The organism is Collinsella aerofaciens ATCC 25986, assembly GCF_964239575.1.
GTDB classification, from domain to species: domain Bacteria; phylum Actinomycetota; class Coriobacteriia; order Coriobacteriales; family Coriobacteriaceae; genus Collinsella; species Collinsella aerofaciens_BQ.
The window spans coordinates 1-47,088 of sequence record NZ_CAXSQQ010000012.1; the positions used below are offsets into that span (position 1 = coordinate 1).

Consider the following 47,088-nt stretch of genomic DNA (forward strand, 5'->3'; position numbering starts at 1 on the left):
CCCGTCACGGGTCAATCTGCAGTGCGGCCCGAACCCCGTGAGGGCCGGCGCCTTTAGACGCGTGCCGGAAATCCAAGGGTTATACCCTAAGAGCAAACCACCCCTTTTAGGGGTGGTTTTGATTTCACGTCACCTTGTCTCAAATGCGGCCCGCTCGCTGCCGTTGCCAAAACATCGGCGTTGCCTTGCTTCGGGAATGCGGCAGATAGAGACGTTCCTTTTTTGCCGGCAGTTTGGGACACTCCTTACGGGGCAACCCCTCCACAGCGCCTATGCCAGCTTGTCGATTTGCCCAATCTCCCAGAGCGGAATATTGACGAGCGTGCCTTCGTCTCTATATGCCGCTAACGATGTTCTCACGCAGCGCTCGAGCTTGAACTTCTCGCAGGCAATCCTCAGGCTCTTTGCTTTGAGATTCTCTGCCGCCTTGACCTCGAGCGGAAGCACGGTCCCCGCATGGTCGACGGCAAAGTCAGTCTCTGCATTGCCGGAGGAGGATGACCAATACGCGGGAGTATTGCCTTGGAGCAAAAGCTCCTGTGCGACGTATTGCTCGGTCAGCGAGCCTTTGAACTCCGTAAAAACAGCGGGCCCGTTCAGAACAATGGCTGGCGTGAGGCCGGAGAGTGCTCCGAGGATGCCGGTGTCGATGCAGAACAGCTTGAAGCCCGAGAGATCCTCGTAGCTTGTGAGCGGTGCTCTTAGGGCGGAAACACGTGGTACCTTATGAACGATTCCATAGTCCATGAGCCACTGGAGGCTTTCCTCAAAATCGCGTGCGCGCGCCCCGGGACGAAGCGCGCCGTAGACGAACTTCCTGTTTTCCTTTGCGAGCTGGCCGGGAAGGGATTTCCAAACCAGCCTCATGCGCTCGACGATGCGGGCTGGCGCATGCTTGCCAAAATCGGATTCATAAGCTTCGATGATTTGCTGCTGAAGCCTGCGGGCCTCGATGAAATCGTGGGAGGCGGCGAAAGCGGAGACAACTTCTGGCATGCCACCGACAACGAGGTATTCCTTGAGCAGGCGCTCGAGCTTTTCGGAAACATTCGCCAGCAGGTCCATGTCTGCGGCAAGGATGGCATCTGCGAGCGGATCGCCATCGACGGCACGAACGAACTCGACAAACCCCATGGGGCGCATGGTAAGCTGGTCGATCTTGCCGACGGGGAACGACTCGTTTTCGCGTCGGAGCGCGAGCCCCATATAGGAGCCGGCTGCCATGATATGGTATTCCGGCGCCAGCTCGTTGAAGTATTTGAGCGAGGTGATGCCACGCGGTGCCTCTTGGATTTCGTCGAAGATGATGAGCGTGTCTGTCGGCGTTATGGTCTGGCCGCGCAGGAGCTCTATCTGGGAGATGATGCGTTTGGGGTCAAGGCTTCCGTCGAACAGCGAACGTGCGCCCGGTTCGAGCATAAAGTCAAAACGGATGACGTTTTGATACTGCTGGCCTGCGAATTCGTTGAGAAGCCAGGTTTTTCCCGTCTGGCGGGCCCCCTTAAGCAGGAGGGGCTTGCGGTTTGCCCTAGATTTCCAAGCGATGAGTTCGTCCATTAGCTGTCGCTGCATACTGCCCCCTAACGATCATGGTTAGTATAAGACCGTCTTGGTCTTTCCATCGAAAAATGTGGGAGTAAACCACGTTTTTCCATCGAATAATGTGGGAGGTAACCACGTTTTTCCATCGAATAATGTGGGGTTTAGGTCGGCACCTGGGGCGCTCCTTCTCTGCCGGCAGTTTGGAACACTCCTTGTTTTGGTGCAAATTAGCTACCCTTGCATCAGAAAACGGCGCCCGCCGGCGATGTTGCCGGCGGGCGCCGTTGTCGTGTAGGTGGCTATTTGTTAAGTGCGTGCGTTCGAGCTCGCGTGCTACAGCGAGTCGATAAAGCGCTGCTGGGCGGCGCGTCCTGCCTCGTCCCATTTAAAGACGCCGGCGTTGTCGAGCACGTGGCCAAACACCACGCCCACCTCCTCGTGCAGGATATCGATGGCGTTGTCGGTCGTAAGTTCATCGGCGCGGCGTGCAAAGACATCCTCGGCCCATGCGGCGTGGCTGCGGCAAAGGTCGTCGCCCTCGAGTGCGGCGCCAAGGTCGTAGCTTGCGTCGACCTTGGCGGCCAGCAGGTGCTCGCGGACGGCGCCGAGCTCGGGAACCAGGCGTGGCGGCAAAATGGCCAGGCCCATGACCTCGATCAGGCCGATGTTCTCCTTCTTAATGTGGTGGTACTCGGCATGCGGGTGGAATACGCCCAGCGGATGCTCGTCAGTCGTGATGTTGCAGCGAAGCGCCAGGTAGGCCTCGTAAATCTCGCCGCCGGCATTGCCGCGGGAGTCGACGCGGCGGATGACGGGCGTCACGGTGTTGTGCGCCACGCCATCGGCTGTGTGCGCGACGACGCCAACCGACTCATCGGTCCACTCGCGCCAGGCAAGGATAATCTTCTCGGCGGCGTCGAGCAGCTGGGCGCGGTCGTGCGAACGCAGTCGCAGCACCGAGAGCGGCCACTGCAACACGGTACCGCTGACCTGGTCAAAGCCGGGCACGCTAAACTGCGAGACCTCAGCGGCGTGCATCATGGGGAACTCGTGTGCGCCGCCCTGGAAGTGGTCGTGCGACAAGATCGAGCCGCCCACGATGGGCAGGTCGGCGTTGGAGCCAATAAAGTAGTGCGGGAACAGGTCCACAAAATCGAGCAGGCAGGTCAGACCCTTGCGGTCGACGTGCATCGGACGATGCTCGGAGCTCATGGCAATGCAGTGCTCGTTAAAGTACGCGTACGGGCTGTACTGGAAGCCCCAGCGCTCGCCGTCGAGCTGGATAGGGATAACGCGCAGATTCTGGCGGGCGGGATGGGCGCCGCCGTCGGCTGCAGCGGAGCGTCCGGGGTAGCCCTCGTTTTCAATGCAGAGCTGACAGGCGGGATACTTCTCGCCCGTGTTCTTTGCGGCGCCGGCCGCGGCAATGTCGCGCGGATCCTTTTCGGGCTTTGACAGGTTGATTGTGATCTCCAGGTCGCCCCAGTTGGTGGGGGTGCTCCATTTGATATTGCGCGCGATGGCGGCACGACGCACGTAGCCGGCGTCGCAGCACAGACCGTAGAACCAGTCGGTCGCGGCGCGGGGCTCGTTGACGCCCATACGGCCGTTGAATTCCTCGTTTACAACCGAAGGCCTCGGCATCAGCACACCCATGATGCGCATGGCGATGCGATCGCGGCCCGATGCCGTATCCTCGGCAGCACCGTTGGCAACGGCGGCCTCGGAAAGCGCGGCAAGTGTGCCTTCAAGGTCAAAGTTGGGCAGGGTGTCGGGGTGCAAGAGCGAGAGTTTCTCGACCTGGAGCGCCCAGGCCATGTCGAGCGCCGGGCCCGTAGCACCGATGCACTCGAGAATGGTGTTATACGCCCAGATGCGATCGTCCTGGCCGATCATCGATCGGTGGATAGCGTACTCGATCAGGTTCTGCGCGGCCTCGCGCACGTCAGTCATTACAGCCATGCCGCGTAAGCCCCCTTGTCAGAAATTGCGTAGTGGCGGGCAGAGCCCTCGCCTAGCCAGCCGTTCATCTTGGTGATAAAGGTGTCGACCAGGTCGAGCGGCACGAAGGCCTGGATGGTGCCACCAAAGCCGCCACCGTGGATACGGACGGCGCCACGGCCGTCGAGCACGTGCTCGGCCAGTGCCAGGGCATACATCGAGGGCTGCTCGGAGCCCAGCTTGGCAACGACATTCTGTAGGTACATGGCAGAGCTGGCGCCGGACTCGCGCGTCAGGACCAGGAACTGATCGATGTCGCCGGCGTTCAGAGCAGCCCAGCGCTTGTCGACCAGGCCGTTCTCGTACCAGTAGTGAACGGCGCGCAGGCAGGCGCGGTCGCCCAGCTTGGCGCGCAGCTCGGGGAGCTTGGCGTCAAAATCGGCAACGTCGACCTCGCACAGGCGTGCCTTGCCAAACTCGGCGGCAACGTCCTGCATCTCGCGCGGAACGGCGGCGTAGTCGTCGGTGGCGGCCACGTGGTCGGCACCGACCTTAACGAGCACGAGCGCATAGCCGTGATCCTCAAAGTTGAGCTCGAGCTTCTGGGTTTTAGGCTGAGCCTGGTCCTCAAAGTCCATGTAGGCAAGGCCGCCCAGGCACACGGCGGCCTGGTCCATCAGACCGCAGGGCTTGCCGTAATAGTTGTTCTCGGTGCGCTGGCTCATCTGCGCGAGCGCGACGGGCTCGATGGCGGGTGCGCCCCAGAGGGTTTCCATGGCGCGACCGTACGCGGCCTCGACGGCGGCAGAGCTGGAAAGACCGCCGCCCGAGGGGACGGAGCAGGTAAAGGCAAAGTCGAAGCCGTGGGGCTCAACGCCAAGGGCTGCAATCTCGTGGGCCATGCCGCGGACGAGGCTTGCGGACGTGCCCTTCTCGGACTCCTGAACGTCTAGCGTGTCGAGCGTGATCTCAAACGTGGGATAGCCCTCGTCGGCGACGCGGACCTTGTTGGAGTCGGTTGCCACGGCGATGCCGTCGACAGCGACATCGAGCGAGCCGGCGATAACGTGGCCACCCTCGTGGTCGGTGTGGTTGCCGCTGATCTCGGAACGGCCGGGTGCGTGTACGTAGAGCACCTGGCGGTCGCCGATGGGGCCAAACTCCTCCTCGAACAGCTTGGTGAGCGTGGCGAGTGTCATTTCGTCGGGGGTGGTCATGGGAGTCCTTTCCTTGGCGCGCACGGGTGAGTTTTGCGTCGTTATGAGTACGTTAACAACTTGAAGCGGCATGAACCAAGTGTTCACGATACCGCACGTTACGGGCTATGTTAACGTACTCATAACGCAACGCTTGTCACTTTTTGAGAATCTGGTAATCGGTAGAAATTCAGCCGTGAACGGTACTGCCGTATGGACTTATAAAGCAGAAGAGATGCAGATAGAAAAAGTAGAGTACGTTAACATGCGTCCGACGATAGCGGGCCTCGGCGCGGGATGTATTTCTGCCCGGGCCGGCATTCACGCTATTCAGATCTCGCAAGGGTGAAGGTGATCCTGTGGCAAGGCGCCCGTCCAACGATACAGGTACGCGTCCGGTTTCCATGGCCGACGTCGCCCGCGCTGCTGGCGTTTCGCAGCAGACGGTTTCGCGCGTCGCCAACGGCTTGCCCAACGTTAACGAGCAGACGCGCCAGCGCGTGCAGGCTGCTATGCAAGAGCTCGGCTTTCGTCCGAGTTATGCCGGTCGCTCGCTGCGCGACGGCCGTTACCATTCGGTCGGCCTATGCATCAACGATGTCACCAAGTTTGGCAACCTCTCAATGATCGACGGCATCGCCAGCGCTGCTCGCGAGCATAATTGCGCCATCACGCTGGTCGAGATGTCCAAGACCGAGGAGTTTTCGCTTGCCGAGGCCACGCGTCGTATGGCCGCATTGCCGGTGGACGGCATCATCATCGGCATGAGCCGCATGGCGCCCGATTTTGAGACGTTTGATCCACTGCCGGGCATTGGCACGGTCATCGTTACCATGTACGCGCACCCGCGCGTGACCACGGTCGACTCCGACCATTACGGCTGCTCGCTCTTGCTTATGGATCACCTGTTTGAGCTGGGGCACGAGCAGATTCGCTATATTGGCGGCCCGTCGTTCTCGGTCGACGAGCAATTTCGTCGTGCCGGTTGGCAGGATGCGCTCGAGCGTAAACACATCGAGCCGGCAGAGCCGCTCGAGGGCGACTGGTCTGCCAACAGCGGTTACGAGGCTGGCAGGTACCTGGCCGAGCACGATCGCACCATGACGGCGATTTATGCGGCAAACGACCAGATGGCAAATGGCGCGATTGCAGCGCTGCGCGATAGCGGCCTGCGCGTGCCCGAGGACGTGAGCGTGGTGGGCGTCGACGATTCGCTCGATGATTTTGTCGCGCATAACGAGCTTACGACCGTTCGATTCGACTTGCATCAACGTGGGCGCGAGGTGTTTGAGCATGCGGTTCCCGAGGCGGGTACGGCGGGCAAAACCGTTGCCATTCGTATTCCCGGCCAGCTCATTATTCGACATAGCACGGCGATACTGCGCGCATAGTTTGTGCAGGTCAACGGCAGTATATTCCGCCTCAATTACAATCGGTAAGGATGCTGACGGATAGCCGTGGCTATGAAGGCGAGTGTTATGATAGACGGGTTCTTTTGTCTATCTAGGAGGCTTTGCCTGATGGAGATCACCAAGGATATCCGCTACATCGGTGTCGACGATCACGACATTGACCTGTTCGAGGGCCAGTACGACGTGTCCGAGAACGGCATGGCATACAACAGCTATGTTATCTTGGGCGATAAAATCGCTGTCGCCGATTCGGTCGACGCTGGCTTTGTCGACGAGTGGCTCGGCAACCTCGAGGCCGTGCTCGATGGCCGTACGCCCGACTACCTGGTCGTCCATCACATGGAGCCCGATCACTCCGCCGGTATCGCTGCCTTTATGGAGCGCTATCCCCAGGCGCAGATCGTGGCCAGCATGGGTGCTTTCCGCATGATGGTCAACTACTTTGGCACCGACTTCCCCGAGCGCAAAATGGTCGTCAAAGAGGGCGATGTGCTCGATCTGGGCGGCCACAGCCTGACCTTTATCGGCGCCCCCAACGTTCACTGGCCCGAGGTGCTCTTCTCCTACGAGTCCACCGACAAGGTGCTTTTTAGTGCCGACGGCTTTGGCAAGTTCGGCGCCAACGACATCGAGGATCCGGAAGGGTGGGCCTGCGAGGCTCGCCGTTACTACTTTGGCATCGTCGGTAAGTTCGGCAAATTCGTGCAGGCCGTGCTCAAAAAGGCCGCCGACCTGGACATTCAGATTATCTGCCCGCTCCACGGTCCCGTACTGACCGAGAACCTGGGCTATTACCTCGACACCTATAACACCTGGTCGAGCTACCAGCCCGAGGACGAGGGCATCACGATCGCCTATGCGAGTGTGTATGGGCACCTGAAAGCTGCCGTCGAGGAGCTCGCATCTGCTCTCGAGGCCCGCGGCCAGAAGGTCTCCGTCTTTGACCTGGCTCGCGATGATATGGCCGAGGCCGTTGAGGATGCGTTCCGCTATGACCGTCTGGTGCTCGCCTCCATCACCTATCAGGGCGAGATCTTCCCGTTCATGAGCACCTTTATCCACACGCTTGCCGAGCACGCCTATCAGAACCGTACGGTGGCGCTTGTCGAGTCCGGTTCCTGGGCGCCTGCAGCGGCCAAGATTATGACCAAGGAGCTCGAGGGTATGAAGGACATCACCCTGACGCAGAACAAGGTGACTGTGCTGGGCTCGCTCAACGAAGCCTCGCGCGCTCAGATCGAGGCCCTCGCCGACGAGCTGTCCAAGTAGCGATATTTCGCTTTTAACGAGCAAAACCACCACAAAGGGGACAGGCACCTTTGTGGTGGTTTTTGTTTAAGCGCTTGCGATGATGAGAGCTGGACGTGCGCTGTCGGCGATCTCGGCGATTGAGGTGGCGACGGCATGATCGGGGTCACGGTCCATCACGATGGCGTCGACATCGGTCAGCTCGGCAAAGCGGTACATGCCGCGTCCGTTAACCTTGCTGGCGTCCATGAGGGCAACGCTTTGATGGGCCGCGGTGATCATAGCCGTTTTGGTCTCGGCCATCTGGGGAAAGTCGGTCGTAAAGCCGCAGCTGGGGACAAAGGCGCCGGGGCACATGACGGCCAGATCGGCATGGACCATTTGGAGCGCCTGCATAGTGAGCGGTCCGTACAAATAACGATGGCCTTTGCGCAGCGCCCCGCCCAGCATGACGACATCGACCGAGGGCATGCTCTCGTCGATGTAATCGGCAATGGTAATGTCGGCCGTGATGACGGTGATACCGTCGCGCTGATCGAGGAGCCGGACGAACTCGAGCGCCGTGGTGCCCGAGTCGACGAGCAGCGTGTCGCCGTCATTGACGAGCTCGATGGCGCTTTGCGCGATGGCCTGCTTGGCGGCGACGTTGACATTGATGCGGCGATCCTGCGTGGAGACGGTCAGACGTTTGTGGAGTGATACGGCACCGCCGTGCGTGCGGCGCAGCTTGCCTGCTTCGGCGAGCGCGTCCAGGTCGGCGCGGGCGGTGACGGAGGACACGCCAAAGGTCTGGGCGATTTCTGCTACCTGCACCGAGGCATTATGATCGAGCATTTCCAAAATGGCGGTACGGCGTTCGTCGGCAAAGGCACGGTTGGTGGCTTGGGCCATGCTTGCTCCATTCTCGGCTAAATTTGCAGGAATTGTGTTGACTCTATTTTCGTTCATTTTCTTTTTGAGTAAGAAAACACCTTTCGATTACTTATCTTTTCTATAAAAGAAAGACGCTGAACGCCCAAAATTCAATATCGAACATGTCCACTCGGCTCATATTCCTTCCGTTTACTTTTCAAAAACGACTGTATTGACCTGCATGGGCTCAATATCTCGCGCGTGTAAAGCCGCTGAATTTCATACAATGAGCGCAGAAAAACGCAAGGTAAAACGCCTTGTGAACAACTACGCCCGATGTCCAGATGCGGGCGAGGGAGAGGAGCAAACGCTCATGGCACTTGTTACCACCGAAAAGATGCTCAAGGACGCTCAGGCCGGCCACTACGCTGTTGGCGCTTTCAACGTCGAGAACCTCGAGTTTGTTATGGCCGTTCTGGCCGCTGCCGAGGAGACCAAGTCCCCCGTCATCATGCAGACCACCCCGGGCACCATCAAGACCGCTGGTCTGGACTACTTCTACGGCATGGTCAAAGCTGCCGCCGAGCGCGCTTCCGTGCCCGTCGCTCTGCACCTCGATCACGGCGATGGCTATGACCGCTGCATGCAGGCTTTCCGCACGGGCTACACCTCTGTCATGATCGACGGCTCGCACGAGTCCTTCGAGGACAACATCGCCCTGACCAAGTCCGTCGCCGACGCTGGCCGCGCCATGGGCGTGCCCGTCGAGGCCGAGCTCGGCAAGGTTGGCGGCAAGGAGGACGACGGTCCCGCGGTTGAGGGCGAGAGCCCCTACACCGATCCGGCCGAGGCCAAGGAGTTCGTCGAGCGCACCGGCTGCACCTCTCTCGCTATTGGCGTTGGCACCAGCCACGGTGTGTACACGAGCGATCCGCACATCGAGCAGTCCGTGGTCAAGGCCATCCGCGACGCCGTCGACGTGCCGCTGGTTCTGCACGGCACTTCCGGTGTGCCCGATGAGCAGGTCGCCGAGGCCGTGAAGAACGGCATCTGCAAGGTTAACTACGCCACCGAGCTGCGTCAGGCCTACACCAAGGGCTTCATGGCCTACATGGCCGAGAACCCTGCCTGCTTCGATCCCAAGAAGCCGGCCAAGGAGGGTATGCGTGAGATCACCGAGCTGGTTAAGATCCGCATGACCAACCTCAACTCTGTGGGCAAGGCAGAGTAACAGCAAGGGTACTCCGACTCGCTACATATCCCGGGGAGGGACGAGGGCTTAGTCCCCCAATCGTCCTCGGGCATGCAAAAAGCCTCGCTGCACACTTCGTGCGGCGAGGCTTTTTGCCCCCTGCGGAAAGATTGGGGAACTAAGCCCTCGTCCCTCCCAGGTTGACCTACTCGAGGTCGTCGCCCTTGTGGCGTTAGAGCGGAAAAATTGGAGCGTTAGGGCTTCTTTGCTGATGGGGGATTAGTATGCCCGGGCTTGGTTGGGGAATGCCTGGTCTAGTGAGGCTTGGAGTTTTTCGAAGGATGTCTGCAGGTTGAGGTGTTGGTCTGCAGAGCGTTTGGCTTTTGTGGTGGGGGAGTCGAGGAGGCCGTTTCTCTGTGTCGGGGGGAAGGAGAAAAGGTTTGCATGATTTAGGGATGGCTGCTGTGCTGCGTCGTTGGAAGAATGCATGCTTATGCGGCCTCCTCGATATCCACCAAAAGGTTGCGCACGGGGTGTGCTGCTAGCTCCCGTGCGTTGGCAGTATTATGCCGCGGCTTCTGCAAAGAAGCGCTAAAGAAAGGCTTAACCTGGTTTGGTGTTACGATGAAGCTGCAGGTCAGAGGTATCGAATAACACTTTTGAAAGGTTTTGGGCTTAAGGGCTTTCTAAGGTTTGTGGCGCGGATGTGGCTCGCCTGTGTGGGGCGTGTGGATGGCTCGTTCCTAGCGCTGCGGCTCTGCGGCGCGCACCTGCTCGACGACCTTTTCCATCGTGGCGTCGATGCGGTCTTTCTTGAGCTCACATTCCCAGATGGTTATGGGTGTCCAGCCCATTTGAGTGAGTGCTGCCACGGCAGCGCGGTCGCGCTCGACGTTGCGACGGAACTTTGCCTCCCAAAACTCAACGTTGCGCTTGGGCTGGCTCGGGTTGCACTTGGGGCAGCGGTGCCAAAAGCAACCGTTGACGAAGATGGCGATTTTGCGCCCGGGGAAGGCGATATCGGGTTTGCCGGGAACCTTCCATTCCAAGCGATAGCCCGTAAGGCCCGCGGCGCGCAGGCGCTGGCGAACGAGCAGCTCGGGCTTGGTGTTCGCACGCTTGTTGCCCTTCATGGACTTTTTGATGGCGGCGCGACGGCGCACCAGTTCGCGCTCGTCAGCGGAGAGGTCCGAGGTATCGATGCCGTCGAGCAGGCCGGGCTTGGGACGCTTCTTGCTGTGGCGCTTAGGTGCGCGCTTGGCCTTGGTGGCGGGCTCGTCGGTCGCGGTGGCCTCGGCGTTGTTGGCAGTGCCGTTGGCCTCGAGCCGATCTTCCTTCAACTCAATCAGAGCATCGATAAGCCCCTTGTCGGCGGGCATCCACTCAACGGTGGCAAGCGAGGTGCGCGGAATCCAGCGGATATCAAGCTGGCGGTCGTGCTTCTGAGGCTCATCGGATTCATCGGCCAGCGAGCAGTAGTAGCACTCCATGGAGAGATGAAAATCGGGGTAGTCATACTCAACGGTATAGAAATCGCGCAGGTTGGTGACTTTTACCTGCAGCTCTTCCATGAGCTCGCGGCGTACGGCGTCCTCGGGCGTCTCGCCGCGCATGAGCTTGCCACCGGGGAACTCCCAAAGTCCCTGCATGTCGCCATAGCCGCGCTGTACGGCAAGCAGCTCGTCAGATCCTTCCTTGCGAATGATCCCAGCGGCAACATGAACAGTCTTCAACAGGAGTCCTCTCTCAACATCAACGCGTGGCAGGCTAGCTACCCGTACCTTACACAACGGTAAGGCAAGCGTAAGCCATATCGATGGTAGCTGACTCGTCTTCTTGCGACTATAGATGCCGTAGACTAATCGCAAGAAAGGACTCGGTATGCAAACCACGCACATGGCGACCCCGGTACTGGAGGTCGCGCATCTCGAAAAAGTATATGGAGCGCTGGGCAACGTGACCCGCGCGCTCAACGACGTCAGCTTTACCGTCAACCGCGGCGAATTTGTTGGCATCATGGGCGCTTCGGGCTCGGGCAAGTCGACGTTGCTCAACTGCGTGTCGACCATCGATAGCGCCACGAGCGGCACGATCCGCATCAACGGGCAGGACGTGACGCGCATGAAGCAGGCCAAGCTCTCGCAGTTTCGCCGCGAGGAGCTCGGCTTTATCTTCCAGGACTCCAACCTGCTCGATACGCTCACGGCACGCGAGAACATCGCCCTGCCGCTCACCATTGCCCGCACAAACTCGGCAGAGATCTCGACCCGCGTGCAGGATGTGGCAGCGCGCCTGTCCATCAGTCAGGTGCTCGACAAGTATCCCTACCAGATGTCCGGCGGCCAGCAGCAGCGCGTTGCCGCGGCTCGCGCGCTCGTCACCGACCCCACCATGATCATGGCCGACGAGCCTACCGGCGCCCTCGACTCCAAAAGCGCCCGCCTGTTGCTCGAGAGCCTAGAGGCCCTCAACCGCCGCCTGCGCGCCACCGTGCTCATGGTCACGCACGACAGCTTTGCCGCCAGCTACACGAGCCGTGTGCTGTTTATCCGCGACGGCAAGATCTTCACCGAGCTGCGCCGCGGCGACACCGACCGCCGAGAGTTCTTCGACCGCATTATGGAGGTCGTTGCCATGATGGGCGGTGAGGGCTCCGATGCTCTGTAAACTCGCTTGGGGCAACGTCCGCCGCGCCGGCCGCGACTACCTCGTCTACCTTTTGACGCTCACCCTGGGCGTCACGGTCTTCTATGCCTTTAACACCATCTCGATGCAGGTCGATATCGCCGGAATCGATGAAGAGGGCTTGGCGCAGGTTATGGGCAGCATGCTCGGCGACCTGACGTACTTTTTGGCCGGTGTCATGGCCTTTTTGATGGTGTACGCCAATAACTTCATCATGAAACGCCGCAAGAAGGAGTTTGGCCTGTACCAGGTGCTCGGCATGGGGCGTGGGCGCGTCGCCACGATCATGGCGTTCGAGACCGTGATAGTGTCGGTCGTGGCCTTTGTCGCCGGCATTGTGCTGGGTGTGGGACTCTCCCAGCTCATGACATTCTTTACGGCCTCGCTCTTTAAGACACAGATCGCCAATTTCCACTTCTTTTTCTCGGTGCATGCGTTCAATCTGACCCTTGCCTGCATGCTCGTAATGTTTGTGCTCACGCTACTGCTGAACCTTCGCGCCGTGCGTCGTACCAAACTCATCGAGCTTATGGGTGCCGAGCGTCGCAACGAGAGCATCAAGACACGCAACCCCTGGATTGCGATTGCCATCTTTGCCGTGGGCGTGGTGCTTGTGGGCGTGGCCTATTACCGTCTGCTACGTGATGGGTTCCCGCTAACCGCGACGGACAGCAAGCTGCAAGAGGCCATGAACCAGTTTGGTATTACGACCGCTATGGTTACAGTTGGCACCTTTGCCCTGTTCTGGGGACTCTCGGGCATGCTCATCAAGCTGCTGCAGAGCCTGCGCGGCGTGTATTGGCGCGGCCTCAACATGTTTACCGTGCGCCAGCTTGCGGCCAAGGTCAACACGGTGTGCTTTTCGATGGGCGTCATCGCGATGCTCCTGTTTTTGGCCATCACCTCGGTGACGTGCGGTATGTCAATTGCCAACGTGATGAATGAAAACCTGGAGCGCTATAACCCTGTTGACGTGTCTCAGACGTATGTCTATTACACGCCCGATACGCTCGACTACTACAAAGGGTACAAAGGGTATGTCAATCCGTCTGAGGCCGATCGCATGGTGTTGGCCGATACAACGGTCGATTTGTACCCTGCATGGCACGGCAAGGGCATGTCGGCGGACAACAACGACGAGACCGGCAAGAAGGTCGATATCGCCGATGTTGCCGGTGAGCATGTGCAGATCGATTCGTATCTGAGTTACCCATTTGGCGGCTCGAATCCTTCGGTGACCCCAAGTGAGATGTGCAAGATCATGGGCGAAAAGCTTCCCAAGGCGTTCGGGGGTAGCAATGCCGATACGATGGGTCTGTTTGTGACGCCGGCGAGCCAGTACAACAAACTGCGTCAGATGATGGGCGAGGAGCCGGTGCACATTGGCCGCGACCAGTACTTGCTCACGTGTGATATGGGCGGCGAGCTGGTCGACCTGTACACCAAATACATGGCCGGCGGCCATACCCTCACCTTGGGTGGGCATGAGCTCAAGCCTGCAACCGATAAGTCGGACGAAGATACGGCGGCCATCGCCAACTCGGCGATGGGCAGTAATCCGGGTACCGTCGTCGTTGCCGACGAGCTGTTGTCCCAACTTAATCTGCAGCCGTATTCCAGTAGCCTGCTCGTTAACTACAAACAGGGGATGGATACGACTGAGGCAGACGAGAGCATTAAAAACACTGTGCTCGACAATCTGCTCGTTGACGGCAAGGAGCCGGGGTCGTGGGGAATCTTCATCACACGCTCCGAGATGTACACGGAAGCAGCGCAAATGAACGGTCTTATTAGCTACCTAGCCATCTACATCGGCTTTGTATTGGTCGTTGCATGCGCGGCGATTCTGTCGATCCAGCAACTCTCCAACGTGGCCGACGGCAGCCGCAGCTATCGCGTGCTGGCGCAGATCGGCTGCGACGACCGCCAGATCCGCCATTCGGTGATGGCGCAGCAAGCGGTATTCTTCCTGTTCCCGCTGGCAGTGGGCCTGGCGCACTCCTTTGTGACACTTAAGGTGATCATCGAGCTGGTGAGCATTTTCGGAAATATGAGCATCGGCGGCACCGTGGGCCTCACCTGTGCAATCTTCCTGGCAGCATACGGTGGCTACTTCCTGGTGACCTACCTCATGAGCACCGGCATGGTACAAGCTGCTATCGCCACCCGCTACAGCGAGTAACAAGCGGGCAAAATCGTCGCAAAATCAGAGGTGTATGACCGCCGCGAAGGGGCTGGGGACCTCTTGCGGCGGTTATTTTTGCCTATCTGGTGCGTTTCGGATGCAAGTGAGTAGACTTTTTTGAACTTGCCGAGCACATCGCGACAAATGATCTATAAAACTGCAGGTCAGAGCTGTGGCGTTTTGGGGCATGCTTGGCCTCCTGCAAAAAGCCTACTCACTTGGTTTTTCTGCTAGAAGACCGCCACGAGGGAAGGCAACTCCCTTACGTCGGTTTGGACGTTTGCCCAGATAAAACCTGCTAAAATAAACCTGTTCCTTTTTGGCAGGTGGTTTCAACTGAACGGCGGGCGGTGCGGCTTGTAGTCATTGGGGACGTTCTTAAACGACTAGTCAAACAAGAACGTCCCCAATGACTATCCCTGAGCCGCCATAGCCACCCGCTACAGTGAGTAACTCACCCAGTTTGGAATTATCGTAGGTTGAGCATAAGTCAGCGAAAACGCCCCTAGGCGAGCAAGGTGACGTGAAAGAGGAGGGAAGCGTCCTTTGGTACGCAACCGACGATTGAACGTCAGATTGCCGCTTAGGGGCGTTTGCAGCGTCGAGCGGTCCGCCGTTCGTTAGAACGGCGGAACCAAAGGCGCAGCGTCGAGCCGTTACGGCGTTTGGTAAAACGCCGTAACCTACACCCGTTCCGCGATCTCGTGGATGAGGTAGTCGGTCTTTTCCCAGCCCAGGCACGGGTCGGTGATCGACTTACCAAAGACGCCGCCATCGACCGGCTGGTTGCCGTCCTCAAGGTAAGACTCGATCATAAAGCCCTTGACCAGCTTGGAGATGGACTCGTTGCGGCGGCAGCTGTCGAGCACCTCCTTGCAAATGCGATATTGCTCCAGCGGACGCTTGCCCGAGTTGTCGTGGTTGCAGTCGATGACCGCTGCCGGATTGGCATAGCCGGCGTGCTCGGTATAGCGTTCGGCCAGGCGCTCCAGGTGCTCGTAGTGGTAGTTGGGGTAGGTGCGACCGTCGAGACCGATGTAGCCACGCATAACGGCGTGCGCGAGCGGATTGCCGTCGCACTCGACCTCCCAGTTGCGGAAGATGAAGCTCTGGTGCGCCTGCGCGGCGTAAATGGAGTTGAGCATAACGGTGGTGGAACCGGCAGTGGGATTCTTCATGCCGACGGGTACCGAAATGCCGCTCGACACCAGGCGATGCTCCTGGTTTTCGACCGAGCGTGCGCCCACGGCCACATAGCTCAGCAGGTCAACGAGGTACTGGTAGTTGGACGGATAGAGCATCTCGTCGGCGGTGAAGAAGCCTGTTTCCTTAATAACGCGCAGGTGCATATGGCGGATGGCCTTGACGCCCTCGAGCAGGTCGTCGGGAGCCTCGGGGTTGGGGTTGTGCAGCAGGCCCTTGTAGCCGGTGCCCTTGGTGCGCGGCTTATTGGTGTAGACGCGCGGAATGATGATGAGCTTGTCCTTGACCTCCTCGGCGGTCTTGGCCAGTCGGTTCATGTACTCGAGGACCGAATCCTCGCGGTCGGCAGAGCACGGGCCGATGATGAGCACCTTGCGTGCGTCCTCGCCGGTAAAGACTTTGGCGACCTCGGCGTCAAATGCCTGCTTTTTGGCGGTAAGCTCGGCAGAAAGCGGCATTTCCTCGCGGATCTCCATGGGGATCGGCAGCCTGCGTTTGAATTCCATGGCCATAGGGGCCTCCTCAATCTATAGAAAGAGCAATAAGCGTATTGTCGAGTGCTCGGCATTATCCGCTGTCGCACGCTAAAGTGCAAGCCCTTGCCACCCCGAAACCTGCCAAAAGGGACAGGTTTATTTTGGCAGGTTTTATATGGGGGAACGTCGGCGGATACCGGGAGGGAGTGGCGTCGCGCGGGACCCTAAGGCTATTGTCGGTTCCCCAGGAAACACCCTGCGGGCAAAAAATGCCAAATATGAGTAATGTTGCTAACCTAGTAACATATCCGTCTAGCGAGATAATAGACAAAGTGATAAATATGTTCATTAACGTTGGCACGCAGAAGCCTGCTAACGGGCGTTTTGATTAATTTGAAGGCGTATAGAGCCCGCAAAGAGGTCGTTTGAGGCGGTTTTGGCTGTTACTAAAAAGGTAACAGTACTCATATTTGCCCTTTTTTGCCCACGGGGCCTCGAAGGGGCTGTCAATCAGGTCCCAGGGGAGGCGGCTCAAGGGCCGCAGAACAAAAACGGGGGCGCAGGTTGTCCTGCGCCCCCGTTCTCGGGCGTTATTCGTTCCCTGCGGCAGAATTTACGCCGCCTCGTCGAACTGCGAGTTGTACAGGTCGGCGTAGAAGCCGCCCTGGGCGAGCAACTCGTCGTGCGTGCCCTTCTCGACGATGTCGCCGTCGCGAATTACCAAGATCACGTCGGCGTTGCGGATCGTGGACAGGCGGTGCGCGATAACAAAGCTGGTACGGCCCTGCATCAGCGCATCCATGGCACGCTGAATAAGCTCCTCGGTACGGGTATCGACGTTGGAGGTCGCCTCGTCCAGAATCAGCGCCGGGCGGTCGGCCAAAATGGCACGGGCGATGGTCACGAGCTGGCGCTGACCCTGCGACAGGTTAGTGCCCTCCTCGTTGATCATAAAGTCGTAGCCGCCGGCGAGCGTATGGATAAAGTGGTCGCAACGCGCGGCACGCGCAGCGGCCTCGACCTCGGCATCGCTCGCATCGGGGCGTCCGTAGCGGATGTTCTCGCGGATGGTGCCGTTAAACAGCCAGGTATCCTGCAGTACCATGGCAAACTCGCCGCGCAGTGCCGCACGGTCCCAGTCGCGCACGTCGACGCCCTCGACGCGCAGCGAACCGCCGTCCACGTCGTAAAAGCGCTGCAGCAGCTTGATGAGCGTGGTCTTGCCGGCGCCGGTGGGGCCGACGATGGCGATGGTTTGGCCGGGCTGTGCCTCGCAGCTAAAGTCGTGGATGATGGTCTTGTCGGGCGTGTAGCCAAACTTGACGTGGTCGAACTCAACGTGGCCAGGGCGCTTCTCGGGAATCTGGGCGTCGGCCTTCTGCTCCTCCTCGGGCGCGGCGAGGAACTCAAAGACGCGCTCGGTGGCGGCGGCCATCGACTGCATCGTGTTGCTCACGTTGCCCAGCTGCTGCACCGGCTGCGTAAAGTTACGCACGTACTGGATAAAGCTCTGGATGTCGCCGGGCGTGGCATTGCCGGTCAGCGCGAGCTGTGCGCCCACCACGACAACGCCCACGTAGCCCATGTTGCCCACCAAGCTCATAAGCGGCATCATCAGGCCCGACAGGAACTGCGAGCGCCAACCGCTCACAAACAGTCGGTCGTTTTGACGGTCGAACTCCTCGATCGAGGCCTCGGCGCGGTCGAACACCTGAATGACGTTCTGACCGGCAAAGTCCTCCTCGATAATGCCGTTGACGGTGCCCAAAACCTGCTGCTGCTCGCGGAAGTACGGCTGCGAGAAGTGAATCATCACGGTCAGGATAATCGCGGCGGCCGGCAGCGTGAGCACGGTGACGCCGGTAAGCGGCAGGCTGATCGACAGCATCATGACGAGCACGCCGATAATCTGCGTCACCGACGTGATGAGCTGCGTCACGCTCTGGTTGAGTGACTGGCCGAGCGTATCGACGTCGTTGGTGATGCGGCTGAGCACGTCGCCCTTGCTGTGTCCGTTAAAGTAGCTCATCGGAACGACGGCGATCTTGGCGGCGATCTCCTTGCGCATGCGATAGCAGATCTTTTGCGTGACGCCGGTCATGAGCCAGCCCTGGATCAGGCTACAGGCAGAGCTTGCCAGATACAGGCAGAGCAAAAAGCCGAGCGTCTTGGCGATCCAATCAAAGTCAACGTCGCCGGTGCCGTTGACCTTGGCGACCAGGCCCTCGAACAGCTTGGTCGTAACCTGGCCGAGCACCTTGGGTCCCACAATGTTAAAGATGACCGAGCACACGGCAAAGGCGACGGCGGCAAACACGGCAATCTTGTGCTGGCCGATATAGCCGAGCAGCTGCCTCATGGTGCCCTTAAAGTCCTTGGCCTTTTCGCCACGGCGCATGCCGCCCATGCGGCCCATGGGACCACGCTGACGGGTGGGCTTGGGAATCTGAGTCTTGGTCTCGTCTGCCATTAGCGCTCGCCTCCTTCCATGACGGCTGCAATTTCTTCTTGGGTAAGCCCCAGCTCCTCGGCGGAAAGCTGCGACTGTGCAATCTCCAGGTACGCCGGGCAGCCGTGCAGCAGCTCCTCGTGCGTGCCGGTGCCCACTACGTGACCGTCGTCGAGCACGATGATCTGGTCGGCGTGCATGATGGTCGCGATGCGTTGGGCCACGACCACGAGTGCGGCGTCGGTGACGTTTTTGGCGAGCTCCTCGCGCAGGCGCGCGTCGGTCTTGTAGTCGAGCGCGCTAAACGAATCGTCGAAAACCACGACCTCGGGCTTCTTGGCCAAGGCGCGGGCGATGGCCAGGCGCTGACGCTGACCGCCCGAGACATTGGAGCCGCCCTGGCTGATGGGGGAGTCGTAACCGCCCTCACGTTCGGCGATAAAGTCCTCGGCCTGTGCGATGCGCGCTGCCTGGTGCATGTCATCATCGCTCACCATGTCGCCGGCAAACTTGAGGTTGCTCTCAACGGTGCCCGAGAACAGGCGACCCTGCTGCGGGATGTAACCGATGCGGCGGCGCAGCTCGGAAAGGGTCATGTCGCGCACGTCGATGCCGTCGAGCGAAATGCTGCCGCCCGTGACGTCGTACAGGCGCGGAATCAGCTGCACGAGCGTGGACTTGCCCGAGCCCGTGGAGCCAATGATGCCGAGCATCTGGCCGGCGTGCGTGGTGAAGTTCACACCGCTGATGACATCGGCGCGGGCATCGGGGTACTGGAAGCTCACGTCGCGGAAGGTGAGCTCACCGCGCGGCGCGCTGGCTGCGGGCAGTTTGGGCGAGGCAGGGTCGTTGATGCTCGTGGGGCAGGTGATGACCTCTTCCACGCGCTCGGCTGCGACCTCGGCGCGGGGCAGGATGACCGAAACCATGGTGAGGATCATAAACGCCATGACGATCTGCATGGTATAGGAGATAAACGCCATCATGTTGCCGACCTGCATCACGCCGTCGGACACGCCCTGCGCGCCAAACCAGACGATAAGCACGGTGATGCAGTTCATGACGAGCATCATGAGCGGCATCATAAAGCTCATGGCGCGGTTGGTGTAGAGCTGCGTGGTCATCAGGTCGAGCGACGCCTTGTCAAAACGCTCGAGCTCATGCTCCTCGCGGTTGAACGAACGGATAGGCATAAGGCCGTCGAGCAGCTCGCGGGCGGTAAGGTTCACGCGGTCCACAAAGCTCTGCATCTTTTTGAACTTGGGCATGGTGAGGCCCATAAGCACGCCGACGACGGCCGAGACCGCGATGATGGCCACGGCGATGGTCCACTCCAGGCCGGTGTGGTTGGCCAGGACACGCATGACAGCGACGATGCCCATGACGGGGGCCATCAGGCACATGCGGATGAACAGGGTTGCGGCCATCTGGATCTGCTGAATGTCGTTGGTGCAGCGGGTGATGAGCGAGGCCTGGCTAAACTTGCCCACCTCGGCCGGCGAGAAGTGCATAACCTTGTTGAAGGTCTCGCGGCGCAGGTCGCGGGCGATGGAACAGGCGGTGCGCGAGGCCACGGCACCGGTCAGGATGGTGGCGACGAGCGACACGAGGCACAGACCAAACATCGTGGTCGCCATGCGGCTCAGGTAGGCGTTCTGCACGTCAGCGGGGTCGATGCCCTGCGCCTTGTACTCGTCCTGTACATAGCTCACGGCGCGCTGGGTCACGATAGAGCCCGACATGGAGCCCATTTTGTCCGCCATTTGGTTGGCGCCCTCGACGAGCTTGCCCTGATCGATAAGACCGCCTTCAACGCCTAGGCGCAGGCTCTTCATGGTGATCTTGCCGCCGTCGGCGTCGATCTGCTTTTGCATGCTCTGCGCCGCTGCGGCCTTCTGCTGCATCTCGGCGAGCTGCTCGGGCGTCATTGCCGCCATCTGCTCGGGGGTGGGCATGGCCTGAGCGCCGCTGTTGTCTTTCTCACCGGACGTGCCCATCATGTCGCCCATGGAGTCGGCATCGATGCCCTGGTTGAACGAAAGGACGACGGTCTCAGGCAGGCTCATGATGTCGGCAATCTTGCCGCCGTCGGCGCGCTCCTCCTCGGTGCCCTTGTACGTTCGAATGCCGTTTTTGTCAGCCTTGCTAAACACGGCCTCCACAGCCTTGGCGTCCTTGGCGCTCATAAAGAGTTCGAGGTCGTCGAGCGATTCGGCGCGGATGGTGTCGGGTACGGGCGAGGCGATACCGCCTTGCTGCACGCCCACGTCGACGATATCGCTCATATAGGTAGGCAGTGCCAGGTCGGCGTTGCAGCTGATTACGATGAGTACGATAGCTGTGAACAGTGCCAGGATATGCTTTTTAAAGAGCTTGAGAATCCTCACTCGGCATCTCTCCTTTCTTGATTGCGGTCGATAATTTCGTTGGCACGTCTAAGAAGGCGCACCATCTCTTGGGTATCTGTTTCGCCGAGCTGCTCGAGGAAAGCCGCAGTGCGGTTCTCGAATTCCCGACGTTTGATTTCGAGATCCTGGAATCCTTTGTCGGTCACCGTGACGTGCACGCGACGACGGTCGGTCTTTGAGTGCTCGCGCTCGACCCAGCCCTTGGCTTCGAGAGCGCGTAGGATATTGGCGATGCGGGCACTCGAGACCCAGGCGCGATCAGCGAGTTCGCTCGGCGTGAGCGAACCGCCGGCGAGTATGAGGGCGCGCATGACGGCCATCTCGCCGCCGAGGGCTTTGTCCGCAAAGCGCGAAATGCGCTGATGCATGCTGCCGAACTCGGTAAGGAGCTGGCGCCCAAGTTCACGGAAATCGGTATCTTCCACCGAAAACCCCTAACACTAGAAACTATTTTCGGTGAAAGATGATACCCTTGCACGCGCACCCTATACGGTAGATTTTGGGTCATGCCTAGAAAACAACCTTTAGGCGACCGCCGTACACCGTCGGTACCAGCAAAGTTGGGGGCAGATCGTTAGACATGTCCTAAAGCCTGCTCAGAAGCACTTTACCCTGCTAAAGCTGGCATAACAGCTAGAGCGAACGTCGTACAAAGGCAAGGAAAAATACCATACAAATCGGTGAACGGTAGTTGTTTGCACTCGCATTTCCTGCGGGTTTGTAAAAAACGCCCTTATGATATAAAAAAAGAAACATATAACAGCCCAGATGGAGAGGGTCGCTATGTTATCCTTCTCAGACGGGTGAAATCTTGGGTTTTGGGTTGCAGTTCCAAGGTGGACAAACGTTTTTCCCTGCACCAACATGTGGTGAAGAACGGAAGAAGCCGGTAGTGCAAGCCGAACATTCAAGAATTCAATAAGCAGCGGTGTGAGAGAGCGCCGCATTACACGTAACTAGGAGCGTGGTTACACAATGCAGGAGGCATGGGAAGGCTTCAAGGAAGGCATTTGGACGGGAGAGGTTGACGTCCGAGACTTCATCCAGAAGAACTACACCCCTTACGAGGGCGACGAGTCGTTCCTCGTAGGTCCGACCGAGCGTACCAAGGAGCTGTGGGGCGAGGTTCTCGACCTGCTGCTTAAGGAGCGCGAGCAGGGTGGTGTCCTCGATATGGACACCAAGACCGTCACGGGTATCGTGAGCCACCCCGCTGGCTACATCGATAACGCCCACCGCGAGAAGGAGACCATCGTCGGCCTCCAGACCGACAAGCCGCTCAAGCGCGCTCTGCACGTCAACGGCGGTATCCGCATCGCTTGCCAGGCCGCCAGCCAGCACGGCTACAAGGTCGACGAGAACGTTGTCGAGCGCTACACCTTCGAGCGCAAGACCCACAACGCCGGCGTCTTCGATGTTTACACCCCCGAGATGCGTGCTTGCCGCTCGGCTCACATCATCACCGGTCTGCCCGATGGCTATGGCCGCGGCCGCATCATCGGCGACTACCGTCGTGTCGCCCTGTACGGTGTCGACTACCTGATTAAGGACAAGGAGGCCCAGAAGGCTTCCACCCCGACGGTCATGACCGCCGACAACATCCGCGATCGTGAGGAGCTGCAGGAGCAGATCCGCGCCCTCGGCGAGCTCAAGATGATGGCCGAGACCTATGGTTTCGACATTTCCAACCCTGCTACCAACACGCAGGAGGCCATCCAGTGGATGTACTTCGCCTACCTTGCTGCCGTCAAGGAGCAGAACGGCGCCGCTATGTCCATCGGCCGTACCTCTACGTTCATCGACATCTATGCTGAGCGCGACCTTGCCAACGGTACCTTCACCGAGGAGCAGATCCAGGAGTTCGTGGATCACTTCATCATGAAGCTCCGCATGGTCAAATTCGCCCGTACTCCCGAGTACCAGGCCCTGTTCACCGGCGACCCGCAGTGGGTCACCGAGTCCATCGGCGGCATGGGTGTTGACGGCCGTACGCTCGTTACCAAGATGAGCTACCGCTACCTGCACACGCTCGAGAACATGGGTACCAGCCCCGAGCCCAACATGACCGTTCTGTGGTCGACCCGTCTGCCCGAGAACTTCAAGAAGTTCTGCGCCAAGACTTCCGTCGCCAGCTCCTCGATCCAGTACGAGAACGACGACCTCATGCGCGTCTATCACGGCGACGACTACGGCATTGCCTGCTGCGTGTCCTCCATGCGCATCGGCAAGGAGATGCAGTTCTTCGGCGCCCGCGCCAACCTTGCCAAGTGCCTGCTCTACGCACTCAACGGCGGTGTTGACGAGGTCTCCAAGAAGCAGGTCGGCCCCAAGTATCGCGCCGTCGAGGGCGATACGCTCGATTACGACGACGTTGTGGCCAAGTACAACGACATGATGAAGTGGCTCGCTGGCGTGTACGTCAACTCGCTGAACATCATTCACTACATGCACGACAAGTATTGCTACGAGCGCATCCAGATGGCTCTGCACGACAAGCACGTGCACCGCTGGTTCGCTACGGGCATCGCTGGCCTTTCCGTCGTGGCTGACTCCCTGTCCGCCATCAAGTACGCCAAGGTTCACCCCGTCCGTGACGAGAACGGCATCATCGTCGACTTCGAGACCGAGGGCGAGTTCCCCAAGTACGGTAACGACGACGACCGCGTCGACCAGATTGCTCACGACGTTGTGCACCAGTTCATGGAGTACATCCGCATGAACGACACCTACCGCAACTCCGTGCCCACGACCTCGGTTCTGACCATTACTTCCAACGTCGTGTACGGCAAGAAGACCGGCTCCACCCCCGACGGCCGCAAGGCTGGCCAGCCGTTCGCCCCGGGTGCTAACCCCATGCACAAGCGCGATAGCCACGGCGCCATCGCTTCGCTGTCTTCGGTTTCCAAGCTCCCGTTCCGCGATGCTCAGGACGGCATTTCCAACACCTTCTCCATCATCCCGAGTGCGCTCGGCAAGGAGGACCAGGTGTTCTTTGGCGATATCGACCTTGATCAGCTGGGCGAGTAACTATTGTTAGTGCTATACTAACAATAACGATTACTGATTAGCGCGCCGGTTTCGGCCGGCGCCTATCAATCGAAGGAGACATATTATGAAGGTTTCTGAAGTTTCCGAGACTCAGGCCGATAACCTGGTCCACATGCTCGACGCTTACGCCGAGAAGGGTGGCCACCACCTGAACATCAACGTCTTCAACCGTGAGACGCTGCTTGACGCTCAGGCTCACCCCGAGAAGTACCCGCAGCTGACCATCCGCGTTTCCGGCTATGCCGTGAACTTCCACACGCTCACCAAGGAGCAGCAGGACGAGGTCATTGCGCGTACCTTCCACGACAAGTTCTAAAGGGGTTTAACTCCCGCAGGATCGCCGGGCCGCTTTGGGTTACTTTCCAAAACGTCCTCGGACATGCAAAGGGCTCCGCTGCGCGCTTCGCGCGGCGGAGCCCTTTGCGTCCTGCGGAAATGTTTTGGAAAGTAACCCAAAGCGGCCCGGCGGGGGTCCTGTGTAGTCACCCTTTAGGCGGAACTCTCCTAATTATTTGGATGAGTCGTTTACATACTTGTGCTGTTACCGTCTTCCCGCTGTTGTTGGGGTATGCTTTGTTCGTATGTAAACGTATGACATGTTGATGGGGGAGGGTGCTATGGCTCGCGAGAGTGCTCGTTCTAAGGATACGGCTAAGCCTGGCATCAAGGAAGTTGCAGCGGTGGCGGGGGTTTCGCCTACTACGGTATCTCGCGTGCTTAATAATCGCGGCTATATTAGCCAAGAGACCCGCGATAAGGTCCATGCCGCGATGAAGCGCATCAACTATACGCCCAACGATATCGCCCGTGCCATGCTCAACGGTCGCCTGAATCTTATCGGTATGATCGTCCCCTATGTCAGCAGTCCGTTTCATGCCCAAGTGGTTCAAGTCATTGAGCATACCCTGGCCGAAAACGGTTTTAAGATGCTGCTGTGCAATAGCGCCAATCGACCCGAGCTTGAGCGCTCTTATATCGACATGCTTCGACGCAATATGGTTGATGGCGTCATCGTCAACTCGCTTAATATCGGTGCCGAGGCGTATGCCGAGATGGGCTTGAGTCTGGTTGGTATCGACTGCGACCTTGGCGAAGCCTCTGTTCAGATTGCGAGCGACAGCTATAGCATCGGCGAACTTGCCACGCGTCGCCTGATCGATGACGGATGTTCACGCATCCTGTGCCTGCGCAGCAATAGCCGCATGCGCATGCCTGCCAATAAGCGTACCGATGCCTACCTCGATGTTGTTGAGCAGGCCGGTTTGCCCGCGCTTGTCCGTGAGGTCGAGTTCGTTAAGCCCGACGACGAAAAGAGCGCGGTCGTTGCGAAGATCCTCGATGAGAACCCCGATATTGACGGCATCTTTGCGGGAGACGACACGATGGCGGCTATCTGTCTTAACGTGATGAAGCAGCGCGGCTTGAGCGCTCCGGGCGATATTAAGGTCGTGGGCGCGGATGGTGCCCGCCGCACTATGACGTTTATGCCTGACTTAACAACCGTTCGTCAAGATATCGATCGCATCGGAGAGCTCGCGGCGCAATCCATCATCGCTCTTGTTAACGGTGAAAAGCCCGAATCGAATACCAAGCTTCCTGTCGAACTTATCGAGGGTAAAACCGCGTAATTCACCCCGCGCCAAAAGAATCCCTCAAACGCCTCCAATAACCGTTCGCCGGCATATGTCAACCGTTTGCCGACGACTGGAACTGCGAAAAGACGTATTGGTGTGAAAACGTTTGACATATGAAAACGATTGACATATCTTGCAGTTGTACCGAGTTAGTATCACGTGGGAAGGAAGTCTCGGATGCACAAGGTGTATTACCAGCCTGAGGGAATTTGGGTGGGCGACATCATGCCGTACGGCGAGGACGGCACGTTCTATCTCTATCATCAGCGTGACACGCGAAACCCCGGACCTTTCGGAGAGCCGTTTGGCTGGGCACTCGCGACAACCAAGGACTTCGTCAATTACAAAGACTTTGGCGAGAGCCTTGAGCGTGGCGGCGACGAGGAAGTCGACCAGTATGTTTATGCCGGCACGGTGTTTAAGGTGGGCGACAAGTACCATGCGCTCTACACTGGTTGCAATCGCGATAAGGTCCGCGCACGTTTGATGAAGCAAGTTCTTCTTCACGCAACGAGTGACGACGCCGTCAAGTGGGAGAAGAACATCGCCGAGACGCTGCTTCCGCCCCAGGAGGGTTACGATGACCGCAACTGGCGCGATCCCTTTGTGCTTTGGGATGAGGAGAACGAAGAGTACATGCTCATCCTCGGCACGCGTGTGGGCGAGGACAAGCGTCTGATGACCGGTCGTCTGGTCAAGTTCACCTCCAAGGACCTGGATACCTGGGAGTTCCAGGGCGACTGGTGGAATCCGGGCCTGTACACCATGTTTGAGATGCCTGATCTTTTTAAGATGGGCGACTGGTGGTATCTGGTGTTCTCTGAGTACAGTGATGGCAACAAGACCCGTTACCGCATGTCTCGCTCTATCAACGGTCCCTGGATCACTCCTGCGGACGATTCCTTCGATGGCCGTGCGTACTATGCCGCGCGTACCGCATTTGATGGCGAGCGCCGCGTTCTCTTTGGTTGGGTTCCTACGCGTGACGAGGGCGGTGACCCCAGCTCTTACCTGTGGGGCGGCACCTTTATGCCCCTCGAGATCGTTCAACGTGCCGACGGAACGCTTGGCACCAAACTCCCCGACAGCATGCTTGGCGCCTTTGGCGAGGCCAAAACAGTCGAGGCCTTTGAACTTTCCTGCGAGTCGGGCAAGGTCGAGCAGGTGCTCGCCGCGGATGCCGGTTCCACCTATATGCTCGACGCTGACATCGAGCTCACCGGTGACGCTGCCGGCTTCTCGGTGAAGCTTGCCGAGGACGCCGAGTCCGGTCTTGCCTATGAGTTCCGCGCCAACCTGCGTGAGGGCAAGCTCGAGTTTACGGCTGCCCCCCAGTATCCATGGTTCCAGGTCAACAACATGGGCCTCGAGCGTCCGTTGTTCTTTAAGGGCGAGGGCACTCACCATGTGCGCCTGGTCGTTGACGACGATATCGCGACCATCTTTGTCGATGATGTTGCGCTCAACGCTCGCTTCTGCAATAAGCAGGGCCAGGGTGTGGCGCTGACGGTCACCGACGGTACGCTCAAGTGCGCAAACGCAACGATTGCGTCTCTGTAATGGTGGCAAAACGTCCTATGATTTCGTAAGGGAATGGAGAGGAACATGGACTACAAAGTAGTGTCTCAGCAAGTCGTCGATAACGTCGGCGGTCTGGAGAACATCGAGGGTGCCACGCATTGCGTTACGCGTCTGCGTTTGGTGCTCAAGGATACGAGCAAGTACAACAAGGCCGAGCTCGAAAACATCGATGGCGTCAAGGGCGTGCTGTACAACAGCGGCCAGCTCATGATCATCTTCGGTACCGGTACCGTCAACAAGGTCTACGATGAGTTTATGGCTCTGACGGGCGTTAAGGAGATCAGCGCTTCCGAGGTCAAGGGCGCCGAGGCGGACAAGAAAGGCAAGTTCTTCTCTGTCCTCAAGGTGTTCTCGGACATCTTTATCCCCATCATTCCCGCCTTCGTCGGTGCCGCTATCATCATCGGCCTTAAGTCGCTGATCGTTGCCAACGGCCTCTTTGGCATGGAGGGCAGCCTCGCCGACCACAGCGAGTTCCTCAAGAACCTCGCAAGCTTCTTTGCCATTATTGCCACCACCTTTGACTACCTGCCTGTCCTGGTTATGTATAGCGCGGTCAAGCGTTTTGGCGGCAACCCGATCCTGGGTATCCTCGTCGGTATCGTCATGGTTCACCCGAGCCTTATGAACCGTAACGCGTTCGTTATGGATCCGTCGGGTGCTGAGTACTGGAACTTTGGTCCGCTCTCCATCCCCATGGTTGCTTTCCAGGGCGGCGTGTTCCCTGCAATCCTGACTGCCTGGTTTATGGCCAAGGTCGAGAAGATTGCCCAGAAGTACATCCCCGAGGTCGTCTCGTTTGTCTTTGTCCCGACCGTTACCCTGATTCTTGCTAACGTTGCCCTGTTCACCGTGTTCGGCCCGCTCGGCAACCTGATCGGCGACGTCCTCGCTGGCGTAATCGATGTCCTGTACAACAGGATGGGCGTCTTTGGCGCCTTTGTCTTCGCTGCGTTCCTGCAGCCGCTCGTCGTTACCGGTACGCATCAGTTCATCCAGGGTATTGAGGCCAACCTCGTTGCCACGACCGGCTTCAACTACATCCAGGCCATCTGGTCGGTTTCCATCATCGCCCAGGGCGGCGGCGCCATCGGCATGTATCTCATTCACAAGAAGCACTCCAAAGAGCGCAACATCTGCATGTCGTCCTTTATCCCGACGCTAGTCGGTATCTCCGAGCCCGCAATCTTTGCTGCAAACATGCGCTACTCGATCATTCCGTTCGTCTGCGCTTGCATCGGTGCAGGCTGCGGCGGTGCCTTCGTGAAGCTCTTTGAGGTGCGCGCCATCGGTCAGGGTCTGACCGGAGTACTTGGCCTGCTCATCGTCACACCCGAGACGCTCGTGTGGTATGTGGCTGGCAATCTCATCGCCTTCATCGTGCCGATCGTCTTGATCTTTGCCTACAACAAGGCAAAGGGCGTGCCGACCACCGATGAAGAGGGCGCTGGCGCTGGCTTCGACGTTAGCTTCTAGTTGAGCCGTTCAGCGTAATCTGAGGGTAAGTCCATTTGGGGAAGGGCGTTCGGCTCGTGTGAGTCGAGCGTCCTTCCCCATAGACGAGAAAGTCAACGGCGATGTTTAATCAAAAAAATAAGGTGACACGCGCGGACTATGAGCAATGGCGTGCCGGACAGGATGAGACGGCGGGTCGCATCGCGTCCGACCCCGATAGGCTCCTGTTCCATGTGGAGCCTGAGCTTGGCTGGCTCAACGATCCCAACGGTTTGGTGCAGATCGGTGATACGTATCACATCTATCACCAATACGATCCATTCGATGCTGCGCATGGCGGTCCAGTGCTTTGGAATCATCTGACAACAAAGGATTTTGTGACGTACGAGAATTGCGGCCCTGTGCTGTTCCCCGATTCCGATTTGGATTCGAGCGGAGCGTATTCTGGTTCTGCCTTTGTACACGACGGCAAGATTCACTACTTCTATACCGGCAACGTCAAGCATTTTGACCGCGATGATTACGACTACGTGTTGACGGGCCGTGAGCAAAACCAAATTCATATGGTTGCCGAGAATCCCGACGAATTGGGCAAGAAGCGTGTGGCTGTTGGGCCGGTCGATTACCCCGACGATATCGGTACGCACGTACGCGACCCCAAGATCCTTGAACACGATGGTATCTACTACATGGTTCTGGGCGCTCGTACGAAAGACGACCGCGGCTGCGTGCTTGTCTATACCTCGAGCGATCTAGAGGACTGGAGCTATGCGACGCGCATTGAGTTGGGCGAGAAGTTTGGCTTTATGTGGGAGTGCCCCGATCTGTTTGAGCTCGATGGTGAGCTTATTCTCGTTTGCTGTCCGCAGGGTGTGTCCGCCGATGGTTGGCGTTACCGCAATCCGCACCAGTGCGTGTGGTTTCCCATCGAGGCCGATTGGGAGGCGCCGAGTTTTAAGATCACCGGGCAGGGCATGCCCCCGATGGTCGATGCCGGTTTTGATTTCTATGCTCCGCAGTCCTTTGAGGATGCTGCAGGCCGGCGTTTGATGATCGGATGGTCGGGTTGCCCCGATGCGACGGCGGAAAACCCGACGGTGGCGCGCGGGTGGCAGTGCGCGTTGACGGTGCCGCGAGAGCTGAGCATGCGCGATGGTAAGCTCTGCCAGCAGCCGGCGCACGAGATTGAGAGGATGCGCGGCGACTGCGTTCGCGCGACAGGCGGTGAAACCGTTGAGGAGCCGGGCCGCCTGTTTGATCTTGTGGTTTCCTGTGAGGGCACCAAGATGGTCGAGCTCGAAATCCGCAAGGGTGTCTTTGTGCGCTATGCAGGCGGGATGCTTACCCTCGACATGGGTGACGAAGGCTATGGGCGCGACCAGAGGTCGATCGAGCTCAGCGAGCTTCGCGACCTGCGCGTGCTTTCGGACACTACGATTGTCGAGATTTTTGCAAATGGCGGCGAGGCGGCACTTACGAGCCGTACCTATTCGCCGGCGGTTTCGGCGATGGGGTTGCATGCCGAGGGTGCGGCATCGATGAATTTCTACCGCCTCGTGCATTAACCGTGCATGGGGCACGATTGGACTTGCTGGGCGAAATGAATCGCAGTTGCCGCGGCCAACTACCGTTTATCGCGTATAGCGACCGTTTGCGGAGTAAGTAACACTTAGTAATAAACCGTGTAGAATCTCAGGTTAGCACGGAGTTTTCCAGGGAGACGCTGTCCTTTGTTGTGCGCAAGGGGCGGCGTCTCTTTGGCGCTTGGACGCCGTTGTGCAACAGTGCGGCGGCGCGTGCCATGTATTGAAAAGCCAATGTCGAGATGGGTCGTGATAATAATGGGCAAGTACGTAATCGTGGTTGAGTCTGGGTCGGATGTGACGCCGGAGCTCTGCGAGCGCTACGGCATCGTGCGCGTGCCCATGCATGTCACGATTGGTGACGAGACCGTCGAGGACGGCTCCATCGATCCACTCGAGATTTACTCGCGCTGCAACGAGTTTGGCGTAATGCCCAAGACCAGCGGCTGCGCGCCTGCAGATTTTGCGCACGTATATGACCGTATCCATGCCGAGCAGCCCGATGCGACCATTCTGCATCTTGCGTACTCCGAAGTCACGACTTGCTCGCATCAGTCCTCCAAGATTGCGGCTAAGGGCCGCGACTACGTATTCTCCATGGATACGCGTTTTGTCTCGGTGGGCCAGTCGCTCGTTGCCGTCGAGACCGCCAAATACATCGAGGCTCACCCCGACGCCACCGTCGACGAGATCTTTGCATTTACGAACTCCGTCATGGACCGCGTGCTGCTGGGCTTTGTTCCTACCGACCTGGCCTTTCTTAAGGCGGGCGGTCGTCTGTCCAACGTCGCGTTCCTTGGCGCCCACCTGCTCAAGATTAAGCCCTGCATTGAGGTGACGGGCGGTAAGTTTGTGGCGACCAAGAAGTTCCGCGGCTCTATGCTCAAGTGCGCCCGCGCCTTTATTGACCACATGGTTGAGAAGGGCGAGATTGACTACTCGCACATTGGCCTGGCGTATTCGGTAGGCCTTTCCCAGGAGCTGCGCGACGACATGGAAGTCTATGCGCACGACCTGGGCTTTAAGGACGTTACCTGGACTCAGGTCGGTGGCGTCATCTCGAGCCATTGCGGCCCGACCGCCTTCGGTGCGGTGCTCACGCTTAAGGCGTAAAGGCTGTAGGCGAGCATTCTTCGGCTTCACATCTCGACATGGGCTCCCGTCACGGTAATGGGGGATAGATTAAAACGTGCCATTCTAGCCCGAGACGTTTAAACGCAAACGTATGGGCTAGAATGGCTCTGGCATTTATGTAGCTAAAACCAATGAGAGGCAAGGTAGCGGGAATGGCTGAGATGACGCTCGAGGGTGTGGACGCTCGTCCCGAGGACTCTGCGTTTGCCCTGGGCCGCGTACATTCGATTGAGACGATGGGAACGGTCGATGGACCTGGCATCCGCTTTGTGGTGTTTGTTCAGGGCTGCCCCATGCGCTGTGCGTATTGCCACAACCCCGATACCTGGTCGGTTAACGGCGGTACCATGGTGACCGTCGAGCACCTGATGGACGAGTTCCAGAGCAACCATGAGTTTTACCGCAGCGGTGGTATTACGGTATCCGGCGGCGAGCCGCTCCTGCAGCCCGCGTTTTTAGCCGACCTGTTCCGCGCCATGCACAATAACCCCGATGGTCGCGTGCATACCTGCTTGGATAGCTGCGGCTATGCGTTCGATCCCGCGCATCCCGAGAAGTTCGATGCCGTACTCAACGAGACCGACATGGTGCTGCTTGACATTAAACACGCCGATCCCGTCGAGCATAAAAAGCTGACCGGTTGCGATCCCGCACGCATCTTGGCGTTCGGCGATGAACTTGCACGTCGCAAGATCAAGGTCGTTATCCGCCACGTGGTGGTGCCGGGCATTACCGACACGGTGGAGGAGTGCGAGAAGCTCGGTCGCCTCATCGCTCCATGGCACAACGTGGTGGGCCTGGAAATGCTGCCGTATCACACGATGGGTGTCGTCAAGTACGAGCAACTGGGCATTCCCTATAAGCTTGAGGGCGTACCTCAGATGGATACCGCGCGCATGCCCGAGCTGCGCAATGCCGTTATGGCCGGTATGAAAAAGCGCCGTGCGGAGCTCAGGTCGGCCATCGGCTAACAAGCCATTTTTGCCCCTTTATGATACCCGAGCTGTACTGGCCTAACGGCTTGGTGCTGACACGGTTGAGCCAAAATGCTGGTACCATACCGTGGATAAGCAATTTGCACGGATTTGGGGGATGGCATGGCAACCATCGCGATCATAGGCGCACTCGAAAAAGAGGTTGCGCAGATTAAGGAAGAGCTGAGTGGCACGCATGAGTCGCAGGAGGCGGGCTTGACCGTTGTGAACGGTGGGCTTTCGGGTCTGACAGTAGTCGCCACGACGGCAGGCATGGGGACCGTGAACGCCGCTGCCGCAACGCAGCATCTCATCAGCAAATACGCCCCGCAGGCCGTTGTGTTTTCGGGCATTGCGGGCGGCCTAAACCCTAAACTCCATATTAACGACGTGGTTATAGGCAAGTGCCTGCGCTATCTGGATACCGATACGGCACTCATCGCCGAGTCCGCGCCGGGGCTCGAGGAGTTTGTCTCGACACCGGCGTTGGCTGATGTTGCCGCCGCCGTGCTTGCCGAGCATGGATTTGTGGATGCCTCGGCGGATGAGACTTCTGCGGAGAAGGACCCCAAGCAGTTCCTGTGTGGCACTATCGCCACGGGTGATCGCTTTGTTACGGGTGACGCCATGCGTAACGCTGCGATTGAGGCCACGCATGCCGATTGCGTCGAGATGGAGGGCGCGGCAATTGCGCACATCGCGGCCAAGAATGGTGTCGATTGCCTGGTACTGCGCGCTATCAGCGATAATTGTGACGAGGCATATGACGCGTTTTGCGAGCGCGAGTTCGATCTGGACGAGTACGCTCGCACCGCGAGCGGCATCACGCTTGACATCGTTCGTCGTATCGCCGCCGCGCAATAGCACGCCCGTTTTGTAAGAACCTACGACCAAGGAGTGTCCATGGCCGATTCAATTAACTACCAGCTTGCCAAGTTCGTCGCCAGCTACGGCAAGGTTTCGCAGATTCCCGAGTCAACCTGTCCCGAGGTGAGCTTCGTCGGCCGCTCCAACGTGGGCAAGTCCTCCATCATGAACAAACTCTTTGGCCGCAAGAACCTGGTCAAGGTTTCGAGCACGCCGGGCAAGACGAGCAACATCAACTTTTTTGAGGCCGACGACGTGCATTTTGTGGACCTGCCGGGCTACGGTTTCGCCCGTCGTTCCAAGGCCGAGCGCGACCGCTGGGCCGAGCTCATTGGCGATTTCTTTGACTCCGAGCGCAGCTTTAACTTGGTCGTCTCTCTGGTGGATATCCGCCACGACCCCAGCAAGCTCGATCACGACATGATTGACTACCTGCAGGGCAACGAGTTCAACTTTATCGTCTGCCTCACCAAGGCCGACAAGCTCAGCCGCACCCAACAGGCCCGCCAGGCAGCAGCCATCAAAAAGCAGCTCAACGTCCCTGCCGAGAATGTGATCATCACGAGCTCCCAGACCGGCACCGGCATCGACGAACTCAAGCGCCGCATCGCCGAGGCCTGCCTCTAGTAAGGGCTCCTATCAATAAAATGCAGAACATCAGCCCGGCGACTTTCCAGAGCGTAGGTCCCTGTAGCCGCCGCCGGCGAAGTTAACATAGGGGAGGCCAGGGGCTTTGCCCCCAAATCTTTCCGCAGGACGGCAGGACCCCCGCCGCACGAAGTGCACAGCGGGGGTCCTGCCATGTCCGAGGACGATTTGGGGGCAAAGCCCCTGGCCTCCCCGGCGAGTATACGGGACGGCGACTACAGGTACTCGATTTGAGCGCCTTCCGTGTCGCACGTGAGGATATGCGTGTCGCACTTGGGGAACTGCTCGCGCAGCTTGACCTGCAGGAACTTTGCCACGATGGTGTCGTCGGTCACAGCCATGAGGGTCGAGCCCGAGCCGCTAATCCAGATGGTTTTAGCGCCGCCGTTAAGGCAGGTGTCGCGCACGGCGTTGTAGTCGGGAATCAGGCGGCGACGATAGGGCTCCTGAATGCGGTCGTCATTAGCGGCGGCAATCAGGTCAAGGTCGCCGGTCTCCAGGCCGCGCGTCATGCCGGCGATGCGGCCCATTTGCCATACGGCGGTGGAGAGTGGAATCTCCTGCGGCACGACCTTGCGCGCCTCGCTCGTATGTACCTCGTAGGGCGGAATCACGGTAATAAAACGCAAGCGATCGCTCACCTCGTAGCGCAGACATTGGGGGAGCGAATCGGTCGGCGTAAAGGAGCAGACGGCGCCGCCAAGGATGGCGGGAGCGACGTTATCAGGATGCCCCTCGACTTCGGTGGCAATGCGAACAAGCTCGGCACGGTCGACGGTGTGGCCCGTCAGTGCGGCGGCTGCCATGATGCCGGCGACGACGCAGGTGGAGCTGGAGCCCAGGCCGCGGGCGACGGGCACGTCGGTCTGGATGTCGATGGCAACGGGGAAGGCCGGCTCGCCCCATGCGGCCAGCGCATCGACAAAGCTCACATAGACCAGGTTATTCTCGTTTTGGAACTCCTTGGGGCAGCCCGTGATGGTGAGCTTGTCGGCGCGCTCGAAGGTGAAGTGCGAGTAGAGGCTGACGGCCATGCCGAGGGTGTCGTAGCCGATGCCTAGGTTGGCGCTGGTTGCTGGGACGGTGATTTTGATCATGTGGGTCCTCCTGGGCGGGTCTGGCCGTTTAGTTCGCTGCTCGGGCAGTCCTGGCTCGCTCGGAAAGCACATTAAGTGCTTTCCGGCTCGTGCGGAACTCGCGACGAACTAAACGGCCAGACCCGCTCGCATGCTCGTCATTATCCCGAAAGCTAAATAAAAAGAAGGTGCGCCGGCTTTCGCCGGCGCCTTATAAGGGGTTTTAGTTGGTAGTCATCTTTTTTGCTGCAGACTCGACGTAGTTGGCCATGTCGGCTACGTCGCAGACGTCTTCGAAGCGGACAGGCTTGGACTCAAGCTCGGCGAGTTGGACCGGGGCGACCGTGTTGGTGGCCTGCTCGAGTACACGCATAGCCTCAAAATCATCCTCGGGAACGTCGAGGCCCAGGGCGTCGCAGCAGGCGCGCGGGAACTTGTAGGGGCTGGCGGTCGAAAGCAGCACGCGAGCCTTGGCGCCCTCGGCGGGAGCGACCTTTTCAAAGACGTGATAGCTGCAAGCGGTGTGCGGGTCGATCACGTAGCCGTTGGCGTCCCAGCAACTCTTGATGGCAGCGCGGACCTCGTCCTCGCTGGCCCAGCCGCAGCCAAAGACGCTCTGAATCTTGGCCAGCAGCTCGGCGGGTACCTCGTAGCGACCGGTCTGTGCCAACTGCTCCATAAGGCCGGCAACGAGTTCGCAGTCGCCATCGGACAGGAAGTACAGCATGCGCTCCAGGTTAGAGCTGATGAGGATGTCCATCGACGGCGAGATGGTCGTGAAGAACGGGCGGTTACGGTCGTAGACGCCGGTGGTCAGGAAGTCGGCAAGCACGTTGTTCTTGTCGCTCGCGACGATGAGCTTGGCGACGGGCAGGCCCATGCGCTTGGCGTAGTAGCCGGCCAAGATATCGCCAAAGTTGCCGGTGGGCACACAGAACTCTACGGCGTCGCCAGCCTCGATAGCGCCGGCGCGCAGCAGCTGCGCATAGGCGGCAAAGTAGTAGACGACCTGCGGTACCAGACGGCCGACATTGATAGAGTTGGCGCTCGAAAGCACCGTGCCGGCGGCTTCCAGGCGCTCGGCAAGCTCCTTATCGGCAAAGATGCGCTTGACGGCGCTCTGGGCGTCGTCAAAGTTGCCGCGGATGCCGCAGACGGCGACGTTGTCGCCCTCCTGCGTGGACATCTGCAGGTTCTGGACGCGGCTAACCTTGCCCTCGGGATAAAAGACGGTGATGCCCGTGCCCGGAGCGTCGGCAAAACCGGCGAGCGCAGCCTTGCCCGTGTCGCCCGACGTGGCGGTGACGATCATGATGCGCTCGGCGCCGCCGTCCTTGGCGGAAGTGCGGGCCATCAGACGGGGGAGCATCTGCAGGGCGACGTCCTTGAAGGCGCTTGTAGGGCCGCCAAAGAGTTCCATCACATAGGTCTGAGGGGCGTCAACACCCGGCGCAGCGTCGAGTTTGACGAGCGGCGTAACCTCTTCACTCGCGAACGTGCCGCGGTATGCCTCGTCGACACACGCCGAAATTTCTTCGGCCGTGTAATCATTCAGTAACATTCCCAACACATCTTGAGCGATTTCAAAGTACGATTTAGCTGCAAGCGAGCTGATATCGACCTGCTGGGTGCCGAGCTCGTCCGAGACAAACAAACCCCCGTCGGGAGCGATGCCGGTACGGATTGCCACCTTACTTGAGCACGATAAAGTGCGTCCTCGTGTACTATGATAAGTTCCCATATAACACTGCTCCTCGGATGCCTTGGTCCCAATCGGTGAAACCATGGTATCAGAGCACGCAAAATAGGTTCGCAGAGGCTTTTAGAAAGGTAACCTCCAGCCCATGATTAAGATTGCCAAGTTTGGCGGCTCGTCGGTCGCCGACGCCGAACACTTCAAGAAGATCAAGGCCATCGTCGATGCCGACCCTGCCCGCCGTTTTGTGGTGGTTTCTGCCTGCGGTCGCCGCTTTAAGGGCGACACCAAGGTGACCGACCTGCTCTACCTGGTTAACGCGCACGTTAAGTATCACGTGTCGTGCGAGGAGTTGCTCGAGGACATTGGCCAGCGCTATTTTGATATTGCTGACGAGCTGGAGCTTACCTATCCCATCCGCGAGGAGTTCGCGGCCTTTGCCGAGCGCGCCCGCTCGGGCGGTTACTCCACCGAGGAGCTCGTGAGCCGCGGTGAGTACTTCACCGCTCGCCTGATGGCCGAGTACCTGGGCCTGCCGTTCCTGGATGCCGCGACGGTCGTTGCGTTCCATCACGACGGTACGCTCAGCATGAACCGCACCTCCGAGCTGGTGCAGGAGTACGGTCAGCAGGGCGGCTTTGTTATGCCCGGTTTCTACGGCGCGACGCGTGAGGGCCAGATCAAGCTGCTCGATCGTGGCGGCGGCGATATCTCGGGCTCGATTTTGGCTAAGTGCCTGGGCGCCGACCTTTACGAGAACTGGACCGACGTCTCGGGTTTCTATTCTGCGGATCCGCGTATTGTTCCGGAGGCTCAGCCCATTGCGCGCGTTACCTACGAGGAGCTGCGCGAGCTTTCGTACATGGGCGCAAGCGTCCTGCACGAGGAAGCCGTGTTCCCCGTGCGCGAGGCAGGCATTCCGCTGGTCATCAAGAACACCAATGCGCCGCAGGACCCCGGCACCATCATTAGCGAGACGGCTGATGAAGGCGAGGCGGAGCCCATCATTACCGGCGTGACCGGCAAGCGCGGTTTTGTCGCCATCAACGTCGCCCGCGACCGCACCAAGCCGCGCGTCGGCTTTATGCGCCGTGCGCTTTCGGTCTTCGAACGCTATGACGTTTCCGTCGAGCACATGCCCACCGGTGTCGACCGCTTTGGCGCCGTGGTGCAGGAGCAGGACGTGCACGACTCGCTGTACTCGCTCGTGGGCGACATTCAGCAGGAGGTCGAGCCGCTCGAGATCGAGGTTGTCGAGGGCTTGGCGCTCATTGCGACCGTTGGCCGTAACCTGCGCGGTCGCGCGGGCATCTCGGGCCATCTGTTTGGCATGCTTGGCCAGGCCGGCGTGAGCGTGCGCATGATTTCGCAGAGCTGCGACGAGATCAACATCATTATCGGTGTCGAGGAGAAGGACTTCGATCTGGCGATCCAGACCATCTACCGTGCCTTCTCCGATGAGAACGGCATTGTGAAGGTCTCCGACCTGGAGGCTCCCGCGCCGGTCGATCCCGCCCTGTCAGCACTCCACAAGTAGCGACTGTCTCGGTAGATTGTTGGGGCACGCGCCAAAAATCTACGGCGGGGCGTTTCGTTTCGGTTTCGTTTCGACGGGGCGGGTTTCGTGCCTGCCCCGTTCTTGTATACACTGGCAACAATAATCGGCCTGCTCGGCGTGCGGGCAAAAGCCAAAACCTTTAAAGGGGGAAGCATGAAACAGTACACGGTTGCTATTTTGGGCGCGACGGGAGCCGTGGGCACCCAGATGCTCGAGTGCCTCAATGAGCAGGAGTTCCCGGTCGGCAAGCTCAAGCTGCTGGCGAGTGCACGCTCCGCGGGCAAGACCGTCGAGTTCCGCGGCGAGCGGATCGTGATTGAAGAGGCTTGCCCCGAGGCCTTCGAGGGCTGCGATATCGTACTCGGCGCCGCCGGCGACGACATCGCCAAGGAGCTGCTGCCCGAGGCCGTCAAGCGCGGTGCCGTCGTGGTCGATAACAGCCATGCCTTCCGCATGGACCCCGAGGTGCCGCTGGTCGTGCCCGAGATCAATGCCGACGATATCAAGTGGCATCACGGCCTTATCGCCAACCCCAACTGCGCGACCATTATCGGCCTGGTTCCCACGTGGCCGCTGCATCAGCTCGCTGGCGTGAAACGCATGATCGTCTCGACGTACCAGGCGGCTTCGGGTGCTGGCGCCCCCGGCATGGCCGAGCTCGAGGCTCAGTTGGCCGCCCTGGGCCGTGGCGAGGAGATTCCCGAGCCGCGCGCGTTTGCCGCCCAGCTGGCGAGTAACCTGATTCCGCAGATCGGCGGCGTCAAGGAGGAGGGCTTTACCTCCGAGGAGATGAAGCTGCAAAACGAGGGCCGCAAGATCATGCACCTGCCCGAGCTGCGCGTGAACTGCACCTGCGTGCGCGTGCCCGTGCTGCGTTCGCACTCCGAGAGCATCATGCTCGAGTTCGAGCGTGACATTACGGTTGACGAGGCCCGTGCTGCGCTGGCTGCCGCTCCCGGCGTCAAGCTGGTTGACGATATGGCTGCCGAGGATGCGCACGACCGCTTCCCCATGCCGATGGATACGTCCGACCAAGACCTGATTTGGGTCGGTCGCGTGCGTCGCGACATCTCGAACCCCGAGGCCACGCGCGGTATTACCTTCTGGTGCTGCGGCGACCAAATCCGTAAGGGCGCGGCAACCAACGCCGTCCAGATCGCCAAGCTGCTCTGCGAGTAGGTTGACCTGTCCGGCGGGGCCGGGCTTAGTTTTCAGAACGTCCTCGACCATGTGTGGCGCCTTGTCCTGCTCCTTCGGAGCCGCGGACAAGGCGCCACACTGGTCTGCGGAGTGTTCTGAAAACTAAGCCCGGCCCCCGCCTGCGGTGACGCTGCGCGAGCGGTCTGCGATGGGGCCGTTGTTGGTTGGGGGCGCTGGGCTGATGTGAGGGCACGTGGCTGTTGCGGGCCCTAGTCCCGGCGGCGGCCCCGGCGCTTCGCGCCTGCTGCCTGCGGGGACTTTGGGGTCGTGCGGCAGCTGCGGCGCTGTCGCGCCTGCTGCCTGGGGCGACTTTGGGGTCGATTGAGGTTGTCTGCACAATTCGCGGTATTATGGTGCGGAGTTTTGAAAGGAGCCGCTGGTGGTCACGACGACGTTTGCTTCGCCTTTGGGCGAAATCCTGCTTGCCGCTGATGGCCGCGGTCTGACGGGGCTTTGGTTTGAGGGTCAGGAGCACTTTGGCTCTACGCTGCTCAAAGAGGATGCGGAGCACGTTGAAGGTGCCGATGCGGTTTCTGGTGCCGGTGGGATGTCTTCGGTAAGTCCGGAAAATGGCGCGGCTTCTTCGGTGCTTGAGCGTTCTTGGGCTTGGCTGAATGCTTATTTTGCGGGGCAGGAGCCTCGGTTTACGCCGCCGTTGCATATGATTGGTACGGCGTTTCAGCGCGAGGTTTGGTTTGAGCTGCTTTCAATTCCGCGTGGCGAGGTCGCTACGTATGGCGAGATTGCCCAGCGTGTTGCTGCTCGACATCGTGTGCCGGGAAACGAGGATCCCGTTGTGTCTCCTCGTGCGGTGGGGGCTGCGGTCGCGCGTAATCCCATTTCGATTATTGTGCCGTGCCATCGCGTGGTTGCCGCCGACGGGTCGCTCAACGGATATGCCGGCGGCCTCGACCGTAAGGAGTGGCTGCTCCGGCTTGAGGGCGCGTACGAGGAGTAGCGTTCGAGTGCTTTGCCTGTAGTAGCCGACTTCGACCAAAGCTCGCTCGAGTTCGCTTTGATCAGAGCACTTAAGACCCCTGTATTCTGTCAATAGTGCTATTTGTTCGTTGATGGATATCCGCGACTTCCGGTATTTCATTTAAGCCTCTTGATAGAAAAAGAGCTGGAGTTGCGCATCGTTGAGAGGCTTTCCAGCTTTAGCAAAACAAACTTATAAGATGCGACGGGCCGCGTCAAGATAATTACCGGACGGCCTAGGAGGCGGCTGGTTGGCTGGCTTAAAACCTAGCGCGTGAGATGACGCTCCACGCTATTCAGCGCGCTTGATAGGATGACGAACCACAGTCTTAAGTTTCTCCGGTGCACATTTGCGTGGATCGGAGAGATAGATTTCGTGATGGAAACGAGTGTCTGAGAAGTCGGGGACATAGCCCTGCTCGGTCGTGTATTCATTCATAGCGCCTACGGTCGCCGGTTCGTTGTCGTAGGGCCCGGTGTGCATGCATTGAACGCAGAGGCCCTCGTCAACTTTAAGCAGCTCGACGGCAGAAAAGTCAAGTTTCTTTTTGGTCGTGGCTTCCGCGACTGCCCAGTCAAAGTCATCTCGGGTGACGAAATCGGGCAGGCGAATGCACGAGATAAAGTTGAAATCGTCCTTGCGTACATAATCGATGTCGCCGCTCGGGGAGTCTTGCCACCAGAAACCCTCGAGCGGCGGTACCACAAAGTCGAAATAGCCCTCGATACTCCTTGAGCCTTTCTTCGACATCTTGACGGTATAGGCGATTCCGTAAAGCAGCGGCAGGGCGTTTTGATACTCGCCACCTTCGGTATTTGGGTCGCCCTTGCCGCGAACGGCAACGTAGCTCATAGGCGGGACAGTTACGATACTCGGCTTGCTTGCAGGTTTGTAGAGCTCCTTGCATTCCTTCTTAAAGTCGAACGCCATGTTGGCCGCCTTTCTGCGTATTGGCCTGCTTAGATAACGGAATCATATCATAGAAACGAACAGCTGTTCGAATGATTTGTCTGACAGATAGAGATGCGTACGTTGTGTTTGGCGGTCGGCCTGACCCTGTCGATGATTTCTCTGTCTCCCCGGCGCCTCATCTATGGCTGCCGTTTCCCCATATAAAACCTGCCAAAATGAACCTGTCCCTTTTTGGTCGGTGCGAAATGGGTAATACTAAAGAGTTATCCGACCAGATGGGAACCAATCGATGGCCTATATCGAATTCAAAGATGTCATCAAGGCATACGGCGAGGGCGACGCCCGTATTCATGCGCTCGACGGCGCGAGCTTTACGGTCGAGCGCGGTGAGCTCGCCATTATCCTGGGCGCCTCGGGTGCTGGCAAGACCACGGCGCTCAACATCCTGGGCGGCATGGATACGGCGACTTCCGGCACCGTGACGGTGGACGGGCGCGACGTGAGCTCCGCCAACGAGGCGCAGCTTGTTGAATACCGCCGCGCCGACGTCGGCTTTGTCTTCCAGTTCTACAATCTGGTTCCCAACCTGACGGCACTCGAAAACGTTGAGCTCGCAGCTCAGATCTGCCCCGATTCGCTCGATGCCGAGCAAACGCTTTGCCAGGTTGGCCTGGGCGACCGACTCGCTAACTTTCCGGCGCAGCTTTCGGGCGGCGAGCAACAGCGCGTGTCCATCGCCCGCGCGCTGGCCAAGAACCCCAAGCTACTTTTGTGCGACGAGCCCACGGGTGCACTTGACTACAAAACCGGCAAGCAGATCTTGCAATTGCTGCAGGACACCTGCCGCAAACAGGGCATTACGGTCATTATCATCACCCACAACTCCGCTCTCGCGCCCATGGCCGATCGCCTGATTCGCTTTAAGAGCGGGCGCGTGGAGAGTGAAACGGTCCAGCAAAATCCCGTGCCTATCGAGACGATCGAGTGGTAGCGCCCATGGACCAAGACCGCCAAAACAGCCTACGCCGCGACGCGCAGAACATGGAGCGCGAGCAGGATTTTACGACCTACCGCACTGCCCAAAGCTCAAACGATATGGTGCCGACGGTTTTTCGCCGTGGCATCTACCGCACAATCCGAGGCAGCCTTAAGCGCTTCCTGTCCATTGTGGTCATCACCGCGCTCGGCGTGAGTGTGATGTGCGGTCTTAAGGCGGGCTGCGAGGATCTGTGCGATTCGGTCGACGCCTACTTTGACCAGCAGAATGTCTACGATATCAACGTCCAGTCGACCTATGGCCTGACCGACGATGATCTCGCCGCCATCCAAGAGGTCGATGGTGTCGAGACGGCCGAGGGCATCTACACCGAGACCGCCTACACCGCCGTGGGTACAACGCGCGAGCGCGTGGTCGTGCAGAGTCTCTCCAAGGAGAACATCGATCAGCCGGTGCTCGTGAACGGCGATTTGCCCGAGAGCGCCGATGAAGTCGCGGTGACTTCGAAGTTCCTGAAGGCATCGGGCAAGAAAATCGGCGATACCGTGAGTTTTGCCGCCAATGACGCAAGCTCGTCCAATCAAAGTGCCAAGGATCAGTTTGCCGCGGGCGATTACACCATTACGGCCGAGGTCCTCGACCCCACCGACGTGAGCTCCGACTCGACAGTCAACGCCTTTCGCGCTGCTTCGGCTGCGGACTATAAGTTCTATGTGAGCGAGGATGCCGCGACATCTTCTTCCTACTCCGCGATCCGCGTGACCGTCGAGGGGGCCAAGAGCCTCAACTCCTATTCAGATGCCTATACGACAAAGATCAACGAGGTCAAGGGTAATATCGAGAAGATCCGTGAGGAGCGTGAGAAGGTGCGCGCTCAGGAGCTGACGGTTGACACGCCGGCAAGCTTGGATGCGGCCGAGCGCCAGGCGAATATGCTCTTTGGGATTGAACAGGACAACATCAACCGCATGCCCCAGGGCAGCGAGGAGCGTGTCCAGGCTCAGGCCGACCTGGACCAGCGCCGCGCCGCCGCCAACCAACAATTCGCCGATGCTCGCGCCGAGATTTCCGATTTGGGCGAATGCACCTGGTACATCCAGGACCGCGGTAACATCGCAAGCTACTCGAGCGTCGAGAGCGACAGTTCTTCGGTCGAGGCCATCGCCACGGTTTTCCCATTTATCTTCTTTGTCGTCGCCGTGCTCATCAGTCTTACCACCGCCACACGCATGGTCGAGGAAGAGCGCACGCTCATTGGCCTGTACAAGGCGCTCGGCTATTCGAGCGGGCGTATTCTGTCCAAATACGTGGACTACTCGCTGTGGGCGTGTCTGATCGGCGGCGTGCTCGGCAACATCATCGGATTTGTGGGCCTGCCGCTGTTCCTGTTTACGGTGTTCGACGATATGTACTCACTGCCCCAGATGCTGCTTTCGTACGACATCGTGTCCTCGATCGTTTCGGTGGCGCTGTTTGCCGTGGGCGTGGTGGGCGCCACGATTATCGCCTGCCGCCACGAGATGGCCGAGACCCCGGCCTCGCTTATGCGTCCCAAGGCCCCGCGCGCTGGCTCGCGCATCTTGCTTGAGCGCATCGGCTTTATCTGGCGTCGCATGGGCTTTTTGAACAAGGTGGCGGCGCGTAACCTGTTCCGCTACAAAAAGCGTGCCTTTATGACCATCTTCGGTATTGCCGGCTGTACGGCGCTCGTGATCTGCGGTATGGGCATCCGCGACACGTCGGTGGCGCTTTCGCCCAAACAGTACGGGCATATCACGCGCTATGACTTGCTGGCGGTTGCTAACCCCGACGATTTTTCACAGACGTGCGCGGCATTGGATGAGCGCGGCGCGGCCAATGATTCCAACGTGACCGTGACTTCGACGCTGCCGATTATGACCGACAACGTTACCTTTACATTCGGCGGAAAGAGCGAGACCGTGCAGCTGATCGTGGTGCCCGATGACCGCACGGGTGACTTGGGCGATTACGTTCGCCTTGAGGATGAGTCCAAAGAGCCACTGTCTTTGCGTGACGGAGACGTGTATCTGAGTAAGAGTTCACAGCTGGTGCTGGGGATTCAACCGGGCGATACGGCGCACGTCCAGGATTCGTCGCTCAATGTCGCCAAGGTCAAAGTCAGCGACATTTCGCTTAACTATCTGGGCAACACGCTTTACATGACGCAGGGCACCTATGAGCGCGCGTTTGGCCGAAGCGCACGCCTTAACGGCGTCTTTGTGCTGCTTAAGGGCTCGTCGGCCGACCAGATTGCGTTTAGCAAGAATCTTAAGAGTGACGGTTGGCTTACGATTTCGAGCACGGCCGAACATTGGCAGAACTACGAGGCGAACTTTACGATTATCAATTCCGTCGTGGTGCTCGTGACCTTTATGGCGGCGTGCCTATCGTTTGTGGTGGTGTTTACGCTGTCCAACACGAATATCTCCGAGCGCGAACGCGAGCTGGCGACCATCAAGGTGCTGGGCTTCCGCCGTGGCGAGGTGCACCATTACGTCAACAAGGAGACGTTGATCCTAACGGCAATTGGCGCCGCACTGGGCGTACCGCTAGGCGGCTTGCTGGCCGAGAGTTTTACGTACATCCTGCAGATGCCGTCGCTGTATTTTGATGTTGAGGTCGAGCCGCTGAGCTACGTGCTATCCGTGTTGCTGGCCTTTGCCTTTACGTTTATCGTCAACCTTGCCACCAATCGAACGCTCAACAAGATCGACATGGTCGGCGCCCTCAAGAGCGCCGAGTAACCTGCCAAAAAGGGACAGGTATATTTTGGCAGGTTTTATCTGGGCAAACGCCGGACAACCATTGTCGCTGCCACAATGACAGGATAGGGAACAAGGGCATTTTCCGGGTAGCCGGGTTCGTTACCATTCGTCCCATTCATCAGCATTTTCCTCCAGATATTTTCTTAATTTCTCAAAAGAGCTTGTCCGCCTGTACTGTATCGTGCTTCTCGATGTATTGAACAACTTCGCAATCTCGGTGTCGTTCATTCCCTCGAAATAGTACAGGAGTACGGCTTTGCGCTTTTCTTCCGGCAAAGTACGGATTGCTTCAAGAAGCAGCTTCGGCGTGATTTTCTTCCCGGCTTTCTCAAAGACGGTTTCGGCGGTTTCCCGTTTGAAATATTCATCAAAGGTATGAAGCTGCCGCGCTTCGTCTAAGGGCAAATCGGAAAAGGTGACTTCCCTTGCCTTATGCCTGTGCAGCTCCCTGTGAGCGTCACACGCTTCATTGTGCAGCACCGTATTACAAAACTTCTGAAAAGCACATTGTTTGTAAAACTCCCTGCTATTAGGTTCCACATTCTCACCTCCTTTCTCGTTGGAAAGTTGGTGGTGCTTCCCCCTTTTCGCGGGGCAATACGGCGTTTTTGAAAAACGCCGAAGATTTTTTGAAATTTTTTCAAAAAATTTTTTGAGCAGCAAAATACGCCTGTCCGAAAAGCCCGGACAGGCGTATAGGTATTGTAAGCAGTATTTAGATGATTAGACAGTTCATAGTCAAGGGTAGAGAGGTTCCCGGCGGTGGTCGGGCTTTTTTTGATATGTCAATGACCGTCGGATTTTGTCGATAGGGTATGTGCTTCATGGCGGCTACCTCCTTTAGCCGCCGCTTTTAACAGTGATACCGCGTCATTTCATTAGAAGATAAAAAGAAACGGCGGCTTTGATTTTTCAAAGCTGCTGCGGAAATCAAAGAACGACAAGCAACAGTTCTGATTTTGCTCCAATATGGTTATTAGGGGCACAAATTAAAATCAAAAAAGAGCCGATAACAGCAGTATTTCAAACTGCATATTATCGGCTCTGCGTCTGTGCGTCTGGCTCTTTTAATTAAATTATTTCTGTTGTTTTTTGGCTTTATTATATGTATTAGCTAACTGTCCACAAGCTGCTTTAATCTTTCTACCATGAGAAACTCTCATGGTAACTTCAAGTCCTGTTTGCTCTAATTGATGTTTGAACGCAACCATTTCTTGTTTTTGTGGTGCTCTAATTTTTGAATTACTCGTCGGGTTGTATTGCAGCACGTTAATCATAACATTTTTGCCCTTAAACCATTTTGCAAGTTGCCTTATATCTGAGGAACGGTCATTTATACCTGGTAAAAGCAAATACGCAAATACCACTTTTCGATTATGCCTTTGAGAATAGGACAATGCTTGCTTAACAACATCTTCAATAGCGTACATGTGCATATGAGGAATGATACAGTTTCTCGCAGCCTGTGTTGCTGCATGTAAAGATATTGTCAACTGAATTTTTAGATGTTCTTCGCGCAATTTTTTTAATTGATTAACTGGACCAACTGTTGATACGGTAATGCCGTCGGTTGGAAAGTTAAGTCCATTTCTATCTCGAAGAATATGGATTGCTGCAATCAAGTTGTCGTAATTGAATAAAGGTTCTCCCATTCCCATAAAAACGATACGATTTACTTTTTGACGTATCAATACAACCTGCTGCACAATTTCAGACGGTGTTAGATTACGAACAAAACCATTGCGTCCGGACTCACAAAAAATACAGCCAACAGAACAACCAACTTGCGTACTTACGCAAACAGTCCCACCATCTCGCCGTTTAATAAAAACCGTTTCAATATACCTGTTATCTTTCAATTCATAAACATACTTTTCAGTATCGCTACTTTTATAGACTTTTTTTGTTGATATTGATAGATTTTCTTTGTGAAATGGCTGTTTATACAATTCCGTATATAAGGCTCTTGCTTTATCCTCTCCAATTACTTCCGACATTTCTTTGTAAGTAAATCCGTATGGGTCATTCAATATTTCCGTAGGTGTACTTTTAGGTAAGTGTTTCATTTAAATATCCTTCCTTTTCAAAATTAAAGGTTGATTTTCAATCTCAACGCAACAGCCTGAACGGACCCCGCGTTTCCGCAGCTAGCGCAACGCGGAAATAGCTCC

The 47,088-nt window shown here is 58.2% G+C and carries 34 protein-coding genes; 20 read left to right on the top strand and 14 right to left on the bottom strand.

Annotated elements, in window-relative coordinates; translation table 11 throughout:
* Window positions 1-270 precede the first annotated feature (270 nt).
* The 3 genes from ACESUZ_RS06725 to ACESUZ_RS06735 form a co-directional block, all read right to left on the bottom strand.
* Complete coding sequence (locus ACESUZ_RS06725) at window positions 271-1,572, bottom strand: ATP-binding protein (RefSeq protein ID WP_373199174.1); 1,302 nt, start codon at window positions 1,570-1,572, stop codon at window positions 271-273.
* A gap of 303 nt (window positions 1,573-1,875) precedes the next feature.
* Window positions 1,876-3,504: a UDP-glucose--hexose-1-phosphate uridylyltransferase gene (locus ACESUZ_RS06730; protein ID WP_373199176.1), complete on the bottom strand. Its 1,629-nt coding sequence runs from the start codon at window positions 3,502-3,504 to the stop codon at window positions 1,876-1,878.
* Window positions 3,495-4,700, bottom strand: coding sequence for a galactokinase (locus tag ACESUZ_RS06735; protein ID WP_373199178.1), 1,206 nt, complete (start codon window positions 4,698-4,700; stop codon window positions 3,495-3,497). Before ACESUZ_RS06735 ends, ACESUZ_RS06730 begins: the two co-directional genes overlap by 10 nt.
* 383 nt (window positions 4,701-5,083) lie before the next feature.
* Between ACESUZ_RS06735 and ACESUZ_RS06740 the strand changes: the two genes are divergently transcribed.
* The gene (locus tag ACESUZ_RS06740) at window positions 5,084-6,070 is read left to right on the top strand and encodes a LacI family DNA-binding transcriptional regulator (RefSeq protein WP_373199211.1); all 987 of its coding nucleotides are present in this window, start codon (window positions 5,084-5,086) and stop codon (window positions 6,068-6,070) included.
* 129 nt (window positions 6,071-6,199) lie between these two features.
* The gene (locus ACESUZ_RS06745; protein ID WP_373199180.1) at window positions 6,200-7,360 is read left to right on the top strand and encodes an FprA family A-type flavoprotein; all 1,161 of its coding nucleotides are present in this window, start codon (window positions 6,200-6,202) and stop codon (window positions 7,358-7,360) included.
* Between the two features lie 66 nt (window positions 7,361-7,426).
* Here ACESUZ_RS06745 and ACESUZ_RS06750 read toward each other — a convergent pair whose 3' ends face one another.
* Window positions 7,427-8,230 carry a DeoR/GlpR family DNA-binding transcription regulator gene (locus ACESUZ_RS06750; protein ID WP_373199182.1) on the bottom strand — a complete coding sequence of 268 codons (804 nt, stop codon included), beginning with the start codon at window positions 8,228-8,230 and terminating at the stop codon, window positions 7,427-7,429.
* 334 nt (window positions 8,231-8,564) lie between these two features.
* Between ACESUZ_RS06750 and ACESUZ_RS06755 the strand changes: the two genes are divergently transcribed.
* A complete protein-coding gene (locus ACESUZ_RS06755; RefSeq protein WP_022095149.1) occupies window positions 8,565-9,422 on the top strand; it encodes a class II fructose-bisphosphate aldolase in 858 nt (285 codons plus the stop codon).
* 704 nt (window positions 9,423-10,126) lie between these two features.
* Here the strand turns inward: ACESUZ_RS06755 and vsr are convergent.
* On the bottom strand, window positions 10,127-11,116 hold the full coding sequence (gene vsr / locus ACESUZ_RS06760) for a DNA mismatch endonuclease Vsr (RefSeq protein ID WP_373199184.1): 990 nt from the start codon (window positions 11,114-11,116) through the stop codon (window positions 10,127-10,129).
* 148 nt (window positions 11,117-11,264) lie between these two features.
* On the opposite strand from vsr, the gene ACESUZ_RS06765 reads away from it, so the two are divergent.
* Window positions 11,265-12,050 carry an ABC transporter ATP-binding protein gene (locus tag ACESUZ_RS06765; RefSeq protein WP_006234847.1) on the top strand — a complete coding sequence of 262 codons (786 nt, stop codon included), beginning with the start codon at window positions 11,265-11,267 and terminating at the stop codon, window positions 12,048-12,050.
* Complete coding sequence (locus ACESUZ_RS06770; protein WP_373199186.1) at window positions 12,040-14,250, top strand: ABC transporter permease; 2,211 nt, start codon at window positions 12,040-12,042, stop codon at window positions 14,248-14,250. Before ACESUZ_RS06765 ends, ACESUZ_RS06770 begins: the two co-directional genes overlap by 11 nt.
* A gap of 686 nt (window positions 14,251-14,936) precedes the next feature.
* On the opposite strand, the gene ACESUZ_RS06775 is transcribed toward ACESUZ_RS06770, so the two are convergent.
* The 4 genes from ACESUZ_RS06775 to ACESUZ_RS06790 all read right to left on the bottom strand — a co-directional run bounded on the left by ACESUZ_RS06775 (window position 14,937) and on the right by ACESUZ_RS06790 (window position 21,214).
* Window positions 14,937-15,968 carry a 3-deoxy-7-phosphoheptulonate synthase gene (locus ACESUZ_RS06775; RefSeq protein WP_373199188.1) on the bottom strand — a complete coding sequence of 344 codons (1,032 nt, stop codon included), beginning with the start codon at window positions 15,966-15,968 and terminating at the stop codon, window positions 14,937-14,939.
* Window positions 15,969-16,545: 577 nt separating this feature from the next.
* Window positions 16,546-18,402: an ABC transporter ATP-binding protein gene (locus ACESUZ_RS06780; protein WP_373199189.1), complete on the bottom strand. Its 1,857-nt coding sequence runs from the start codon at window positions 18,400-18,402 to the stop codon at window positions 16,546-16,548.
* Window positions 18,402-20,768 (bottom strand): ABC transporter ATP-binding protein, encoded by a 2,367-nt coding sequence (locus tag ACESUZ_RS06785; protein ID WP_373199191.1) that lies wholly within the window; start codon window positions 20,766-20,768, stop codon window positions 18,402-18,404. The genes ACESUZ_RS06780 and ACESUZ_RS06785 overlap by 1 nt, the downstream gene beginning before the upstream one ends.
* Window positions 20,765-21,214 carry a MarR family winged helix-turn-helix transcriptional regulator gene (locus ACESUZ_RS06790; protein ID WP_195361279.1) on the bottom strand — a complete coding sequence of 150 codons (450 nt, stop codon included), beginning with the start codon at window positions 21,212-21,214 and terminating at the stop codon, window positions 20,765-20,767. The genes ACESUZ_RS06785 and ACESUZ_RS06790 overlap by 4 nt, the downstream gene beginning before the upstream one ends.
* Before the next feature lie 550 nt (window positions 21,215-21,764).
* Here ACESUZ_RS06790 and pflB point away from each other — a divergent pair.
* The 10 genes from pflB to yihA all read left to right on the top strand — a co-directional run bounded on the left by pflB (window position 21,765) and on the right by yihA (window position 33,692).
* The gene (pflB, locus tag ACESUZ_RS06795) at window positions 21,765-23,816 is read left to right on the top strand and encodes a formate C-acetyltransferase (RefSeq protein ID WP_035137643.1); all 2,052 of its coding nucleotides are present in this window, start codon (window positions 21,765-21,767) and stop codon (window positions 23,814-23,816) included.
* 85 nt (window positions 23,817-23,901) lie between these two features.
* Entirely contained in the window at window positions 23,902-24,153 is a 252-nt protein-coding gene (grcA3, locus tag ACESUZ_RS06800) for an autonomous glycyl radical cofactor GrcA3 (protein WP_006234861.1), read from the top strand.
* Window positions 24,154-24,454: 301 nt separating this feature from the next.
* Window positions 24,455-25,465: a LacI family DNA-binding transcriptional regulator gene (locus tag ACESUZ_RS06805; RefSeq protein ID WP_373199193.1), complete on the top strand. Its 1,011-nt coding sequence runs from the start codon at window positions 24,455-24,457 to the stop codon at window positions 25,463-25,465.
* A gap of 183 nt (window positions 25,466-25,648) precedes the next feature.
* Window positions 25,649-27,031, top strand: a complete 1,383-nt coding sequence (locus ACESUZ_RS06810) for a family 43 glycosylhydrolase (RefSeq protein ID WP_217108505.1) — start codon at window positions 25,649-25,651, stop codon at window positions 27,029-27,031.
* A gap of 45 nt (window positions 27,032-27,076) precedes the next feature.
* Window positions 27,077-28,528 carry a PTS transporter subunit EIIC gene (locus ACESUZ_RS06815; protein WP_138113269.1) on the top strand — a complete coding sequence of 484 codons (1,452 nt, stop codon included), beginning with the start codon at window positions 27,077-27,079 and terminating at the stop codon, window positions 28,526-28,528.
* 122 nt (window positions 28,529-28,650) lie between these two features.
* A complete protein-coding gene (locus ACESUZ_RS06820; RefSeq protein ID WP_373199196.1) occupies window positions 28,651-30,072 on the top strand; it encodes a glycoside hydrolase family 32 protein in 1,422 nt (473 codons plus the stop codon).
* A 276-nt stretch (window positions 30,073-30,348) separates the two neighbouring features.
* Window positions 30,349-31,203 (top strand): DegV family protein, encoded by an 855-nt coding sequence (locus ACESUZ_RS06825; RefSeq protein ID WP_373199198.1) that lies wholly within the window; start codon window positions 30,349-30,351, stop codon window positions 31,201-31,203.
* A gap of 173 nt (window positions 31,204-31,376) precedes the next feature.
* Window positions 31,377-32,195, top strand: a complete 819-nt coding sequence (gene pflA / locus ACESUZ_RS06830; RefSeq protein ID WP_373199199.1) for a pyruvate formate-lyase-activating protein — start codon at window positions 31,377-31,379, stop codon at window positions 32,193-32,195.
* 126 nt (window positions 32,196-32,321) lie between these two features.
* Entirely contained in the window at window positions 32,322-33,062 is a 741-nt protein-coding gene (gene mtnN / locus ACESUZ_RS06835) for a 5'-methylthioadenosine/S-adenosylhomocysteine nucleosidase (RefSeq protein ID WP_117766538.1), read from the top strand.
* Between the two features lie 39 nt (window positions 33,063-33,101).
* Entirely contained in the window at window positions 33,102-33,692 is a 591-nt protein-coding gene (yihA, locus tag ACESUZ_RS06840) for a ribosome biogenesis GTP-binding protein YihA/YsxC (RefSeq protein ID WP_055252447.1), read from the top strand.
* Window positions 33,693-33,928: 236 nt separating this feature from the next.
* On the opposite strand, the gene thrB is transcribed toward yihA, so the two are convergent.
* Together thrB and thrC are read right to left on the bottom strand one after the other, a co-directional pair.
* Window positions 33,929-34,810: a homoserine kinase gene (thrB, locus tag ACESUZ_RS06845; protein WP_343007702.1), complete on the bottom strand. Its 882-nt coding sequence runs from the start codon at window positions 34,808-34,810 to the stop codon at window positions 33,929-33,931.
* A 202-nt stretch (window positions 34,811-35,012) separates the two neighbouring features.
* On the bottom strand, window positions 35,013-36,530 hold the full coding sequence (gene thrC, locus ACESUZ_RS06850) for a threonine synthase (RefSeq protein ID WP_373199201.1): 1,518 nt from the start codon (window positions 36,528-36,530) through the stop codon (window positions 35,013-35,015).
* 103 nt (window positions 36,531-36,633) lie between these two features.
* On the opposite strand from thrC, the gene ACESUZ_RS06855 reads away from it, so the two are divergent.
* From ACESUZ_RS06855 to ACESUZ_RS06865, 3 genes are all read left to right on the top strand, one after another.
* A complete protein-coding gene (locus tag ACESUZ_RS06855; RefSeq protein ID WP_373199203.1) occupies window positions 36,634-38,022 on the top strand; it encodes an aspartate kinase in 1,389 nt (462 codons plus the stop codon).
* A gap of 174 nt (window positions 38,023-38,196) precedes the next feature.
* Window positions 38,197-39,222, top strand: coding sequence for an aspartate-semialdehyde dehydrogenase (locus ACESUZ_RS06860; protein WP_373199205.1), 1,026 nt, complete (start codon window positions 38,197-38,199; stop codon window positions 39,220-39,222).
* Between the two features lie 400 nt (window positions 39,223-39,622).
* On the top strand, window positions 39,623-40,201 hold the full coding sequence (locus ACESUZ_RS06865; RefSeq protein ID WP_373199207.1) for a methylated-DNA--[protein]-cysteine S-methyltransferase: 579 nt from the start codon (window positions 39,623-39,625) through the stop codon (window positions 40,199-40,201).
* Between the two features lie 312 nt (window positions 40,202-40,513).
* Here ACESUZ_RS06865 and ACESUZ_RS06870 read toward each other — a convergent pair whose 3' ends face one another.
* The gene (locus tag ACESUZ_RS06870; protein WP_148346462.1) at window positions 40,514-41,152 is read right to left on the bottom strand and encodes a GyrI-like domain-containing protein; all 639 of its coding nucleotides are present in this window, start codon (window positions 41,150-41,152) and stop codon (window positions 40,514-40,516) included.
* Window positions 41,153-41,423: 271 nt separating this feature from the next.
* Between ACESUZ_RS06870 and ACESUZ_RS06875 the strand changes: the two genes are divergently transcribed.
* Window positions 41,424-42,125 (top strand): ABC transporter ATP-binding protein, encoded by a 702-nt coding sequence (locus ACESUZ_RS06875; RefSeq protein WP_118328239.1) that lies wholly within the window; start codon window positions 41,424-41,426, stop codon window positions 42,123-42,125.
* A gap of 5 nt (window positions 42,126-42,130) precedes the next feature.
* Window positions 42,131-44,896 carry an FtsX-like permease family protein gene (locus tag ACESUZ_RS06880; RefSeq protein WP_373199209.1) on the top strand — a complete coding sequence of 922 codons (2,766 nt, stop codon included), beginning with the start codon at window positions 42,131-42,133 and terminating at the stop codon, window positions 44,894-44,896.
* 120 nt (window positions 44,897-45,016) lie between these two features.
* Here the strand turns inward: ACESUZ_RS06880 and ACESUZ_RS06890 are convergent, their stop codons facing one another.
* Window positions 45,017-45,457, bottom strand: a complete 441-nt coding sequence (locus ACESUZ_RS06890; RefSeq protein WP_050636981.1) for a sigma-70 family RNA polymerase sigma factor — start codon at window positions 45,455-45,457, stop codon at window positions 45,017-45,019.
* Window positions 45,458-45,993: 536 nt separating this feature from the next.
* Window positions 45,994-46,983 carry a 23S rRNA (adenine(2503)-C(2))-methyltransferase RlmN gene (gene rlmN, locus ACESUZ_RS06895; protein ID WP_117648538.1) on the bottom strand — a complete coding sequence of 330 codons (990 nt, stop codon included), beginning with the start codon at window positions 46,981-46,983 and terminating at the stop codon, window positions 45,994-45,996.
* Window positions 46,984-47,088: the final 105 nt, after the last annotated feature.

What these genes read in the sequence shown, in the direction of transcription:
- ACESUZ_RS06725 (WP_373199174.1), bottom strand. Translation starts at nt 1,572, where the DNA reads ATGCAGCGACAGCTAATGGACGAACTCATCGCTTGGAAATCTAGGGCA.
- ACESUZ_RS06730 (WP_373199176.1), bottom strand. Translation starts at nt 3,504, where the DNA reads ATGGCTGTAATGACTGACGTGCGCGAGGCCGCGCAGAACCTGATCGAG.
- ACESUZ_RS06735 (WP_373199178.1), bottom strand. Translation starts at nt 4,700, where the DNA reads ATGACCACCCCCGACGAAATGACACTCGCCACGCTCACCAAGCTGTTC.
- ACESUZ_RS06740 (WP_373199211.1), top strand. Translation starts at nt 5,084, where the DNA reads ATGGCCGACGTCGCCCGCGCTGCTGGCGTTTCGCAGCAGACGGTTTCG.
- ACESUZ_RS06745 (WP_373199180.1), top strand. Translation starts at nt 6,200, where the DNA reads ATGGAGATCACCAAGGATATCCGCTACATCGGTGTCGACGATCACGAC.
- ACESUZ_RS06750 (WP_373199182.1), bottom strand. Translation starts at nt 8,230, where the DNA reads ATGGCCCAAGCCACCAACCGTGCCTTTGCCGACGAACGCCGTACCGCC.
- ACESUZ_RS06755 (WP_022095149.1), top strand. Translation starts at nt 8,565, where the DNA reads ATGGCACTTGTTACCACCGAAAAGATGCTCAAGGACGCTCAGGCCGGC.
- ACESUZ_RS06765 (WP_006234847.1), top strand. Translation starts at nt 11,265, where the DNA reads ATGCAAACCACGCACATGGCGACCCCGGTACTGGAGGTCGCGCATCTC.
- ACESUZ_RS06770 (WP_373199186.1), top strand. Translation starts at nt 12,040, where the DNA reads ATGCTCTGTAAACTCGCTTGGGGCAACGTCCGCCGCGCCGGCCGCGAC.
- ACESUZ_RS06775 (WP_373199188.1), bottom strand. Translation starts at nt 15,968, where the DNA reads ATGGCCATGGAATTCAAACGCAGGCTGCCGATCCCCATGGAGATCCGC.
- ACESUZ_RS06780 (WP_373199189.1), bottom strand. Translation starts at nt 18,402, where the DNA reads ATGGCAGACGAGACCAAGACTCAGATTCCCAAGCCCACCCGTCAGCGT.
- pflB (WP_035137643.1), top strand. Translation starts at nt 21,765, where the DNA reads ATGCAGGAGGCATGGGAAGGCTTCAAGGAAGGCATTTGGACGGGAGAG.
- grcA3 (WP_006234861.1), top strand. Translation starts at nt 23,902, where the DNA reads ATGAAGGTTTCTGAAGTTTCCGAGACTCAGGCCGATAACCTGGTCCAC.
- ACESUZ_RS06805 (WP_373199193.1), top strand. Translation starts at nt 24,455, where the DNA reads ATGGCTCGCGAGAGTGCTCGTTCTAAGGATACGGCTAAGCCTGGCATC.
- ACESUZ_RS06810 (WP_217108505.1), top strand. Translation starts at nt 25,649, where the DNA reads ATGCACAAGGTGTATTACCAGCCTGAGGGAATTTGGGTGGGCGACATC.
- ACESUZ_RS06815 (WP_138113269.1), top strand. Translation starts at nt 27,077, where the DNA reads ATGGACTACAAAGTAGTGTCTCAGCAAGTCGTCGATAACGTCGGCGGT.
- ACESUZ_RS06825 (WP_373199198.1), top strand. Translation starts at nt 30,349, where the DNA reads ATGGGCAAGTACGTAATCGTGGTTGAGTCTGGGTCGGATGTGACGCCG.
- pflA (WP_373199199.1), top strand. Translation starts at nt 31,377, where the DNA reads ATGGCTGAGATGACGCTCGAGGGTGTGGACGCTCGTCCCGAGGACTCT.
- mtnN (WP_117766538.1), top strand. Translation starts at nt 32,322, where the DNA reads ATGGCAACCATCGCGATCATAGGCGCACTCGAAAAAGAGGTTGCGCAG.
- yihA (WP_055252447.1), top strand. Translation starts at nt 33,102, where the DNA reads ATGGCCGATTCAATTAACTACCAGCTTGCCAAGTTCGTCGCCAGCTAC.
- thrB (WP_343007702.1), bottom strand. Translation starts at nt 34,810, where the DNA reads ATGATCAAAATCACCGTCCCAGCAACCAGCGCCAACCTAGGCATCGGC.
- thrC (WP_373199201.1), bottom strand. Translation starts at nt 36,530, where the DNA reads ATGGGAACTTATCATAGTACACGAGGACGCACTTTATCGTGCTCAAGT.
- ACESUZ_RS06855 (WP_373199203.1), top strand. Translation starts at nt 36,634, where the DNA reads ATGATTAAGATTGCCAAGTTTGGCGGCTCGTCGGTCGCCGACGCCGAA.
- ACESUZ_RS06860 (WP_373199205.1), top strand. Translation starts at nt 38,197, where the DNA reads ATGAAACAGTACACGGTTGCTATTTTGGGCGCGACGGGAGCCGTGGGC.
- ACESUZ_RS06870 (WP_148346462.1), bottom strand. Translation starts at nt 41,152, where the DNA reads ATGGCGTTCGACTTTAAGAAGGAATGCAAGGAGCTCTACAAACCTGCA.
- ACESUZ_RS06875 (WP_118328239.1), top strand. Translation starts at nt 41,424, where the DNA reads ATGGCCTATATCGAATTCAAAGATGTCATCAAGGCATACGGCGAGGGC.
- ACESUZ_RS06880 (WP_373199209.1), top strand. Translation starts at nt 42,131, where the DNA reads ATGGACCAAGACCGCCAAAACAGCCTACGCCGCGACGCGCAGAACATG.
- rlmN (WP_117648538.1), bottom strand. Translation starts at nt 46,983, where the DNA reads ATGAAACACTTACCTAAAAGTACACCTACGGAAATATTGAATGACCCA.